The organism is Chryseobacterium camelliae (assembly GCF_002770595.1).
GTDB lineage: Bacteria > Bacteroidota > Bacteroidia > Flavobacteriales > Weeksellaceae > Chryseobacterium > Chryseobacterium camelliae.
Genome location: NZ_CP022986.1, coordinates 2479874 through 2537544 on the forward strand (window position 1 = coordinate 2479874; position 57671 = coordinate 2537544).

58 protein-coding genes (2 of these 58 running past the window's edge) are annotated in these 57671 nt (G+C 43.5%); 31 read left to right on the forward strand and 27 right to left on the reverse strand.

Translation table 11 applies throughout. The features are described from left to right. From darH to CGB83_RS11420, 15 genes are all read left to right on the forward strand, one after another. Positions 1-320 carry the 3' portion of a BtrH-related acyltransferase DarH gene (gene darH, locus CGB83_RS11350; RefSeq protein ID WP_100075875.1) on the forward strand. Its footprint begins 676 nt before the window's first position, so only the last 320 of its 996 coding nucleotides appear in the window; the start codon falls outside the window, past its left edge; its stop codon occupies positions 318-320. Position 321: 1 nt separating this feature from the next. Next, positions 322-1077 (forward strand): ABC transporter ATP-binding protein, encoded by a 756-nt coding sequence (locus CGB83_RS11355; RefSeq protein WP_100075876.1) that lies wholly within the window; start codon positions 322-324, stop codon positions 1075-1077. Then, a complete protein-coding gene (locus CGB83_RS11360; RefSeq protein WP_100075877.1) occupies positions 1067-2332 on the forward strand; it encodes an ABC transporter permease in 1266 nt (421 codons plus the stop codon). The genes CGB83_RS11355 and CGB83_RS11360 overlap by 11 nt, the downstream gene beginning before the upstream one ends. A gap of 23 nt (positions 2333-2355) precedes the next feature. Further along, entirely contained in the window at positions 2356-2787 is a 432-nt protein-coding gene (locus tag CGB83_RS11365; protein ID WP_100075878.1) for an acyl-CoA thioesterase, read from the forward strand. Next, on the forward strand, positions 2784-3932 hold the full coding sequence (locus tag CGB83_RS11370) for a beta-ketoacyl synthase N-terminal-like domain-containing protein (RefSeq protein ID WP_100075879.1): 1149 nt from the start codon (positions 2784-2786) through the stop codon (positions 3930-3932). Before CGB83_RS11365 ends, CGB83_RS11370 begins: the two co-directional genes overlap by 4 nt. Then, complete coding sequence (locus CGB83_RS11375) at positions 3929-4468, forward strand: 3-oxoacyl-ACP synthase (RefSeq protein WP_100077572.1); 540 nt, start codon at positions 3929-3931, stop codon at positions 4466-4468. Before CGB83_RS11370 ends, CGB83_RS11375 begins: the two co-directional genes overlap by 4 nt. A gap of 148 nt (positions 4469-4616) precedes the next feature. Further along, positions 4617-4874, forward strand: coding sequence for a phosphopantetheine-binding protein (locus CGB83_RS11380; RefSeq protein ID WP_100075880.1), 258 nt, complete (start codon positions 4617-4619; stop codon positions 4872-4874). 3 nt (positions 4875-4877) lie between these two features. After that, positions 4878-6077, forward strand: a complete 1200-nt coding sequence (locus CGB83_RS11385) for a beta-ketoacyl-[acyl-carrier-protein] synthase family protein (RefSeq protein WP_100075881.1) — start codon at positions 4878-4880, stop codon at positions 6075-6077. After that, positions 6074-7141: a beta-ketoacyl synthase N-terminal-like domain-containing protein gene (locus CGB83_RS11390; RefSeq protein ID WP_100075882.1), complete on the forward strand. Its 1068-nt coding sequence runs from the start codon at positions 6074-6076 to the stop codon at positions 7139-7141. The genes CGB83_RS11385 and CGB83_RS11390 overlap by 4 nt, the downstream gene beginning before the upstream one ends. A gap of 22 nt (positions 7142-7163) precedes the next feature. Beyond that, positions 7164-7919: a polysaccharide deacetylase family protein gene (locus CGB83_RS11395; protein ID WP_100077573.1), complete on the forward strand. Its 756-nt coding sequence runs from the start codon at positions 7164-7166 to the stop codon at positions 7917-7919. Beyond that, a complete protein-coding gene (gene lolA2 / locus CGB83_RS11400; protein WP_100075883.1) occupies positions 7912-8538 on the forward strand; it encodes a flexirubin biosynthesis/transport protein LolA2 in 627 nt (208 codons plus the stop codon). Before CGB83_RS11395 ends, lolA2 begins: the two co-directional genes overlap by 8 nt. Beyond that, on the forward strand, positions 8504-9139 hold the full coding sequence (gene lolB2, locus CGB83_RS11405; RefSeq protein WP_100075884.1) for a flexirubin biosynthesis protein LolB2: 636 nt from the start codon (positions 8504-8506) through the stop codon (positions 9137-9139). The genes lolA2 and lolB2 overlap by 35 nt, the downstream gene beginning before the upstream one ends. Before the next feature lie 95 nt (positions 9140-9234). Next, entirely contained in the window at positions 9235-9615 is a 381-nt protein-coding gene (locus tag CGB83_RS11410; RefSeq protein ID WP_100075885.1) for an ApeI family dehydratase, read from the forward strand. After that, the gene (locus CGB83_RS11415) at positions 9612-10097 is read left to right on the forward strand and encodes a hypothetical protein (RefSeq protein ID WP_100075886.1); all 486 of its coding nucleotides are present in this window, start codon (positions 9612-9614) and stop codon (positions 10095-10097) included. Before CGB83_RS11410 ends, CGB83_RS11415 begins: the two co-directional genes overlap by 4 nt. Positions 10098-10102: 5 nt before the next feature. Then, positions 10103-11305 carry a DUF2062 domain-containing protein gene (locus tag CGB83_RS11420; protein WP_100075887.1) on the forward strand — a complete coding sequence of 401 codons (1203 nt, stop codon included), beginning with the start codon at positions 10103-10105 and terminating at the stop codon, positions 11303-11305. A gap of 16 nt (positions 11306-11321) precedes the next feature. Here CGB83_RS11420 and CGB83_RS11425 read toward each other — a convergent pair whose 3' ends face one another. The 7 genes from CGB83_RS11425 to flxA all read right to left on the reverse strand — a co-directional run bounded on the left by CGB83_RS11425 (position 11322) and on the right by flxA (position 19605). Beyond that, on the reverse strand, positions 11322-12977 hold the full coding sequence (locus CGB83_RS11425; RefSeq protein ID WP_100075888.1) for a C45 family autoproteolytic acyltransferase/hydolase: 1656 nt from the start codon (positions 12975-12977) through the stop codon (positions 11322-11324). Between the two features lie 55 nt (positions 12978-13032). Beyond that, complete coding sequence (locus tag CGB83_RS11430) at positions 13033-14568, reverse strand: phytoene desaturase family protein (protein WP_100075889.1); 1536 nt, start codon at positions 14566-14568, stop codon at positions 13033-13035. A 146-nt stretch (positions 14569-14714) separates the two neighbouring features. Further along, positions 14715-15605 (reverse strand): LpxL/LpxP family acyltransferase, encoded by an 891-nt coding sequence (locus CGB83_RS11435; RefSeq protein ID WP_100075890.1) that lies wholly within the window; start codon positions 15603-15605, stop codon positions 14715-14717. Positions 15606-15708: 103 nt separating this feature from the next. After that, positions 15709-15963, reverse strand: coding sequence for an acyl carrier protein (locus CGB83_RS11440; RefSeq protein ID WP_100075891.1), 255 nt, complete (start codon positions 15961-15963; stop codon positions 15709-15711). A 3-nt stretch (positions 15964-15966) separates the two neighbouring features. After that, positions 15967-17187 (reverse strand): beta-ketoacyl-[acyl-carrier-protein] synthase family protein, encoded by a 1221-nt coding sequence (locus CGB83_RS11445; protein ID WP_100075892.1) that lies wholly within the window; start codon positions 17185-17187, stop codon positions 15967-15969. 93 nt (positions 17188-17280) lie between these two features. Continuing rightward, a complete protein-coding gene (gene flxB / locus CGB83_RS11450; protein ID WP_100077574.1) occupies positions 17281-18012 on the reverse strand; it encodes a flexirubin biosynthesis SDR family reductase FlxB in 732 nt (243 codons plus the stop codon). A 72-nt stretch (positions 18013-18084) separates the two neighbouring features. Next, complete coding sequence (gene flxA / locus CGB83_RS11455) at positions 18085-19605, reverse strand: flexirubin biosynthesis tyrosine ammonia-lyase FlxA (protein ID WP_100075893.1); 1521 nt, start codon at positions 19603-19605, stop codon at positions 18085-18087. A 98-nt stretch (positions 19606-19703) separates the two neighbouring features. Here flxA and CGB83_RS11460 point away from each other — a divergent pair, with 98 nt between their 5' ends. Continuing rightward, complete coding sequence (locus CGB83_RS11460; protein ID WP_100075894.1) at positions 19704-20948, forward strand: NAD(P)/FAD-dependent oxidoreductase; 1245 nt, start codon at positions 19704-19706, stop codon at positions 20946-20948. A 74-nt stretch (positions 20949-21022) separates the two neighbouring features. On the opposite strand, the gene flxY is transcribed toward CGB83_RS11460, so the two are convergent. Continuing rightward, positions 21023-22315, reverse strand: a complete 1293-nt coding sequence (gene flxY, locus CGB83_RS11465; RefSeq protein WP_100075895.1) for a flexirubin biosynthesis putative acyl-CoA ligase FlxY — start codon at positions 22313-22315, stop codon at positions 21023-21025. A 241-nt stretch (positions 22316-22556) separates the two neighbouring features. Here flxY and CGB83_RS11470 point away from each other — a divergent pair, with 241 nt between their 5' ends. The 9 genes from CGB83_RS11470 to trpS all read left to right on the forward strand — a co-directional run bounded on the left by CGB83_RS11470 (position 22557) and on the right by trpS (position 32533). Then, positions 22557-25175: a hypothetical protein gene (locus CGB83_RS11470; protein WP_100075896.1), complete on the forward strand. Its 2619-nt coding sequence runs from the start codon at positions 22557-22559 to the stop codon at positions 25173-25175. Positions 25176-25179: 4 nt separating this feature from the next. Next, a complete protein-coding gene (locus CGB83_RS11475; RefSeq protein ID WP_100075897.1) occupies positions 25180-25491 on the forward strand; it encodes a hypothetical protein in 312 nt (103 codons plus the stop codon). Positions 25492-25812: 321 nt separating this feature from the next. Then, on the forward strand, positions 25813-29208 hold the full coding sequence (gene ileS / locus CGB83_RS11480; RefSeq protein WP_100075898.1) for an isoleucine--tRNA ligase: 3396 nt from the start codon (positions 25813-25815) through the stop codon (positions 29206-29208). A gap of 60 nt (positions 29209-29268) precedes the next feature. Next, positions 29269-29649 (forward strand): TraR/DksA family transcriptional regulator, encoded by a 381-nt coding sequence (locus CGB83_RS11485; RefSeq protein ID WP_100075899.1) that lies wholly within the window; start codon positions 29269-29271, stop codon positions 29647-29649. Positions 29650-29729: 80 nt separating this feature from the next. Beyond that, positions 29730-29975 carry a DUF6576 domain-containing protein gene (locus CGB83_RS11490; protein ID WP_100075900.1) on the forward strand — a complete coding sequence of 82 codons (246 nt, stop codon included), beginning with the start codon at positions 29730-29732 and terminating at the stop codon, positions 29973-29975. Positions 29976-29988: 13 nt separating this feature from the next. Then, positions 29989-30180, forward strand: a complete 192-nt coding sequence (locus CGB83_RS11495; protein WP_100075901.1) for a DUF2683 family protein — start codon at positions 29989-29991, stop codon at positions 30178-30180. Then, entirely contained in the window at positions 30180-30818 is a 639-nt protein-coding gene (locus CGB83_RS11500) for a lipoprotein signal peptidase (protein WP_100075902.1), read from the forward strand. The genes CGB83_RS11495 and CGB83_RS11500 overlap by 1 nt, the downstream gene beginning before the upstream one ends. A 12-nt stretch (positions 30819-30830) precedes the next feature. Further along, positions 30831-31475: a SanA/YdcF family protein gene (locus CGB83_RS11505; RefSeq protein WP_100077575.1), complete on the forward strand. Its 645-nt coding sequence runs from the start codon at positions 30831-30833 to the stop codon at positions 31473-31475. Between the two features lie 89 nt (positions 31476-31564). Next, positions 31565-32533 carry a tryptophan--tRNA ligase gene (gene trpS, locus CGB83_RS11510; RefSeq protein WP_100075903.1) on the forward strand — a complete coding sequence of 323 codons (969 nt, stop codon included), beginning with the start codon at positions 31565-31567 and terminating at the stop codon, positions 32531-32533. A 36-nt stretch (positions 32534-32569) separates the two neighbouring features. Here the strand turns inward: trpS and CGB83_RS11515 are convergent, their stop codons facing one another. The 9 genes from CGB83_RS11515 to CGB83_RS11550 all read right to left on the reverse strand — a co-directional run bounded on the left by CGB83_RS11515 (position 32570) and on the right by CGB83_RS11550 (position 39887). After that, a complete protein-coding gene (locus CGB83_RS11515; protein ID WP_100075904.1) occupies positions 32570-33847 on the reverse strand; it encodes a sensor histidine kinase in 1278 nt (425 codons plus the stop codon). Next, a complete protein-coding gene (locus CGB83_RS11520; protein ID WP_100075905.1) occupies positions 33844-34518 on the reverse strand; it encodes a response regulator transcription factor in 675 nt (224 codons plus the stop codon). The genes CGB83_RS11515 and CGB83_RS11520 overlap by 4 nt, the downstream gene beginning before the upstream one ends. Positions 34519-34616: 98 nt before the next feature. After that, on the reverse strand, positions 34617-35066 hold the full coding sequence (locus CGB83_RS11525) for a PepSY-like domain-containing protein (RefSeq protein ID WP_100075906.1): 450 nt from the start codon (positions 35064-35066) through the stop codon (positions 34617-34619). A gap of 110 nt (positions 35067-35176) precedes the next feature. Beyond that, positions 35177-35872, reverse strand: coding sequence for a YjjG family noncanonical pyrimidine nucleotidase (locus tag CGB83_RS11530; RefSeq protein WP_100075907.1), 696 nt, complete (start codon positions 35870-35872; stop codon positions 35177-35179). 20 nt (positions 35873-35892) lie between these two features. Next, complete coding sequence (locus CGB83_RS20595) at positions 35893-36027, reverse strand: hypothetical protein (protein WP_257790656.1); 135 nt, start codon at positions 36025-36027, stop codon at positions 35893-35895. 42 nt (positions 36028-36069) lie between these two features. Beyond that, positions 36070-36660: an RNA polymerase sigma factor gene (locus tag CGB83_RS11535; RefSeq protein ID WP_100075908.1), complete on the reverse strand. Its 591-nt coding sequence runs from the start codon at positions 36658-36660 to the stop codon at positions 36070-36072. A gap of 195 nt (positions 36661-36855) precedes the next feature. Continuing rightward, complete coding sequence (locus tag CGB83_RS11540; RefSeq protein ID WP_100075909.1) at positions 36856-37347, reverse strand: hypothetical protein; 492 nt, start codon at positions 37345-37347, stop codon at positions 36856-36858. Between the two features lie 82 nt (positions 37348-37429). Further along, positions 37430-38710 (reverse strand): methionine adenosyltransferase, encoded by a 1281-nt coding sequence (gene metK / locus CGB83_RS11545; protein ID WP_100075910.1) that lies wholly within the window; start codon positions 38708-38710, stop codon positions 37430-37432. Between the two features lie 226 nt (positions 38711-38936). After that, positions 38937-39887, reverse strand: coding sequence for a LysR substrate-binding domain-containing protein (locus CGB83_RS11550; protein ID WP_100075911.1), 951 nt, complete (start codon positions 39885-39887; stop codon positions 38937-38939). Between the two features lie 133 nt (positions 39888-40020). Between CGB83_RS11550 and CGB83_RS11555 the strand changes: the two genes are divergently transcribed. The 5 genes from CGB83_RS11555 (at position 40021) to CGB83_RS11575 (ending at position 44276) form a co-directional block, all read left to right on the forward strand. Further along, positions 40021-41508, forward strand: coding sequence for a catalase (locus tag CGB83_RS11555; RefSeq protein WP_100077576.1), 1488 nt, complete (start codon positions 40021-40023; stop codon positions 41506-41508). Between the two features lie 98 nt (positions 41509-41606). Beyond that, positions 41607-42374 (forward strand): enoyl-CoA hydratase/isomerase family protein, encoded by a 768-nt coding sequence (locus CGB83_RS11560; protein ID WP_100075912.1) that lies wholly within the window; start codon positions 41607-41609, stop codon positions 42372-42374. A 46-nt stretch (positions 42375-42420) separates the two neighbouring features. Further along, the gene (locus CGB83_RS11565) at positions 42421-42843 is read left to right on the forward strand and encodes a deoxycytidylate deaminase (RefSeq protein ID WP_100075913.1); all 423 of its coding nucleotides are present in this window, start codon (positions 42421-42423) and stop codon (positions 42841-42843) included. A gap of 6 nt (positions 42844-42849) precedes the next feature. Then, positions 42850-43764, forward strand: coding sequence for a site-specific tyrosine recombinase XerD (gene xerD, locus CGB83_RS11570; RefSeq protein ID WP_100075914.1), 915 nt, complete (start codon positions 42850-42852; stop codon positions 43762-43764). Further along, positions 43761-44276, forward strand: a complete 516-nt coding sequence (locus CGB83_RS11575) for an NUDIX domain-containing protein (RefSeq protein WP_100075915.1) — start codon at positions 43761-43763, stop codon at positions 44274-44276. Before xerD ends, CGB83_RS11575 begins: the two co-directional genes overlap by 4 nt. Before the next feature lie 53 nt (positions 44277-44329). Here CGB83_RS11575 and CGB83_RS11580 read toward each other — a convergent pair whose 3' ends face one another. From CGB83_RS11580 to CGB83_RS11615, 8 genes are all read right to left on the reverse strand, one after another. Then, positions 44330-44788 (reverse strand): heme-binding domain-containing protein, encoded by a 459-nt coding sequence (locus CGB83_RS11580; RefSeq protein WP_100075916.1) that lies wholly within the window; start codon positions 44786-44788, stop codon positions 44330-44332. Further along, on the reverse strand, positions 44788-46563 hold the full coding sequence (locus CGB83_RS11585; protein WP_100075917.1) for an Ig-like domain-containing domain: 1776 nt from the start codon (positions 46561-46563) through the stop codon (positions 44788-44790). Before CGB83_RS11585 ends, CGB83_RS11580 begins: the two co-directional genes overlap by 1 nt. Before the next feature lie 25 nt (positions 46564-46588). Beyond that, on the reverse strand, positions 46589-47851 hold the full coding sequence (locus CGB83_RS11590) for a serine hydrolase domain-containing protein (protein ID WP_100075918.1): 1263 nt from the start codon (positions 47849-47851) through the stop codon (positions 46589-46591). Between the two features lie 168 nt (positions 47852-48019). Further along, positions 48020-48949 (reverse strand): 2-hydroxyacid dehydrogenase, encoded by a 930-nt coding sequence (locus tag CGB83_RS11595; protein WP_100075919.1) that lies wholly within the window; start codon positions 48947-48949, stop codon positions 48020-48022. 151 nt (positions 48950-49100) lie between these two features. Then, the gene (locus CGB83_RS11600) at positions 49101-49643 is read right to left on the reverse strand and encodes an acyl-CoA thioesterase (protein WP_100075920.1); all 543 of its coding nucleotides are present in this window, start codon (positions 49641-49643) and stop codon (positions 49101-49103) included. Continuing rightward, positions 49631-50386, reverse strand: a complete 756-nt coding sequence (locus CGB83_RS11605) for an HU domain-containing protein (RefSeq protein ID WP_100075921.1) — start codon at positions 50384-50386, stop codon at positions 49631-49633. The genes CGB83_RS11600 and CGB83_RS11605 overlap by 13 nt, the downstream gene beginning before the upstream one ends. Before the next feature lie 141 nt (positions 50387-50527). Then, complete coding sequence (locus tag CGB83_RS11610) at positions 50528-52645, reverse strand: TonB-dependent receptor (RefSeq protein WP_100075922.1); 2118 nt, start codon at positions 52643-52645, stop codon at positions 50528-50530. A 277-nt stretch (positions 52646-52922) separates the two neighbouring features. Next, entirely contained in the window at positions 52923-53687 is a 765-nt protein-coding gene (locus CGB83_RS11615; protein WP_228419911.1) for a WG repeat-containing protein, read from the reverse strand. A 153-nt stretch (positions 53688-53840) separates the two neighbouring features. On the opposite strand from CGB83_RS11615, the gene CGB83_RS11620 reads away from it, so the two are divergent. Next, complete coding sequence (locus CGB83_RS11620) at positions 53841-56114, forward strand: aconitate hydratase (protein ID WP_100075923.1); 2274 nt, start codon at positions 53841-53843, stop codon at positions 56112-56114. A gap of 51 nt (positions 56115-56165) precedes the next feature. On the opposite strand, the gene CGB83_RS11625 is transcribed toward CGB83_RS11620, so the two are convergent. Next, positions 56166-56852, reverse strand: coding sequence for a LytR/AlgR family response regulator transcription factor (locus CGB83_RS11625; RefSeq protein WP_100075924.1), 687 nt, complete (start codon positions 56850-56852; stop codon positions 56166-56168). After that, on the reverse strand, positions 56839-57671 hold the 3' portion of the coding sequence (locus tag CGB83_RS11630) for a sensor histidine kinase (protein WP_100075925.1). It continues 187 nt past the right edge of the window; the window shows 833 of its 1020 coding nt (coding positions 188-1020); its start codon lies beyond the right edge, outside the window — the gene reads right to left on this strand; it ends in the stop codon at positions 56839-56841. The genes CGB83_RS11625 and CGB83_RS11630 overlap by 14 nt, the downstream gene beginning before the upstream one ends.

Genomic DNA, 57671 nt, shown 5'->3' on the forward strand with positions numbered 1-57671 from the left:
GGACCAAGCAAACCAACCATTACCTGGGGCAGCTGATCCGGATGCAGGAGGAAATCGGGACCGGCGGCGGCGGATTCCGTTTTATTTACGGTGCCTTTCTGCAGGAAGCTGCCGATATTCTCAAAAATGAGCAGCTGCGGGAGCTTTCCAGAGAGATTACCATGATCGGTGATCTATGGAGGGACTTCGCCGTGGATATTGCCCGCGTATATAAAAACAGGAACTCCAAGAGCAATATTTATCAGGAGCTTTCCAAATCCATGCTTCATATTGCCGACCTGGAAGAAGCTTTTTACAAAAAACTGAGCAAAGCAGTCTGATATGGCAGAAAACAGTATTGAGATCAGGAACCTGTATAAAAAATACAAAAATGCTGATGAATTTTCCGTTAATGACATTTCATTAGACATCGGGAGCGATGAGATCTATGGGATCCTGGGCCCTAACGGCGCAGGGAAAACCACATTGATTTCCATGCTTTCCGGTTTAATACAGCCTACGTCAGGACATTTTACGATCAATGGATGGTCTCCTCAGAAAAATATTTCCACCATAAAACAGATCATCGGGATTGTCCCTCAGGAATACGCACTCTATCCTACCCTTACGGCAAAAGAAAATCTGATGTTTTTCGGGAGCCTGTACGGGTTGAAGCACACAACACTTGACAACAGCATCGATGCAGCACTGAAAAGAATGGGGCTTTCCAAATTTGCGCATAAGAAAATCGAACAGTTTTCCGGAGGTATGAAACGCCGCTGCAACCTGATTGCGGCGACCCTTCACCATCCCAAAGTCCTTTTTCTGGATGAACCTACGGTAGGTGTGGATGTACAGTCTAAAAAAGTCATCATCGACTACCTGCAGGAACTTAACCGGGAAGGCACCTGCATCATTTATACCTCCCATCACCTTTCCGAAGCAGAAGAATTCTGTACTAAAATCGCCATCATAGACGGAGGCAAGATCCATGCGGTAGGAACACCGGCAGACCTTATTAACCGTGTGCCCCATGCCGAAAACCTGGAAGACGTATTTATTTCATTAACCGGAAAAGAACTGAGAGATGTTGTATAAGCTTTGGAGAACCTTCCTGAAAGAAATTCTCTTGCTGAAAAGAGACATAGGCGGCATTGTGATTATTTTCGTCATGCCCCTGCTGCTGATTGTAACCATTACCCTGATCCAGGACTCTACCTTCAAAAATCTTGAAGGAACCCGGATTCCGATCATTTTTATTGATAATGACCGTTCCGAAGTTTCAAAAAGCATCCGCCAGGAACTGGAAAAGAACAAAAGTTTCGAACTGAAAACCGAATTTACGGAAGCTTCCGCAAGGAATGCCGTATTTTCAGGAGAATACCAGATGGCGATTGTCATCCCGGCGAAACTCACCCAGGACCTCAATACGACCATTGATGCCAAGGTGCAGAAAATCGTAAGCTCCTTCGGGCTTGAAACAGATGCAGCAGGTCAACAGGCACTTTCTGCAAAAGCCAAAGAAATCCATCTGTATTTTGATCCTGCGATTAACTCAGGATTCCGGAATTCCGTGATGAGTTCGGTTAATAAGATGATTTTTGAGATCGAGAACAAAAAAATTTACAAAGCATTCCAGGATCAGCTGGGCACCACTGAGAACCTGGAAGAGAATAAGAACCTGATTGCTTTTAAGGAAATTACACCTCCTAGAAATAAAAATGAAGCCATGCCGAATTCCGTGCAGCACAATGTACCTGCCTGGACGCTTTTTGCCATTTTCTTCATTGTAGTGCCTTTATCGATCAATCTGGTGAAAGAAAAAAGCCAGGGAACCAGCGTGAGGGTGCGCATAAGCCCTACCCCATACTTTATCCATATCCTGGGGAAAACATTCACCTACCTGATCATCTGTATGATTCAGTTCCTGCTGATGGTGGCCGTGGGAATGTATCTTTTCCCGTATATGGATCTGCCGGCATTCGATGTTTCAGGGAAAATGTTCCCGCTTATTATCGTGACCCTTGCAGCCGGGCTGGCCGCCATAGGATTCGGGGTTCTGCTGGGAACCATTGCAGACACGCAGGAACAATCTGCCCCTTTCGGAGCCACTTCTGTGGTTGTGCTTGCGGCTATAGGAGGCATCTGGGTCCCGGTTTTCCTCATGCCGGAATTCATGCAGCATATCGCACGGTTTTCGCCGATGAATTGGGGGCTGAATGCCTATTATGACATTATCCTCCGGAACAGCGGCATCAGCAGCATTGCCACAGAACTGATCTTATTAATCCTGTTTTATCTCGTGATGGTAGCCCTGGCCATTGTATATGAACGGAAACTCCACCGGGTCTGATAAAATGAATATAAAAAAAAGAAATGCAGCCTAAAGAAATGAATACCTTATCCTGTACAGAAGAAGTAAGAGTACGGTTCAATGAGACGGATCCTCTGGGAATCGTATGGCACGGGCATTATATTGTGTATTTTGAAGACGGCAGGGAAGCTTTCGGCCGTGAACACGGGCTTACCTACCTGGATATACAGAAAGCAGGGTATGTAACCCCGATCGTAAAAAGTACCTGCGAGCACTTTCTGCCCCTGAAATACGGGGAAACATTCAGGATTGTGACTACCTTCATCAACTCCGTTTCTGCCAAACTGATATACCGGTATGAAATTTTCAATACGGAAAACAAGCTGGTATGCAGCGGGGAGACCATTCAGGTTTTCTTGGATTCAGAAAGCAATCTTTGTTTATATAACCCTGAATTCTTTCAGGACTGGAAAGACCGCATGGGATTATCATGAAAAAGCCGACATTCATTACAGATTACAGCTGTGTGACGCCTCTGGGCTTCGACACTGCCTCCAACTGGGAAAACCTGATCGCCGGGAAGTCGGGGATAGCCCGGCATGCTGTCGTGGAAAATCAGGACCCGTTTTACACTTCCATGATTCCTGACGACCTGTTGAATGAAGAATTCAACAGGCATTTTGATGGCGCAGATTATACCCGGCTGGAAAAAATGCTTCTGTTATGCCTCAAACCACTGGTTGAAAAGCATGGAATTACAGAACATACGGGACTGATACTTTCTACCACAAAAGGGAATGTTACCCTGCTTAAAAATCAGCCGCACCTTCCGGAAGGGGCGTATCTTTCCGTGCTTGCCCAAAAGATGGCTGATCATTTCGGGTTTACCTCTAAACCTATTGTCATTTCCAATGCCTGCGTATCGGGGGTTTTGGCACTGGCAGTAGCCAAAAATATGATTGCGGCCGGTACGTATACCGATGCATTTGTCATAGCCGGGGATGAGGTTTCGGAATTTGTTCTTTCCGGGTTCAATTCCTTCCAGGCGATCGCGCCGGAACCCTGCAAACCATATGATGCGTCACGGAACGGCATTAACCTGGGGGAAGCAGCTGCGGCAGCGTATGTCACGTCATCACCGGCCGGTCATGCACCTATATGCTTTAAAATATCAGGAGATTCATCGGTTAACGATGCCAATCATATCTCGGGTCCTTCCAGAACAGGCGACGGATTATATATCAGTATCAGCCACGCGATGAAGGAAGCGGGAGTAACCTCTGAAACCATCGATTTCATTTCAGCACACGGAACCGCAACCCTCTACAATGATGAAATGGAATCCATTGCATTCGGCAGGGCGGGATTGCAGCATATACCCCTGCACAGCCTGAAGGGATTTTACGGGCACTGCCTCGGCGCCTCGGGGCTGCTGGAAAGCATCATAGCTATGGAAAGCGCTTTGCATGGGACGCTCATCCGATCTAAAAATTTTCAGGAAAACGGCGTATCGGGAACACTGGATATCATCACGGAAAACCGTCCTGCAGAAATTACCCATATCCTCAAAACAGCATCAGGATTCGGGGGCTGTAACGCTGCCCTGGTCCTGGAAAAATGTTCAACACCAGGCTTATGAAGAAAACCGATATCTGTACCATAGCCGGTTCATCCATCACGGTAAACGGCGACGTGATTTTCAAAAGTGAAGCACAGGATTTTTCAGACTTCGCCAAAGGAGCCTATAAAGCACTGGAAATCAATTACCCTAAGTTCCATAAAATGGATGCTTTGAGCAAGCTTGCTTTTCTGGGGGCCGAAATGCTGCTTAAAGATCAGGATAACGACAACACCGCACTGGTTTTTGCCAACAGGTCCTCCAGCCTGGATACCGATGTAAAATACCAGGAAAGCATCAATTCAAAGGAACATTATTTCCCGAGCCCTGCCGTTTTTGTGTATACCCTGCCCAATATCTGTACGGGTGAAATCTGCATCCGGCATACAATGCAGACGGAAAATGCCTTTTTTGTCCTGGATGAGTTTGATGAAGATTTTCTGCATGCTTATTCGGAGCAGCTGATGGAATCCGGAAAAGCGGAAAAAGTACTTTGCGGCTGGATAGAACTTTATAAGGAAAGTTATAATGCTTTCGTATATTTGCTGACATTATAAATTTGATAACTTGAAAATGGGCTGATTTGAAAATACAATATCATAATCAGATTACATTAACGAAATATTTTTAAATTAATTTTTAATATATCATAATTTAATTCATTTTCAAATTATCAAATTAACTTATTTTCAAATTAAAATCTTTATGGAAAATTTAAGAGAAGAATTAAAACACAAAATTATTGAAGTCCTTAATCTTGAAGATGTTGCCGGGGAAGAAATCCAGGATACGGATCCTCTGTTCGGAGGCGGAATGGGATTGGATTCTATTGATGCCCTTGAGCTGATTGTTCTTTTGGATAAAGACTACGGCATCAAACTTTCCGACCCTAAAAAAGGAAAAGAAATTTTCCAGTCTATCGATACGATGGCTAAATTTATTGAAGAAAACAGAACAAAATAAGTAATGGGCAGAAAAATTGCCATTACGGGAATGGGCATCATTTCCTCCATCGGTCATAACGTGGAGGAAAATTTTATTTCGTTACAGTCCGGAAAGCACGGCATTTCAGATATCGAGCTGTTTAAAACACGGCATGCGGGAACCATAAAGACCGGAGAGATCAAACTGTCTAATGAAGACCTGATCCGCCAGCTCGGCCTGCCTGAAGACAATAACCTGACCCGCACAGCCTTGTTAGGCATCTGGGCGGCAAGGGAAGCGGTTGAAAAAGCAGGGATTTCAGATATGAATGAATACAGGACCGGACTGATCTCCTCTACAAGCGTAGGCGGGATGGATATTACGGAAGACCTGTTTTATACTTATGAGAACTATCCTGAAAAAAGAAAATACATCGATGCCCACGATGCAGGCAATTCCTCGCTGGCCATTGCAGAAGATCTGGGACTGAAAGGGATGGTTTCCACCATCAGTACTGCCTGTTCATCTGCGGCCAACGCCATTATGATGGGTGCCAAACTCATCAGGAGCGGAGTGCTGGACCGGGTGATCGTAGGAGGCACAGATTCACTTTCCAAATTCACCCTGAATGGCTTTAATACGCTGATGATCCTTACCGATTCCTATAACACCCCTTTTGATCAAAACAGAAAGGGACTGAACCTGGGTGAAGCTGCGGCTTTTCTGGTCCTCGAATCTGATGAGGTGGTAAAGAAAGACCATAAAAAAGTCCTGGGATACCTTTCCGGATACGGAAATGCCAATGATGCCCATCACCAGACCGCCTCTTCTGAAAACGGACAGGGTGCTTACCTGGCCATGCAGAAAGCATTGGAGGTTTCGGGACTGGCTAAAGAAGATATTGATTACATCAATGTGCACGGAACGGCTACGCCTAACAACGATTTATCCGAAGGCATCGCCATGATCAGGATATTCGGTGAAGGCAGGGTCCCTGAATTCAGTTCTACCAAGGCATTCACAGGACATACCCTTGCTGCGGCTGCCGGGATTGAAGCAGTATTTTCCCTGCTGGCCATACAGCACAATACCATTTTTCCGAACCTGAACTTCAGGACCAGGATGGAAGAGTTTGACCTCACTCCCGTTACCGAGCGGAAGGATAAAAACATCCGCAACGTGCTGTCTAATTCTTTCGGGTTTGGCGGCAACTGTTCCACTTTAATTTTTTCAGCATCATGAGTTCCGTTTACATCAACAGTGCAGCCTGTATTTCGGCTCAGGAGACCTTACAGGATGATTTCATCAGCCTTCTTCAGGCACAGAATGCCGTTCAGGTCTTACAGGCTGTAGAACCTAATTATAAAGAGTTTATTGCACCTGCCATGATCCGGCGGATGTCTAAAACGGTAAAAATGAGTACCGTAGCGGCACATCATGCTCTGAAAGAAGCAGGAGTTAAGCAGCCGGATGCCATTATCGTGGGTACCGGGATGGGATGCTGCCAGGATTCTGAAAAGTTCCTGAAGAACGTCATCGACAATCATGAGGAATTCCTGACTCCAACCTATTTTATCCAGTCAACCCATAATACGGTAGCAGGACAGATTGCTCTGGGGCTTCAGTGCCACGCTTATAATTTCACCTATGTGAACACGTCTTCGGCCCTGGAATTTTCATTGCTGGACGCTAAGCTCCAGATCAATGACGGTGAAGCAGAGAATATCCTTACAGGTGCTACAGACGAGAAAACAGACCGGGTAATGGAACTTTTCCGGCTCAACGGGACCCTGAAAACAGAAGATAATCTACCGGCTGACCATCTTCATTCGGATACTGACGGCGTAACCTGGGGCGAAGGAGCCAGCTTTTTTGTCCTGGGAAAAGACAAATCTGAAAGTTCCTATGCAGAACTCAAGGATATCAAGATAACCAATACACTGAAGACTGAAGAAACATCAGCCTTCATAACCGAATTTTTAGCCCATAACCATACCGAGCCTCAGGAAATCGATGCGGTGATCCTCGGATTCAGCGGTGATGCTGCCTCTGACGTGTTTTATACGGAAGCAATGAAAGTTTTCCCGGATTCTGTATTGTTATATTATAAACACCTGAGCGGCGAATTCAATACATCCAGCGGGTTTTCCCTTTTTATGGCCTGTCATATCCTCAAAGACCAGCAGGTCCCGGAAATCATGATGGCGAATACGGTAAAAAAGAACGGCATTAAAAATGTTCTCTTATACAATTACCTGAGAGGCCACGACCACAGTCTGGTACTCTTGGGAAGAGCTGATTCTTAACTGATTTAATATGATTCAGATTATGAAACATTACCTGTTTATCCTTTTTTACCTTTTCTGCAACCTGTTTATTTATGGGTTTCAGGGAAGCCTCTGGGTATACCTGTTCTGCTTAATTTTATTTTCATTAATCGTCGTCTGGGCTTCTTTTGATATCCGACTGGGGTATTTTGTAGACAGCATCACCCATAAAAGAACAAAAACAAAGGAGATCGCACTGACATTTGATGACGGCCCCACCGAATTTACCCCTGCTGTCCTTGATTTGCTGAATGAGCATCAGGTCAGGGCTACCTTCTTCTGTATCGGCAAACAGGTTGAGAAACATCCGGAAATATTCCGGAGGATCATTACAGAAGGCCATACTGTAGGAAACCATACCTATTCGCATTCCAACCAAACCGGGTTCCTATCAGCTTCAGGAATGGCTGAAGAGATCGAAAAATGCGATGAGGTTATGCTGAAAACCGGAAATATTCAGACCATATTGTACCGTCCCCCGTTCGGGGTGACCAATCCGAATATTGCCAGAGCCATTAAAAGGACCGGCAAAAAAAGCATCGGCTGGAATGTGCGTTCCCTCGATACGGTCACCGGAAAAGCCCCGTCCATTTACAGGAGAATTATCAGAAAAATACGTCCGGGAAGTATTGTGCTGCTCCATGATACTTCACAAAAAACAACCCTTGTCCTGAAAGATTTATTATTATTTTTGAAAGATAAAAAGTACAGTACGTACACCATCGATTCAATCATCAAACCGGAACACCATGATTAAAAATATTGCTTTAGGAGTTTTATTACTGGTTTCAGGCTTTGCCATCGCTCAGAATACAGCGATGACAGGGACTGAAGCCAAAGCATTTGTCACAAAAGTATCGGCAGAAAGCCGGCAGATCAAAACCTTGCAGAGCGACTTTACCCAGACCAAGAAAATGGATTTCCTGGATAAAAGCATCATCACACAGGGAAGAATGTCCCTGAAAGCCCCGAATATGCTGAGCTGGAAATACACTAAGCCCTATCAGTATGCCATTGTTTTCAAAGACAATAAGATTTTCATCAATGACCAGGGAAAAAAATCTTCGGTAGATGCAAAAAGCAAAACCTTTGAAAAGATCAACAAGCTGATTGTGGGCAGCTCCAACGGGCAGATGTTCAATGACCCTGAATTTACCGTTGCCTATTTTAAAAATAACGGATTCAATATTGCAAAATTTACCCCCAAATCTTCCCAGCTCCTGAAATACATCAGACAGATAGAGCTGTATTTCCCTAAGAACCAGTCGACGGTTTCGCAGGTAAATATGCTGGAGGCTTCCGGGGATACCACCAATATCGTTTTCAAAAATACCAAGATCAATGCACCGGTTCCTGCGTCAGAGTTTTCTTTATAGCATCCTGATTTTGAGCCTGATCAGCTGTAAGACTTATCAGCTTACGGACGTAAAGCCGGCTCTGGATACGTTGAAAACTGCGGAAAACCTTTATTTTTCTTCCGGAGCAGATTACGTGTACAAATGCCAGATGGATATTTACGGCAACCCTGTCAGTGGAATCCTCATCATCAAAAAAACGGAAGGTGGTGCCCACCGTGTTGCCCTGGCTTCTGACTTCGGCAATAAGCTGATTGATTTCACCATTTCCGATACGGATTTTAAAGTCAATTACGTCGTTCCGGACCTGGACAGGAAGATAGTCATCAACTTCCTGAAAAATGATTTCCGCAGGCTACTGAAGAAAGAATATCCCGTCAATCAGGCTTTTGAAAACCCACAGTTCAGGATATACCTGTCACAATCCGGTCGGGAAAAATATTACCTGTTCTTTGACAAAGAATCGGAAATGCTTCGGCAGATCATATACACGGAAAAAGACCGTGAAAAAATAGATTTTAGTTTCGGGGCAAAAAAACATATCTTCGCAGACAGCATACAGCTACAGCACAGGGATTATAAGATCAGCATCCGGTTATTTCAGATCACAGAAACAGAATAGGCCTATGAAAAAAAGTAGTTTCATCTCTGATGCGTCGCGTAGGCATTAATTTCACTCCGCTTACCAAAGAATAATTTAATCTTAAAAACAACCGTATGCAAAGCATCCTTACAAACTTTTATACCGTACAGTCTATCGACAGAACAGAAAACGGCAATTTTACTGCCCGCATCGTACTGAATAAAGAACATGACATTTTCAAAGGGCATTTTCCGGGCAATCCGGTTACTCCCGGAGTATGCATGATGCAGATTGTGAAAGAACTTACCGAAGAATGTACGGGAACGCAACTTTTCCTTAAATCGGCCTCCAATGTAAAATTTATGGCCATCATCAATCCGTTTGAAACTCCGGAACTCACTTTACAGCTGGACGTTACCGAACATGAACAGGATATTAAGGTAAAAAATGTTACGGCCTTTGGCGAGACTATTGCATTGAAAATGTCAGTACACTACCAAAAATTAACGTCATGAATTTCATCTTCTCCTTTATAGCGTCATTTATATTTTTTTTCCAGGCTACCGACATTGAATCTCTGCGGTACAGTTACGCCAAAGCCAACCAGTCAACGGCCAATACCAAAGCCTTCATCAACCTGGCGGATAAGCAATCGGGATCAGACCCTGTTATCCTGGGGTATAAAGCTGCGGCGCAGATTATGGAAGCCAAGGTGACCACGGAAAAGGGAAAACGCAAAATGTTTGTAAAAGCCGGAGCTACCAGTCTGGAAAATGTGATTAAAAGCAATCCGAATAATGCTGAACTGAGGGTAATCCGCCTGAGTGTACAGGAAAATATCCCTAAGATTGTCGGATACCATAAGAATATGAATGAAGACAAAGCGTTCATCCTGAACAACTACAGCAAACAGAACAGCAGCCTTAAAAGCTATATCAAAAGGTTCGCCTCACAGTCTAAGACCATGACTGAGGCAGAACGTTCAGCCCTTAAGTAGCCCCCATGATCCTCTCTGAAGTCCGGCACGCCATTTCTGAACAGAAAATCTGTGTCCTTATTCCCACCTACAACAATGCAAAAACCCTGCGTAGGGTTATTGACGGTGTCCTGGTTTATACGGAAAGCATTATTATTGTCAATGACGGTTCTACTGATGCTACATCTGATATTTTAGCCGGGTATACTGGCGTTAAGACCATCCATCTTCCGGCCAACAAAGGAAAAGGTAACGCGCTGAAAACCGGTTTCAGGGCAGCTCAGGCTGCGGGATATGATTATGCCATCACAATTGATTCGGACGGCCAGCATTACCCGGATGACATTCCGGTATTTGTCGAGGCCCTGCTGGAGGAAGGTGGAGATGTACTGCTGATCGGGAACCGCAATATGGCCCAGGACGGAATTCCTAAAAAAAGCAGCTTTGGCAACCGGTTTTCCAATTTCTGGTTCTGGTTTGAGACCGGTATCAGGCTGGAAGATACGCAATCCGGCTACCGTCTTTACCCTTTGCACAAAATACCCAAAAAATATTTTACGCCGAAATTTGAGTTTGAGATCGAGATTATTGTTCGCTCCGCATGGAAGCATATCCCAGTGAAGAATGTTCCGGTAAAAGTTTTATATGATCCGGCAGAACGGGTATCGCATTTCAGGCCATTCAAAGACTTTACCCGCATCAGCATCCTGAATACTATCCTGGTTACGATTGCGCTGGTCTATATTATCCCGAGAAGGTTTATCCATAATTTCAGGAAGAAAAGCTTCAAGCGGTTCATTAAGGAAGATGTGCTGGAAAGTGACGGCAGCAACCGTATCAAGGCATTTTCCGTTGCGCTGGGAGTATTTGTAGGCTTATGTCCGCTCTGGGGGTTCCACACCCTGCTGGTGATTTCATTATCTGTCCTTTTCAAGCTGAATAAGGTACTGGCATTTATGGCTTCCAACGTGAGCCTTCCCCCGTTTATTCCGTTTATCATTGCGGCTTCATTATTCCTGGGCGCGCCATTTGTACAGGGTGACAGCAGCATCCTGAACCACGAACTGAATTTTGAGCTGGTTAAAAACCATCTGCTTCAGTACGTCATAGGCAGCTTTATCCTGGCTGCAATATTATCTGCCGTTTCAGGAGTCGTAACGTTTGTTCTGCTGAACAGGATAAGCCCGGATGCTGAGGAACCGTTCAATAATTCGCATCCTGTCGAGTAATCTATTTTCCAGGCTCTCATTTGAGCTTTCTGAGCGTCTTTTGCAGGTACTTTTCCGTATTTTTCCGGTCGGGAACCGTTGTAATTTCTTTGGTGAGAGCTTTTTCGAACGCTGCTTTTGCTTTTGCGTAATCCCTTCTTTCAAAATAGTACCTTCCGGCATAGTTATATACCAGCCAGAAATCAGGGTTTAAGGACTGATAATGTGCCATCCATTCTTCGGTGAGTTCTGTATCTCTATCATTGATTGCCTTTTCTATGACTGGAGTAAGCCTTTTGTATTCCTCATACTTCTTAAAATCCAGGCTGCGCACAAACGAATCTTCTGCAATCGTCATTCCCGGTTCCGAGAATCCATGCTCTCTATGCTTACCCGAAAAGATTTTATTAAGGTCATAACAGACAAATTCACCCAACTGATACGGATTGGAAGAAACCCAGGCCAGTCTTTTTTCAGGTGAAAATATAACAGCATGGTGCGCTATCAGCTGATTGATCGCCTTTTCATTGCCGTAACCCAATGCACGTTCTTTTAATCCGGAGCGGTCCCGTAATAAGGCGGCCATTTTCTCAGGATTCAGGGTCCTGTCTTTTTCCATAAGCTCCTGAAGCTTTTCATACCGGTATTCCGAATGGCTCTCCAGAATATGTTTCCGGTTTCTTTGGTCATGAGCATAAGCATCCGACTGGAAATGGTTCGTACAGAAGACCTGACCTGAATTTTCTGCCTGGTACACTCCGAAGTTATCCGGGGATACCTCAATGATTACAGCTTTTCGGTCATGCGCGCTTCCTACCAGTATGGATTCGGAAACGAATACTTTTCTCTTCCTGGCAATGGCTATCGCCTGATCGATGGTTTCAGCATATTGAAGGATCTCTCTGGTGACCAGTGAGATCGGCGTTTTTGCCGTTAAAGGAATCCTGGATTTCCCGGCATTGATGGTAACGGTAATCCCCAATTTATTCATCCCGGAAACCACGCCGATCATTCCCGGCCAGCTTACTGACATATAGGGAATTCCCCTATCCGGTTCCACGAATTCAACCACTTTATTCTGTGCGAAATCATCGCCTACATAAAAGTCGAAATTCCTTCCGATCAGCAGTTCGCCGTCATCTGTATACCGGTCCCAGACCGCAATAGAAGTACAGCCCACCATAGCCAGGTCCTGAAGGGCATGGCCGATATCATGCGCACCGTGCAGGTAAAGGTTCCTGAGGTATTTCGGGGCGATAAAATTGTAGCGGTCCGAAGAATATTGTGATAAGCCATAAAGTTCTGCCTGGTAATCCTCACGCACATTCAGGTACATTTTCCTGTTGTACCATTTCAAGAAACCGCGCAACAGCTTTTGCTTCAATGCGGAGGGTACGAATCCCTCTATCCTGGAAAAGAAAATTTCTTCCTGCTTCTGCATCAGCGGCTGGGTGAGTGCGCCATTGTTATATCCTAATTCCAAAGGGTTTCCTTTGATGTAGAGTTCCCACAGCTGCTGTTTGTTTTTGGTAAGGTAATTTTCTTTGAAACTGAAGGTGGAATCATTGATCCGCTTTACGTCCGGAACCCGGGCAGAATAAGCACTGACATCCGGGATATGATGCACTGATTTTGAAATTCCGCAGGAGTTCAGCAGCCATAACAAAGAAAAAACGGTTATATGATGTATCATATAATTCAACCGGCCGGAAAATCCGCCATATATCTTTCTACTGCAATGCCGATGTCTACTGTTGGTCATAGCTGCTCTTTAATGCATTTAACCGCTCACGCATCAGTTCTCTACCGAGAATTTCGGTACAGGTACCGAATGCCCCAATGGTTACCCCAAGGATACCGTGCATATTAACCGATTGCCCTGTAAGAAAAATGTTATCAATTTTCGTTCTCGGCGAAACCATGGTTTTCAGCGGATTTTCCGAATTTTTCAGGTATCCGTACATATTGCCTTCAAAGCTCCCGATATAATCCCGGTAAGATAAGGGCGAAGAGGTGTACACATGATCTATATAGTTCCTGAGATCAGGTATCTTTTTCTCCAGGGCATCCATCATCGCTTCTGCTTTTTCCTGCTTGAAGCGTTCGTAGGCTTCTCCCCGTAAATGTTCATGGACAACCGTATTCACAGTATCTTGCCATTGTTTTACCTCTTCAAAATCCATATAGGAAATGGCGGTAAGGCTTTCTGCAAAATCCGGGTGGGCCTTTGAAGGCGTACAGGAAAGCATATAGGTTTCCGGCCATTGTTCTTTACGGTACCGGAAGGCATTCCAAACGCTGTCTTCAGAAGCATAGTGATAGACATTGTAATTGAAATGGGAAACTGACTGAGGCTTCAGTACCATATATACGCTGAAGCATGAGGAAGTAGGTTCCCAGCTCATGATCCGGTTCAAAAATGATTTCTTAAGCCTGTTTTCGCCGATTAGCTTAACCGTAGCCCGGATATCGATGTTGGAAATAAACTGTTTGGCAGCGAATACTTTTCCGCAGGCGGTTTTTGCCGATCTCAGAATATTCTGTTCATCAAAAACCAGTTCTGAAACTTCCGTATGTTTGTATACTTCCGCTCCGTATTCCCTTAATTTCCTGATCAGCAGCCTGGATATCTGGCTTCCGCCTTTCACACATTTATAAGCACTTTGCATATAGGAGTTGACCGTAAGGGCATGGACATAAAAAGGAACATCCTCAGAATTTCCGGCATACAGGAAATTGGCGCCTAACAGTACAGACTGCAGCTTTTTATTCGATGTGATGGATTCTATGAATCTTCTGGTATTGAGGTGAAGCACCTCTTCATTGTACCGTTCTTCAGCGCTGAGGTTGTAGAGCGGAAACTGACTGCATACATACCGGATCTCTTCGCAGTAGTTTTCAATATTTTCTTTTTCTTCAGGAAAATAATGGGACAGGTGCGTTATAAAATTCTCATATCCCTGAGCATGCGGATAGGCCGTTGCATCTTCGCCAAAAGTAATATGGTCGTAACCGTTTTCATCCATTTTACGGATTTCAAGGTCATCCATGATTCCCAGATACGAAAAGTACTGATGGAGGTTCTGTCCCTCCGACAGCCCTCCAAGGTAATGGACCCCGGTATCGAAAATCTTTTTATTCCTTGAAAAAGTCTGAAGGTTCCCTCCATACTGGTTATTTTTTTCCAGAACGGCAACTTTCATCCCTTCTTTAGCAAGGATGAGTGCTGAAACAAGGCCTCCCAGGCCACTGCCGATCACCAGTATGTCGTATTCTTTTTTCAATACATCCGTTTTGTTGTGCTAAATTACAATTTTAAACCGTCGGATATCTGCAGCCCGACCTGAATGGAGCTCTTTTTTATTTTTGAGAATGGGCGGGGAGAATAAAAAAAGCAGGAATGGAGGACGGAAAAGCTGCCACCGTACTGTTAAGACTGGTTTATATCATCCCAGAAATCGAAATAATTAAACCATTGCAGGGGATATTTCCTGACCATGGCTTCGAGATTCCTTGTATAGGAATTTAAAAGGCCCTGTGCATCCCTTTTTTTCACGTTTTCTGCCACTCTCGCATACAGGTGGTAATGGAGCTTCTTTTCCTTCATTACATAGACATATACTACGGGAACGCCGAGACGGGAAGCAATAAGGAATGGTCCTGCCGGGAATCTGGCACTTTTTCCCAGCAGCTCGCCTTCCAGGTATTTGGATCCTTCAAAATAACGGTCACCGGTAAAGCAGATCAGTTCATTCCTGGAAAGGGCATCATTGATCTCGAAGATATGCGACATATCATCCTTCACATAGATGAATTTGGTTGTACTTTTCTTTACCGCCACGCTATCGAGGTATTCTTTAATGGCTGTAACTTCCTGATCGGTAGTTACTAAATTAATCTGGCAATCAAAATCGATGTCTGCAAAAAAGTGTTCCGCAATCTCAAAATTACCGATGTGGGCACTGATAAGGATGCCTCCTTTCTTGGCTGCCAGAAGATTACGAAGGTGGTCTATCCCGTCGAATTCATAGGTAAACTGGTCCCGAAGGCCAGCAGAAATAGCCGTCTTATCAATCAGGACCGTTCCGAATGTAAAGTAGCTTCTGAAAACAGACCATTTTGACTTAAGTGTACTGTATCCCAAACGTTTGTGAAAATAATGCCGTATGGAGCGGCTGCTTTTTTTAAGGAACAGAAAGTAATAGGCTGCCACAAAATACAGCACGACATATGAACTCCGGACCCCGATATTCCTAATGCACCAGACAAATATCTTATAGCCTGCAATACTGCCTTTGGATTTGCCTTTCCATTTGTTCATGGTTCTTATCTGATATGTATCGGTCTAACAATATGCAGTGGATTTTTCATACACTGCCGGATGGGTCTGTTATAGTCTTAAGAATGTAGATTTCGATCGATAGTTATGCGTTTTTTTCAGCGATCTTATGTTCTATCGTCGAATAGAAATCTTCAAAGGTCACGATATTTTTGAAATCGGCCTCGCCCAGCTTCACGCCGAAATTGGATTCGATAACGACTACCAGATCAATATAATCCAGGCTGTCCAGCCCCAATGTCTTTTTAAAATTGGCTTCGTTGCTTATCTCTTCGCTGTCTACTTCAAATTCGTTGACCAGGAAATCATTAACAGTGGTAATAATTTTCTCCCTTTCCATGTTTTATTTATATTTTTTTACTATCAATGCGGAATTGGTCCCCCCAAATCCGAAAGAATTCGACAAAAATACATCAATTTTTTGACTTTTGGTTTCAGCAATGATATTTATCCTTTGGGCTTCATCATCAGGATGTTCCAGATTGATATTGGGAGCCACGAAACCATGCTGCATCATCAGTATGGAATAGATGACCTCACTGGCTCCTGCCATCCAGCATTCGTGCCCGGTCATCGACTTTGTGGAACTCACCGGAACATCACTGCCGAAAATTTCATAAATGGCCCGGGCTTCATTCGCATCCCCGATCGGGGTGGAAGTTGCATGGGCGTTGATATAATCGATATCCTTTACCGTAAGTCCTGACTGCTGCAATGCGCGCTGCATAGCCAAAGCAGGGCCGTCTACATTCGGAGTGGAAATATGGCCGCCGTTAGATGAGAACCCGTATCCGGCAATTTCCGCAATAATATGGGCGCCTCTTTTCTGGGCAGATTCCAGGCTCTCCACAATCAGAGTGGCAGCACCCCCGCTCGGGATCAGGCCGTCCCTGGCCGAGTCAAATGGCCTTGAAGCTTTAGCAGGTTCGTCTTCCCGTACTGAGAATACACCCAGGCCGTCAAAACTGGCCATGGAATAATGGTTGGTTTCCTGTGCCCCTCCGCAGACAATCATATCCTGGAAACCATTTTTGATCATCATGTACGCCAGTCCCAGGGAATGCGAGCCGCTGGCGCAGGCTGCACTGATGGTCAGGTTAATACCCCGCAGCCGGAAAATGGTGGAAAGATTCATGGTTACCGTAGAATTCATGGATTTGAAAATCGCACCGGAACCCATAAGCGTGGTATCTTTCTTTTCCCGGGCAATATCAATGGATTCCACTACAGCCTGGGAAACACTGTCATTCCCGTACAGGATGCCAACTTCATGGGCATCCAGGAAATCCTGATCGATTCCCGCCTGCTGCAATGCATCGGTTGTGGCCAGGAAAGCATATTCACTTTCCTCACCCATGCTTACGCGCTGCCTTCTGCTCAGGAGGTTCTTCAGGTCAGGTTTGGGAACAACACCGCTGAGCCCGGACCTGAATCCGAACTCTTTTCTTTTATCCACCAGAACAATCCCGGACTTCCCCTGAAATAGGGATTCTTTTACCTCATCCAGAGAGGTTCCTATGCAGGAATAAATTCCCATCCCGGTAATGACTACCCTATTTTCCATCTCTCTAAATTTAACAATGTATCCATCTAACAAGGTAACAATTATAACTGTTATTTATTGGTATACCGGTACACTGGTATATTGTTATATTACTTAAGAATAGATTCCTCCGTTAATATTAATGACTTCACCCGTAATATAAGATGCTTTCTTGGAAGCCAGGAAGGCAACCAGGTCAGCCACTTCTTCAGCTTCCCCGAAACGGTTAACCGGGATCATGGCTTTCAGTTCGTCCTCATTGAATTCCTGCGTCATATCTGTTTTGATGAATCCCGGAGCAACAGCATTCACGGTAATATTTCTTTTGGCGACTTCCTGGGCAAGTGCTTTCGTAGCTCCTACCAAAGCACCTTTAGCCGCAGAATAATTGGTCTGGCCAGCTGTTCCTTTTACTCCGGAAACAGACACCATATTGATGATCCTGCCGTATTTATTGCGCAAAAGTTTCTGGATGAAGAAATTAGTCACATTAAAAAAGCCATTCAGGCTGGTGTTGATTACACTGTTCCAGTCTTCGCTCGGCATCCACATAAACAATCCGTCTCTGGTAATCCCGGCATTATTAATAATAACTTCAACCACGGAATCCGGATTATTTTCCTGCCATTCTCCCAATACCTGAAGGGTCTCTTTAGCATTGCTTACATCAAATTTCAGGATTTCACCTGTAGATCCCAACTCTTCCACTTTGGCAAGCGTTTCTTTTGCTGCCGCTTCATTGGAAGTATAATTGATCAGGATATGATATTTTTTTTCTTCTGCCAGTTTGATACAGATGGCCCTCCCGATTCCTCTGGAGCCTCCCGTAACGATCGCACATTTCATAGGTTCCTGTTTCATTGGTTTGTTTTAAATATATTCTTCATCTTGGTTAAGACAGTTCATGGCTGCAAAAAGTTACATGGACTTCAGGTATCTCCTGACCTCTTCCAGGTACGGATACATCACCATATCATCCGAAAATGCAGGAATGATATTCCGTATTTCATCATAAAGCACTTTGGTTGAAGATGAAACCTGATCCTGAAAACCAAGGTAATCAATAGCCTGAACGATGGTGATCGCTTCAATACTCAGGACTTCAAATGCATTTTCAATCACTTTTCTGCAGATGACCGCAGCATTGGTCCCCATACTGACAATATCCTGATTATCATTATTGTTCGGGATACTGTGGATATACATCGGGTTGGAAAGCATCTGGCTCTCTGCCGTAGTGGATGTTGCGGTGAACTGCACGCCCTGCATCCCGAAGTTAAGCCCTAACCTGCCCAGATTGACAAACGGAGGCAGGATCTCATTGATCTTCGCATTCAGGAGATAATTAAGCTGGCGTTCTGCCAGCATCGTAAGCTTGGTAACGGCAATTTTTAATTTATCCATTTCCAGCGCTACATAATCACCGTGGAAATTTCCTCCATGGTATACATGCTGGTCTTCAACATTGATAATCGGGTTGTCGTTGGCGGAATTGATCTCATTTTCCAGGACCTTTTCCGTATACTCCAGAGTATCCAGTACAGGACCTAAGATCTGAGGCACACACCGAAGGGAATAGTATTCCTGAACCTTATCTTTAAATATTTTTTCCTGTTCCTCAAAACGGGTATACAGGTGGGCTGCTCTTTTACGGATGAGCTTGCTGTCTGACAGGTGATCGCGCATCCTTTCCGCAATTTTCTGCTGCCCGTAATGCCTTTTGGTAGCATTCAGGGCTTCTGAAAGATGGTCATCATATGCTTGGACAATCTCATTGATAGCACAGGAAAGCTTCAGGGAAATTTCCGTCAGCTGACTGGCTTTATAAGCATTGACGGCTCCGATTCCGGACATTACGGAAGTTCCGTTCATCAGGGCCAGGCCTTCACGGATCTCTACCGCAATCGGCTGAAGTCCTTCAGCCTCAAAAACTTCTGAGGTTTGTCTTCTCTGTCCTTTATAAAAAACCTCTCCTTCCCCGATCAGCACCAAAGCCAAATGAGCCAGCTGTACCAGATCGCCGCTTGCCCCCACACCGCCGTGTTCAAATATCAGCGGGGTAACATCTCTGTTGATGAGCTCCTTAAGCAATTCCACCACAGAATGGTGTACACCGGATTTACCCAATGACAGGGTATTCATCCTGGCAAGCATACAGGCTTTGACTTCATCAGCCGGAAGCGGGTTTCCGATGCCGGATGAATGGCTCCGGATCAGGTTATACTGGAGCTGGTGTGTATCTGCATCCCCTATTTTGAATTGGGCCATCGGACCGAAACCGGTATTCACCCCATATATTACCTTATCTTTAGAAAATTCTTTTAAAAAACGAAAACTTTCCTCTACTCTTGTCAAAAGGGCGTCATCCAGCTCTATTTTTTCATTTTCAGTAACGATTTTCTGAAAGTCCTTCAGTTCTAAAAAGTTATTTATTTTCATCAATCAAAGTTAATGTAATATATATTTGTAAATTATTAATTAATTGTCATTAATTTTGCGGCAAAGATAAAAGTTATTATTAAAATAAAAAATCAAAGATGACTAAAGAATGGGTTGATGTGCTCGTTATCGGAGCCGGACCTTCCGGATGCGTATCTTCTTCTTACTTAAAGAACAACGGCATCAACGTAAAAGTGGTTGAGAAAACCAGGTTCCCGCGTCTGGTGGTAGGTGAAAGCCTGATTCCGCGCGTTATGGACCACTTTGATGAGGCAGGGCTGTTCCCGGCACTGGATGCTATGGGTTTTGAAAAAAAACTGGGTGCCCGCTTCCTGCGCGGGGACGAGGTCTGTATTTTTGATTTCAGCAATAAATTTGGCGAAGGTTGGGATTGGACATGGCAGGTTCCGAGAGCAGACTTCGATAATGCCTTAGCCCAGGAAGTCATTAAAAAAGGGATCGACCTGGAGTTTGAAACAGAGGTCACCGGCATTACCTTCAACGGAACGGACTCTGTAACGACGGTAAAGAACAAAGGTGGGGAAACCAAAGAGATCCATGCGAAGTTTGTGATTGATTCCAGCGGCTACGGCAGAGTCTTGCCTAGGCTTCTGGATCTTGAAAAACCTTCAAAGCTATCCCCTCACTCGGCTATTTTCTCCCATGTACAAGACATTAACCGGGAAGAAGGCACAGAAGGAACCCTGATTTCATTTGACATCATTGAAACTGAAGTCTGGCTTTGGGTAATCCCTTTCTCCAACGGGAATACCAGCGTTGGTATCGTGGGTCCCACGGAATATATTGACCGGCTATCACAAAACGGAGATCCTGCTGAAGCCTTAAGAAAAGCAATTTCTCTGTCAGATTATTATGTAAAGCGTTTCGGAGAGGTCGATTTCCTCTTTGAGCCAAGGCACCTGAAAGATTACTCCTGTTCGGTCAAAAGCCTGTTCGGGGATGGATTCGCGTTAACCGGCAATGCTTCGGAATTCCTTGATCCGGTATTCTCTTCCGGAATGGCCTTTGCCACGGAATCGGGAATGCTTGCCGCCAAACTGGCCTTACGGCAGCTGAACGGCGAAACCATCGACTGGCAGAAAGAATATTCGGATTATATCTTATATGGGGTGGATGTATTTACCACGTACGTAAAAGAATGGTATACCGGCAACCTTCAGGAACTGTTTTTCCATCAGCCGGAAAATCCGGATGTAAAAAAGAAAATCTGCGCAGTCTTAGCCGGCTATGTCTGGAACAAAAAAAATACATTTGTCAGGATACATGATACCGCTATTAAAAATCTTGCAGAATTCATTAAGGCAGAAAAAATGCAGTCATAAAAAATCCGCTTCCATCACTGGAGGCGGATTACTTTTTATATTCAACCTGAATTATTCAGGCGCAATCATGTCTGCTACCTCAAATCTACCAGTGTAATCGGCTTTCTGCTGGTCGGATGGAAGACCTCTTTCGATAAAACATCAAAATCAACGAGTTCAATTTTAGGGCTTACCCTAAGTTTGGCCCGGAAATGATCCTTCACTGCACCTACGAACTCTTCATCCGCCTGTTCCGAACTCAGTTTGATGATGATCTCATCCAGTCCGATATCGCTGGAATGAATCACGATCTGATAGCACTGGATACCGCTGAAATCATTCAGGATATCATGCATCGCAGGCGGGTACAAAGTAGTGCCTTTATATTTGATCATCTGCTGCTTCCTGCCAATGACCGGACCCAGCCTCATCGTATTCCTGCCACATTGGCAAGGCTCGTCATGTGCCTGCACAATATCCCCGGTTTTAAACCTCAGCAAGGGCATCGCCTCGACACCTAAAGTTGTAATCGTGAGTTCACCACTCTCTCCTTCTGCAACCGGATTTCCGGAGTCATCCAGGATTTCTGTGATGATCAGTTCCGGATGGTGATGCCCTCCTGCCTGAAACTCACATTCCGTGAAGGCTGTACTCATTTCCGTGGAAGCATAAGTGGAAAACAACTGGATGCCCCACTTTTCTTTGATCTTTTTTGAAAGGATATTATCTGTAAAGTCCTGATTTTTGATGCTCTCCCCGATGCATACCGCACCATAAACGCTGGAGTTTTTGTAATCAATACCGTTCTTTTCAGCATAGTCAATCATTTTCAGCAGGAAAGATGGAACCGTAATGAGGTATTTCGGTTTGTACCGGAATATGGAATCCCATTGCAGTTCGGGAATTCCCGGTCCCATCCTCACAACGCTTGCCCCCATTTTCCTCAGCCCTAAAAAATAAGCCAGACCGGCCATAAAACGTTTGTCTATGGTCGTAATCATCTGCACCACATCACCTTTTTTAATCCCGGCACAGGCAAAGGAAATCGCTTCATTATAAGACAGCCTTTCAAGGTCATTATCTGATAATCCGAACGTTACAGGATCACCCAGCGTACCGGATGTCGTGCTGTAATCCACAATTTTATCAGGCGTAATGCAGAAAAAATCATGGTTATACTGCTGCAGGTCATCCTTAGTGGTGACAGGAATTCTCTGCAAATCTTCCAAGGTTCTGATATCATGAATTTTGATGCTGTTGTTTTTAAACAGCCGCTGGTAAAACGGCGACCAGTCCTGAAGATAGATCAACAGTTCGCGGAGTTTCTCCTCCTGAAACTTTTTGATTTCATGAATATCTGCTTTTTCAATGGATGGATAGAGTTCCAATGGGTTGTATTTTAATGGACAAATGTATTTAAAATTAAAAGATTATTGAGCAATCAACACGAAAATAAAGTCTGTTTATGCACTTAAGAGTCTATGCTGAAACATCACACTTTATTTTTTTTACGTCAAGTTCTGTCGTTACCGGCGTTGATATTTGCACTGGAGCTATTGAGACCGTGACTTAATACTATCTCAATGATCTGAATACGATATGAAATATTAATAATGAAAAAACTTAAAGATGAATTTTAAAAACTCTTTAAAAGGGATGGACGATTTTGACAGGATCAGCCGGGACATATGGGCCGATATGAGAGGAGAAAAAATCGCCACCAATTCCATAGAACCTTTTTTTACCAATCTGTGGGTAGATGAAAGAAAGCTTTTCACATTACTTGCTTCTTCAACAGATTTTAACACGTATCTGTTTGATGCCAAGAAAAACTTTATCAATTATGCTCAGGAAGTAGAACAAGTAAACCTGAAAGAAATACCTCCGGCAAAGATTGATAATGTACGAGTAAAGGCCAAGATGATTGAGAAATTAGTCATTCAGGAGCCTAAACTGGATGAGAAACAATTTCAAAACTCTTTTCTGGAACGCCTTGATCAAAAGGTTTGGGTCAACGTAAGCCCAGGTTATATTGACCCACGAAAATACACCCACCACACGGAGATCGGAATCAGGGAGAGAAAAATAGAATGCACGATCAATATCCCTTATCGTAATTACCACCGGGAAGCCACAAAAACAGTAATAAACGAGACGGAAGCCACTGTACATTATTCTTCAGCATCTCCTGATGCCATACAAATCAGGCTGAGCGATGCAGAAGACTATATGGCTGCTGTCACCTACCTTTTTCCGTACCATCGACAGGAGGCACAGGTTGCGCTTATATCTCATTTTGAAGAGGCCGGAAACGGGCTTACCTCTATTGATGACCTGATGTTCTTCTACAACCAGCTTCCTAATTTTGCCCTGACCGGTGTGGATTACAAAGGAAAAGCAAAGAAGCTTTCAGATGGGATGTTATGGGATCATTTTTTACAGTTCTTAAATTTTGATTCCCAATTAATCCGTGATGTAGATTCCATAGGCAAAGCCGCTGCCTTGGCAGTAGAGCCTTTCCGCGATAAGAGCCGGTATGCGATCCGTATCCTAACAGCCATTTCCGGGGAATTTGTTTATAAAAAAATAAAAAATGATCCCAAGCTTATTCTTCATATTTATCATTCTTTAGACGGAGAGAGTGTTTATATGGGAAAAGGCATCATTGCAGATACCACACAGGCTGCTTATGGACAAATGTATGAAAACAAGGAGCTTTTCGTCATTTATGTAACGGCGTTCATGCAGGCACAGCATGCTACGGATGATGCTCATCAGCCTCTGGACAGAGGTTCTCTTTTCGCATTAGGTGTGAGCAGGGATTCTGATACGATAGAAAGGCATTGTGAGCTGACAGGATATTTTATGGAAGGAGATCCTAACAATATCGTAACCTTGATTAATACTGTCAAAGTATTCAATCTGAAAACAAAGGAAATTGAAGCTGAAAATGAAATTGAAAACGGAGAATTCAGACCACTGGATATGCTGCACCTGAAGGTGTATGAAAAAATGAAGCTTCGGACGGGTACCGTTCAAACCCTTGAAACCGATACTGAAGTTCCTGCATTATTCTTGTATCACATCGCGCAAAAGAAAGCCGCAGAGGATGCACTAAGATGTCTGCGCGTTGTTGCCGACCTCATAGTCATATCGGCCAGTCTCGCTACTATTGAATCGGGAGTATCGGGATTGCCTTTGTATGCGGCATATGCAGATATTGGAGTTGCCCTTTCAGATTTTTATATAGAGACCCGCCTCAGAGATGAGCTTAAAATGACCACCAGAGGAAAAAAGCTTTTAGAATTATGGGATGATATTTACATGCTCCAGGGCGCAACAGGTGCAATGGCGAGCATGCTTCCTAAGGCAGAAAAAGCACTGGATGTCACCGTAGAAGTATTGTATACTTCCCGGTATCCGCGTCAACAGGAAAGCCTGCAAAAATTAATTAAAAATGCATTATATTCGTTTCCGTTAAGGAATTATTCTAAAAACGGATTAAGGGTTCTTTCAAAGAATAGCATCAGAAGTATCACCAATCATGCTGCTGATTTTGAAAAGCTGAAAGTGCTTTTTGTGGAGAATGCAGCGAAAGAGATAGGTGTACTTCATAAGGGAAAATTATTTTTCAAAGGAAAGTCATCTGTAAGAACCAATATTTTTTTAGATTATGTCTATAGAAAGGCAGGAGGAAATATTGGTAAACTTGAGGAAGAATTTAGCCGGCTTGCCGGAATGGCGGAGAATGTCACACCACGCATTAGCCTTACTGTTGATGAATTTAAAGCAGGATTAAAAGTCCTTAAAGAAACTATGATCAACGCTGAAAATGCATTGGATTATATTTATGAAGTACTTCCATATTTTAACCATCATGTGGTAAATGGAGAAGTTGTAATGGTTTCTAATTCCAATTGTGTTAATGTGGTGAAAAAAGTTGTAGAATACTTAAAAACGGGAAAGATATCAACTGCTTTACACTCTGCAGGACAAGAAGTAGAGTTGTTAGAAGAAATTTATGGTAATAAATTTACTAAAATAGTTGAAATAGGAGACTTAAAAGGAGTAAATGGAATGCAGGAGGGAGAGATAGGGGTTATTTATGCTTATGTGAATGAAATGAGACCTGGTCATGTTTTTAATATTGTCAAGAAAAATGGAAGATTAATATTGCCTGACGGACAGTTTGGTGTTTTAGCAAAAATAGGAGAATATAAATATTTTGAATACTTAAAAATAAATTGAGATTATGCTATCAGAAAATGAAATGCTTTTAATAGCTAAAAAATATGTAAAAAAAATAGAACAAGAAATTAATGTAGAGCTGATGGTTAACAATGACTTTACAATAAAAAAATCTTATGGCAATATTTATTATTACCATGCTAAAGATTACAAGAAACATCGACTGGCAGGTAATGGCCCATTTCTAGTAAAAAATGACACCGGTATTGTAATTCCGTTTGGTACCGCTATGGATGTTGATTACTATATTAAGGGATATGAGGATGGTACCTGGAAACCTGCGTCATATGGTGTTTGGGATCCTAACCATAATTAGTATAACATACGAAGCTATACCAGATAAAAATTGACTCAGCGATTTTCAATAATATACAGCCACTTTCGGGTGGCTGTATCCATTCAGGCAGTAAGCAACGATAACAGCAGTATAATCTATTCAAAACTTACTAATTATACGGTTGAAAAGCACATGCAATTCACTTATTCACGACTCATCATTCACTTTTCCCCTCATTTCCCGTTTATATTTCTGAAACAGAACTTTTTAATCGGCAGATCCGCAGAAAACATGTCTTATAAACCGGCAAAATTTAGTAAATTTGCCAACTTAATTAATCATCGATATTGAGATCATACAATGAGCCAGTTTAAAGAATACAAAAACCTCAACCTTATTGATATAGCCGACAATGTAGCGGAGTTCTGGAAACAGAATAAAACCTTCAGTAAGAGTGTTGAGATCCGTGAAGGACAGCCTGAGTTTGTTTTTTATGAAGGTCCGCCTTCAGCAAACGGGATGCCCGGAATTCACCACGTAATGGCCAGGGCTTTAAAGGATATTTTCTGTCGTTACCAGACCCAGAACGGAAAGCAGGTGTTCCGTAAAGCGGGTTGGGATACGCACGGACTGCCGGTAGAGCTGGGTGTGGAAAAAGAATTAGGAATCACTAAAGAAGATATTGGCAAAAAGATTTCAATTGAAGATTATAACAAAGCCTGCCGTGAAGCGGTGATGCGCTATACGGACGTTTGGAATAACCTGACCGAGAAAATCGGGTATTGGGTAGACCTGGATGATCCGTACATCACCTACAAATCCAAATACATGGAAACGGTGTGGTGGCTGTTGAAGCAGCTGTATGATAAAGAATTGCTGTATAAGGGATATACCATCCAGCCGTATTCGCCGAAAGCAGGAACAGGGCTTTCTTCCCATGAGCTGAACCAGCCGGGAACCTACCGGGATGTTTCGGATACAACGGTAGTAGCACAGTTCAAGGTGAAAAAGGAATCCTCAGAACTTTTCCGTGATGTGGAAGGTGAGGTAAGCATCCTGGCCTGGACCACTACCCCATGGACGCTACCGTCCAACACAGCCCTTACCGTAGGAAGAGATATTGAATATGTACTGGTACAAACCTTTAACCAGTATACATTCGAACCGGTAACCGTGGTTTTGGCCAGCGTTCTTCTGCCTAAAGTTTTCGGTAAGAAATATGCAGAAGGGACTGACGAAGATTTTGCCAATTATACCGCAGAAAGCAAAACCATCCCTTTTAAAATCCTGAAAGAATTTACCGGAGAAAAACTGGTAAACACAAGATATGAACAATTAGTGCCTTGGTTTACCCCGAATGACCATCCTGAAAATGCCTTCAGAGTAATCATAGGCGATTTCGTAACCACAGAAGACGGTACCGGGATCGTACATACTGCTCCGACCTTCGGTGCCGATGATGCGCGTGTGGCTAAAATGGCCCAGCCCGAAATCCCGCCGATGCTGGTGAAGGACGAAAATGACAACCTGGTACCGTTGGTAGATTTACAGGGGAAATTCATCAAAGGGGAACATGTACCTGAACTGTTTGCAGGGAAATACATTAAAAACGAATATTACGACGAAGGTACAGCTCCGGAGAAATCCTGGGATGTTGAGCTGGCGATCTTGTTAAAGACCGAAAACAAAGCCTTCAAAGTAGAAAAATATGTCCACAGCTACCCGCACTGCTGGAGAACCGATAAGCCGGTATTGTATTACCCGCTGGATTCATGGTTCGTAAAAATGACCGCGGTGAAAGAAAGGCTGGTCAACCTGAACAAGGAAATCAACTGGAAGCCGAAAGCGACCGGTGAAGGCCGTTTTGCCAACTGGCTTGAAAATGTAAACGACTGGAATTTATCCCGTTCAAGATACTGGGGAATTCCGTTGCCGATCTGGAGGACCGATGACCTGAAAGAAGAAAAGATCATAGGCTCCGTAGAAGAACTGTACAACGAAATTGAAAAATCCGTAGCGGCAGGACTGATGGCAGAGAACCCTTTCCAGGGCTTTGTGATCGGGAATATGTCTGAGCAGAACTATGCTCTGGTAGACCTGCATAAAAATGTTGTGGATAAAGTGGTGCTTGTTTCGGATTCCGGAAAAGCGATGAAGCGTGAAAGCGACCTGATCGACGTATGGTTTGATTCCGGGTCCATGCCGTATGCACAGCTGCACTACCCTTTTGAGAATAAAGAATTAATCGACACCCATAAAGCATTCCCGGCAGATTTCATCGCTGAGGGAGTAGACCAGACCCGTGGATGGTTCTATACACTGCATGCCATCGGAACAGCCGTATTTGATTCCGTTGCCTATAAAAATGTGATGAGCAACGGGCTTGTCCTGGACAAAAACGGACAGAAAATGTCCAAACGTCTTGGAAATGCCGTGGATCCGTTTGAAACGCTTGCCGTATACGGACCTGATGCCACGCGCTGGTACATGATCTCCAATGCAAATCCTTGGGAGAACCTGAAATTTGACATCGAAGGGATAGACGAAGTGAGGAGGAAGTTCTTCGGGACATTATACAACACCTACTCTTTCCTGGCTCTGTATGCCAATGTTGACGGATTTACCTATGCTGAAAAAGACGTGGAAAACCGCCCGGAAATCGACCGCTGGATCCTTTCTGAACTGAATCTTTTAATTAAAGAGGTTAAGGCATTCTACGAAGATTATGAACCGACACGGGTTGCCAGAGCGATCAGCACTTTTGTAAATGACAACCTGAGCAACTGGTACGTACGTTTATGCAGAAGGCGTTTCTGGAAAGGGGAATATTCAGAAGATAAAATCTCCGCTTACCAGACCTTATATACCTGTCTTGAGGTGATCGCCAAATTATCGGCGCCTATTGCCCCGTTCTTTATGGACCAGCTGTACCAGGACCTCAATGCCGTTACCGGAAAAGAGCAATGCGAATCGGTACACCTTACCGATTTCCCTGTGGCAGATGAAAGCCTGATCGATAACGACCTGGTTGAGAAAACCCACCTGGCGCAGAATATTACCAGCATGGTATTCTCTTTAAGAAAAAAAGAGAATGTAAAAGTACGTCAGCCATTGCAGAAAGTGCTGATCCCTGTACTCGATGCCAGAGCAGAAGCGCAAATCCTGGCAGTTGCCGACCTGATCAAGCAGGAGGTAAACGTAAAGGAACTTCAGCTGATCAATGCGGAAGAAGCCTCTCACCTGATTATCAAGCAGATCAAGCCGAACTTCAAAGCCCTGGGCCCTAAACTGGGCAAGGATATGAAGACCGTAGGCGGAGCCATTGCCGGATTTACGGCAGAGCAGATTGCACAGCTGGAAAAACAGGGGTCAATTGACGTTCAGGGATATGAAATCATACTGGATGATGTGGAAATTTCCACCAAAGATATCCCGGGATGGACCGTTACTTCTGACGGCAAAACAACTGTGGCATTAGATTTGAAGTTGACTGACGAGTTAAAATCTGAAGGGATTGCGAGAGAGTTCATCAACAGGATTCAAAACCTGAGGAAGGACAAAGATTTCGAACTGACAGACCGGATCATCATTTCAGTGGAAGAGGATACGCCTTTCCTGAATGACATCATGAAGAACAAAGAATATATTTCTTCCGAAGTTCTGTCCGACGAAATAAAAACGGTACCTTCCATGCAAAATTTTAATGAAATTGAAATTGATGAGGTGAGTTTTAAGATAAATATTCAGAAAAATTAACATTTAGTTATTGTATTTCAAATTCCATTTCATAAATTTATTAAAAAAGAGAAGAACAACATGACAGACGAGAGAATCAGATACAGCGATTCCGATTTACAGGAATTCAAAGCCATTATCCGTGAAAAAATAGAAAAAGCTGAAAGAGATTTGCAACTGATCCGTGAAAGCTTTATCAATGACCAGAATAATGGTACCGACGATACTTCCCCAACCTTCAAAGCATTTGAAGAAGGTGCTGAAACACTGAGCAAAGAGCAGAATTCAATCCTTGCAGGGAGACAGGAAAAATTTGTGCGTGACCTTAAAAATGCACTCATCCGTATTGAGAACAAAACATACGGCGTATGCAGGGTTACCGGCAAACTGATCCCGAAAGAAAGGCTTCTTGCCGTGCCTCATGCGACCCTGAGCATCGAAGCTAAAAACATGCAGAAGTAACGATTCACTGATCATCATACATTTAGGTTTATATCGTATTGCAACAAAATACGATGTAAACCTAATTTTTAATTTCCACCATGACGGAATTGTTAATTTTAATTCTTATTATTGCTGCCGTGTTGGCGTTCTTTAACCGCACCTGGATAAAGGACAGATTTTTCCCGGACCGCCGGAAAAACTATACGATTGACGATCAGTTCAATTCGGAAAAGCGGGAGCGGGAAAAAGAAATAGACCGGCTGTTAAGTAAAATGGGCAGGAACGGCATCAACGACCTGTCTGCCAAAGACAGGAAACGCCTTGATGAACTGTCTAAAAAGTAAAACTCATAGTATAATGGAATCCATAATTGTCCACACCAAAAATGCCATGGAACTGAATGCGCTGAAAAGCGTGTTGAAAGACATGAATATCAAATTCGAGAAATTCCACACCAAGAATACACACCACAACCAGAAAACGATTAAAAAAATCGTTGACCAGAAAAATGAGAAAATAGGAAAACCATCAAAACCTAAAGGACTGTAATGAAAAAGATTGTATGGGTCACTTTCCTTATCCTACTGATTGATCAGGCTTCAAAAATTTACGTAAAAACGCATTTTAACCTGGATGACAGCATTCCGGTTTTCCCCGGGTTTAAGCTGACCTTTGTAGAAAATCCAGGCATGGCTTACGGGCTTCATTTCGGCGGGGTTATCGGCAAGTATTTCCTGGTGATGGTACGCATCTTCCTGATCGGGGGAATGATTTACCTGTTTAAAAAATGGATCCAGAAAGGGGAATCCAATTACCTGCTGATTCCTATGGCCATGATTTTTGCCGGAGCCATCGGAAACCTTATTGACGGGATGTTTTATGGTCTTATCTTTGACAGCGGAACGGTTTACGATGCCAGCATTGACCGATGGATCGGATATGGCGGAATTTCCAAACTTGTCCCTGTAGGCCACGGATACTCCACATTTATGAGGGGCTGCGTGGTAGATATGCTGCACTTCCCTCTGGTAGACTGGAACGTTCCGGAAAGCTGGCCTCTGATCGGCGGAAAGCATATTGAGTTCTTCAAATACATTTTTAATGTTGCCGATTCGGCCATTACGGTAGGCGCCGTCCTGCTGCTGGCCTTCAGGAAAAAAGCATTCCCGAACGGACTTGAATTTTAAAATGAAAGAATGATGAAAAAATTCATTAAAAATATTCTTATCCTTTTCCTGCTGCTCTTTGTTGCAGGAATTGTTTTTATCGGCTGGGCAAACTACAGTATTAAGGAAAACAGCGATCCATATATTTCGTATACCATCTCCGATCTTCCCGAAATCAAGACAGCCCTGCTGCTGGGGACCAGCAAAAACCTGGATAATGGGCTCCCGAATGCTTATTTTTATAACCGGATCCAGGCGGCCATTGACTTATACAAAAGCGGCAAAATCAAATACATCATCGTCAGCGGCGATAACAGCAGGAAAGACTATAACGAGCCTGAAGACATGCAGCTCACCCTGATGAAATACGGCATTCCCGAAGACCGTATTTATGCGGATTTTGCAGGATTTAGGACCCTGGATTCCGTTGTACGGGCCAGGGATATTTTCGGGCAGAAAAAAATCATCATCATTTCGCAGAAGTTCCATAATGAGCGGGCAGTTTTTATCGGGAGGAAAAACGGTATTGAAGCTTTTGGATATAATGCCAATGACGTGAGCAAAAGCGCAGGCTTTAAAACGCATATGAGGGAATACCTGGCCAAAGCCAAAGTATACTGGGACCTGCTTTTTGGGGTGGAACCGAAGTTCGGGGGCGAAAAAATCATCATTCCCTGAGTGCAGTGCCGCCAAATAATCCTGTGCATCTTTGAAATGCGCGGGAGAAATAATTACATTTGCAGTTCATTAATTTTAATCATAAAACAATGTCAAGAATTCTTACCGGCATTCAAGCCACCGGAACCCCGCACCTTGGGAATCTTTTAGGTGCGATTATTCCTGCCATAGAGCTATCCAAGCAGGAAGGAAACGAATCATTTTTATTCATCGCAAATCTTCATTCTCTTACACAGATCAAGGATGCGAAAGAACTGAAACAGAATACCTACGAGATTGCAGCGGCTTGGCTTGCTTGTGGGCTGGATACGGAAAAAACATTTTTCTACAGGCAGAGTGATATCCCTGAAACCTGTGAACTTTCTTGGCAGTTATCGTGTTTTTTTCCCTATCAGAGATTGACTTTAGCCCATTCATTCAAAGATAAGGCAGACCGTTTACAGGATGTCAATGCAGGGTTGTTTACCTACCCGCTCCTGATGGCCGCGGACATTTTACTGTATGACGCGGAAATTGTTCCTGTAGGAAAAGACCAGCTCCAGCACCTTGAGTATGCAAGAGACGTAGCGTCCAGGTTCAATAACCAGATGGGTGAGACATTTATCCTTCCACAGTCTGAACTTCAGGAAGACACCAAATACGTTCCTGGGACTGATGGCAATAAAATGTCGAAATCCAGAGGGAATATCATCAATATTTTCCTTCCGGAAAAGGAACTGAAAAAACAGGTGATGAGCATTGAAACCGATTCCAAGGCTCTGGAAGAGCCTAAAGATCCTGAAACCGATAAAATCTTTGCGATCTACCAGCTGATTGCCACTCCGGAACAGACGGAAGAACTCAGGGCAAAATACCTTGCCGGAAACTTCGGGTATGGCCATGCTAAAAAGGAACTTCTTGACCTGATCCTGACCCGGTTTGAAAAAGAAAGGGAACTTTTCTCTTATTATATGAACAACCTGGACCAGCTTGAAAGCAAGCTTCAGGAAGGAGCCTCAAAAACAAGGGTCATTGCTGTAGAAACGATGAAGCGCGTGAGGGCAAGCTTAGGCGTTTAAACGTACAATATTGATAAGCCTTTCTTTCCGAAAGGCTTATTTTTTTGAAATAATCAGCTGGTGCATTTCATTCTCAAAGCAGTACGCAATGCTGAGCCCGGGATACTGCCTGATGATGGAATGGACGATCGATAATCCCAGTCCTGTTGAAGTATGGTCTGAGCCCTGCTTATAGAACCTGCTGAAAATCTGATCCTCGTCCAGAGGATATTTTTGCCCGGTATTCATGATCATGATCCTTTCATTTTCAATAATCACTTTAATGATCCCATCGGGAATATTATATTTAATGGCATTCTTAAGCAGATTGGAAATCAGGATGTGGGCAAGATCGGAATTGAATGATGCACTGAAATTCCCGCATTCAACTGTTTCAATACCGATTCGCTTATGATCGGTAAAATCCCGGTAATCTGTGATCATCTCTTTAATGAGGCCGTTAAAGTCTACTTTCTCTGTCGTACTGAACTGGTTGTTATCAATCTTGGACAGCATCAGCAGTGATTTATTGAGGCCTGCCATCCTCGTAAGGTTTGCTTTGATGTCCATCAGGAGATGCATATGATGTTCATCAATCTTCCCGTCCTGTACCGAAAGATCGATTTTATTGATCATGATGGCCAATGGTGTCTGCAACTCATGGGAAGCGTTTTCTATAAATTTCTTCTGCTGGTCAAATACCTGCTCGTTCCTGCAGATCATCTCATCGATTTCCTCATCGAGCTGCTCAAATTCCCTGATGGAATATGCCTGCTTCCGGTCATCTGTTTTTTCTCCGAACTGATAGTTCCTCAATTTTTCCAGAATGGCGTAGAATGGTTTCCAGGCTTTGTTCAGGAGAAAACCGTTCACAAAAAGGATGCTCAGCACCAGGAAAAAATAGAGCACCACAAGAGCTACACTCAAATCATAAATCAGATCATCCTCCTCTACCGTTGAAGTCCTGATCACCAGCTTCCGGTGTCCACCGAACTGATCGGTAAAGCAGGTTTCCAACACGCGGTAGGGTTCATCATCATCGTCATACTCCATATAATATGTCCTGTTGTAGAACTTATTCCTGTTGTTGCATTCCTCCTCTGAAACAGGAACGATTTTAAATTCGTTAAATTCAAAATCCATATTATTGAGCAGCTCTTTATCTTTATAGACCGCTTTAATCAGCTGGATTTTCCTGTTCTTCAGGCCATCGTCCACATTATCGTATACCTCATCCAGGATAAAGGCATAAAACAGCGCGGCCCAGACCGCAATAATCAGCAGCAGGGCGACCACGATGTACTTCAGGGTATAGTATTTTAAAGACAGCTTCATGACATTAATTTATAACCGATACCGTATACGGCCTGAAAATCTGCCCTGGCTCCGTTGTCCTTCAGCTTTTTGCGGAGGTTCTTTATCTGGGAGTAAATAAAATCAAAGCTTTCTGCCTGGTCAATATAATCTCCCCAGATGGCCTCTGCCAGCATGGTCTTCTGCAGAATTTTTTCAGGATTGCTCATAAAATAATACAGCACATCATATTCTTTCCTGTTCAGGGCAAGTTCCTTATCGCCTATCATGACTTTCCTGCTGTCGGGATATATAGAGATATTACTGTATTGAAGCCTGCTCTCACCATCCTGGTTCTTCCTTCTGATGACCGATTTTATTCTGGCCAGAAGTTCTGCCAGATGGAACGGCTTGGCAAGGTAATCGTCTGCTCCTATTTCAAGACCGTTCACTTTATCATCAACCGAATCCTTAGCTGATAATATAATTACGGGATCTTTCTTCTCCAGCTTTTTAAGCTCCTTCAGCAGGTCCATTCCGCTTCCGTCCGGCAGCATGATGTCCAGCAGAATGCAGTCATACTCATAGGAAATGATTTTATCCATCCCCGACCGGTAGTCTTCTGCATATTCTACCAGGAATAATTCGCGTTCAAGGAAATGCTGTATGACAGCCCTTAATTCAGGTTCGTCTTCAATAATCAATATTTTCATTCTGTGTCCGGTGTGGTATTTATTCTCAAATATATAAATAACCTTCGTTTCTGAAGGTTATTTATATACGATACTATGGGTAATGATGTAAAACCTTATCAGTCATCAATTTTACTGAAATTCCCATTGCGGTCAAACTCTACATCCAGGCCGTTGGATAAATCGGTCTTATATTTCCAGCGTTCCTTCTTGATCTTTGTTATATAAGTATTGGGGAAGTTTTTGGCCACATAGTTCCTGATGGAAGCAGGAACGAAACCATTGGGAACGTTCTGGTGTTCACCGTCCACTTCCTTCCAGTTTCCTTTGCTGTCGAATTCAATCTTCATCCCGTTTCCTAACCTTACCTTATATTCGTCAACGCCGTAGATTTCCCGGTCTTCAATAGCTGAAGCGATGGGAACGCCCCTAAAGTTGGCAAACAGGAAATTCTTGGCTGTCTTAGGCAGCTGGTTCTGGTTAATCACTCTGTCTTGTCCGTACACGCAGCCGGTCATTAAAGTCAGGATCAGTCCTAACATTACGGTAATACTTTGCTTCTTTTCCATAATTTTATATTTTTTAAATTATTATTATGAAGCAAATTTCAGGATCAATTTGGGAAAGATTTAGGAATAGGAAAAATTGATAAAAAATAATGCTTTGCCAATGAACCGCATTATAAAAATTCCCTGATCTGCAAAAGATGTCCGATTACCTTCAGTCCTTCCTCCTGCGGGTTTTCATTGAAAACATCAAAGAAAATCGCATCCATACCGTAGTTCCTGGCACCTACAATGTCTGCAATCCAGTCATCCCCGATCAGGATGCTCTCCTCAGGTGCTGCCTGGGCAAGATTCAGTGAATACTCAAAAATTTCAGGTCTTGGCTTTCTCACGCCAACGGTATCGGCGCTTGTGATGGTCTGGAAATAAGGTGCAATTCCTGAGAGCAAGCATTTCCGTTCGGTAACTTCTTTAAATCCGTTGGATATGATGTGTAAGGTATAGCCTTTGCCTTTCAGGTATTCTAAAATAGGGGCAGCGCCTTCCACCAGTTCATTGTAATTCAGTATCCTGTCCAGAAAATGCTCCTCAAAATACATAGAAAGCTGTTCGTCCTGTATATTGAAATGGCTAAAAGTATCGTAGAAGCGGTGTTTCCTCAGATATTCCTTATCAATGATCCCGTCCCGGATATCTTCCCAGAGTTTTTCATTGACGCGGTGGTATACGGCATGGAATTCTTCGAAGTCAATCTGGTAGTTCAGGCCGATCTCTTCTTTTTCAAAAAGGTCTTTGATGGTGAGGTAAGCGTTTTTGCGGTGATCCCAGAGTGTATTGTCGAGATCAAAAAAAATGTGCTGAATATTCATACAGCACAAAATTAGTCAATTTAATTTTTGGAAATCGGATAATTCTTTTCCCTGACTTTTACTACTTCCAGGCTTTTGGAGTAGCTGAGCAGAAATTCAATAGTTTGTTTCTTTGGTTTCAAAGTTTTCACTTTTAAGGAGTCATCTTTTCTCATAAGCGAGAGGTTTTCCTTAAAAACGTCGAAGTCGGGGATTTATTATCTGGTTAATACAATATTCTTCTCATCCATGATTTTTCTCAGGTTGATCAGCGCATAACGCACTCTTCCGAGGGTCGTATTGATGCTCATATCCGTATGTTCGGCGATTTCCTTAAAGCTCAGCCCGTCAAAAAACCTCAGCTTGATCACTTCCTGCTGGTTCTGCGGAAGAAACTGAAGCATTTTCAGGAGGTCCTCCTGTATTTGGTTGGTAACCAGCTGGTCTTCAATATTTTCAGAAGGCTCCCTGATCATGTCAAAAATGGAGTATTCATCCGTTTCAAACGTTGTTTCGGATACTTTTACATTTTTGGCTTTGGATCTGAAATGGTCTATGATAAGGTTGTAGGCGATTCTTTTGGCCCAGAGGATAAATTTACCTTCTTCGTTATACCGGCCTTCTTTAAGCATAAGGATAATTTTCATGAACGTATCCTGAAAGATATCATTTGCCAGGTCTTCATCATTAATTTTGTAAAAAATGAATGTAAACAGTTCTTTCTGATGGCGATGGATCAGCGTAGATAATGCTTCTTCATCACCGTTCTGGTAAAGGGATATTAATAGGCTATCCGATTTTGATTTCATAACTCTTCTCAATAAATATATTTGCAGACAAGCTTTATTCCAGATATATCATCCGGCATCAGCTGTAATTACAAAACAGTTTTTCAGAGTAAAGTAGAATCAATAGGCAGTATCATTTTTATTGTTGTAAATATAATAAAAATTTAATAACTGTTAACCTTTTCTAAAATATTTGCGAGAAAAATTTAAAAAATCCTATTTAAACATATCATGAATAAATGTGGTAGGGATATTTAGTGTGAAATTAATATTCAGTCCTTTCATCTGTTTTCCGTTCAGAAGGGCATCTCCGATGGGAAAAGCATAGCCCCCGGTAAAATCCAGGATCCCGAAAAGGCTCACCCCGATCTTAGGGGCGATGTATTTATTGGTCCCTTCGGCACCGGCCAGGAAATAGTAGGAGTGGTAGAAATCCACATTCCTTTCGAAATTCAGGAGCACATCCGCCTGAAGCTTAGGCATGATGGCAAATTCACCACGGGTGGATCCCATCAGGGCAGAACCTCCCAACCTGTAAATCACATCATCATTTTTCAGGAAAAGCAGCCTTCCGCCTACTTCCCCGAAACTCTGGTTCTGGTAAGCATAACCCACCTGGATCATCTTATGCACCGTATACTGCGCTTGGGCAGCAATGCTGAAAAAAAATATCGAGAGTACGGCCAGCGCCGTCCTGAAATTCATCATCTTACTATTATTTAATGTAAAAATAAAAAAAACTGCCTTATCTATGACAGATAAAGCAGCCTAATTTATGTGTAAAGGAGGATTAAATGCCGAAAGCAGCTTTAATTTCCTCTACTTTGTCCAGTTTTTCCCACGTAAAGAACTCCAGGTCTTTCAGGGTAATCTCATTTTTATGGCCTTTATTGAAGGTCTTGTCACCTTTGTAATATTCCTTACCCATATGGCCGTAAGAAGCTGTTTCCTGATAAATAGGATTTCTCAGTTTCAGGTTCTGCTCAATCGCATACGGACGAAGATCAAAAATCTCTGACACCTTTCCGGCAATTTCACCGTCATGAAGGTCTACCTTTGAAGTTCCATACGTATTGATATACAGTCCGCAAGGCTCAGCAACACCAATGGCATAAGAAACCTGCACCAGGACTTCATCAGCTACCCCGGCAGCTACCAGGTTCTTGGCAATATGCCTTGTAGCGTAAGCAGCACTACGGTCTACTTTTGAAGGGTCTTTTCCTGAAAATGCTCCACCTCCGTGGGCGCCTTTTCCTCCGTAAGTATCCACGATGATTTTCCTTCCGGTAAGGCCGGTATCCCCGTGAGGACCTCCGATAACAAATTTACCGGTAGGATTGATATGGTATTTGATCTGATCGTTGAACAGGGCTTTGATCTCTTCAGACTGTTGTGCCACCACTCTCGGGATCAGGATATTTTTGATGTCTTCACGGATTGTATTCAGCATCTCCTCTTCAGCTCCGAAATCATCATGCTGTGTGGATACCACAATAGAATCGATCCTGATGGGCCTGTGATCATCAGAGTATTCTATGGTCACCTGGCTTTTGGCATCCGGGCGTAAATAAGCGATTTCCTTTCCTTCTCTTCTGATGGCAGAAAGCTCTTTCAGGATCGTATGGGCAAGGTCAAGCGCAAGAGGCATATAGTTGGACGTCTCGTTGGTGGCATATCCGAACATCATTCCCTGGTCACCGGCACCCTGAGCGTTGGCTTTGGCTTCAAAAGACTCATCATTTACCGCTCTGTCAACTCCCTGGTTGATATCCGGCGACTGCTCATGGATCGCTGAGATCACCCCGCAGGAATCCCCGTTGAACATGTATTCGCCTTTAGTATATCCGATACCGTTGATCACCTCTCTCGCAATACTCTGAACATCAAGATACGCCTCAGACTTCACCTCTCCTGCCAATACGACCTGTCCGGTAGTTACCAGTGTTTCACAGGCTACTTTTGAGTTTTTATCGTAAGCTAAAAAATGGTCGATTAATGCATCGGAGATCTGATCGGCAATTTTATCCGGATGTCCTTCTGAAACGGATTCAGATGTAAATAAATAAGACATATTATTCTATGTTTTTAAGATTAAGTAGGGAGGAAAAAACTGAATACATGGCCCGGAAAGCTGAAAAGAGAATACTGTTTTAGCTTTTTTTTATAGAGGTTGCAATCAGGTCAAATTTCCTCGTAAACGTGCGCAAATTTAAGTACTATTTTTTTAATACTCAAATTTTTGCGCGTTTATTATATTTTTGTCAGTGTTGATCAGTGATCGTTCTGGTCTGAAAAGCCTACTGCGGCTTGATGCTTACGTAATCTTTCGGATTTGCAGTATAGTTCAGTTTTTTCTCCAGCGAAGTCCTGATGGAATGGGACAGCTCATCGATAATCTTCTGCTTGAATGTAGGCTTATAATAGATGATGCTGATTTCTCTGTATGGAAAAGGCTTCTTGAAACGGAACACATTTTTTCCCTGCTCTTCCGAAAGCTGGCTCAGGGCAAGCTCCGGCAGGATACTGATTCCTCCTACCTTATCCACCATATGTACCAGGGTCTGGATATTGGAAGCCAGGAAATCCAGGTTTTTAGGCTTCAGCGTATTTTCCTTAAGATGGCAGATATTTTCAAACTGGTTTCTCAGACAGTTCCCTTCTTCCAGCAGCCACACTTTTTCCACATTCAGTTCCTCCGGAATAATGTAGGCATTTTTCTTATTGGCTTCGGTATCCGAACTGTAGATCATCAGTTCCTCATTGAACAGGAAATCCTGATAGAATTCATCAGCCGTATCATATGGCGTGGAAATAATACCGGCGTCCAGCTCTCCTGATTTCAGGGCCCGGATAATATTATCGGTAGTCATCTCCTTAACGTTCATCTGGATCTTCGGGTTATCCTTGAGGAATTTGAAAATTTCCGTTGGCAGGATAAAAGAAGAAACGGTGGGAATGATCCCGATATTGATGGTTCCTCCCAGAATATTGTTCAGCAGGTTGGCTTTATTTTTCAGTTCATTGACAGCCTCTATAATTACCTTGGCCTGATCGATGATCTGAACACCTACATCCGTTGTACGGATGGGATGCGTAGTCCTGTCGAAAACCTTCACATCCAGTTCATCCTCAAACTTCTGTATCATGGCACTCAATGTAGGCTGGGTAATAAAACAGGCCTGAGCAGCTTTACCAAAATGTTTATACTTATCTACTGCGATAAGATATTCCAATTGCTGAATGTTCATCTGATTAATATTATCTATGACAAAGATATGATGTTTTTGTCATAAGAAATTAAAAATTCAGCTAAATTTGATAAATTGTATGCTGTGCATTTTGCAGTGTACGGGGGATAACAATCATACAAATCATAAGTATATGGATTCTAAAAAGTTAACATTAAGCAATGGGGCTCCTTATTTCGAGCACCAGGACTCTCAGACCGCCGGTCCCAGAGGTCCGGTATTGCTTCAGGATTTCATTCTTCAGGAAAACCTTGCGCATTTCGTAAGAGAGAGAATTCCTGAGAGAATCGTCCATGCCAAAGGAAGCGGCGCTTACGGTACCTTTACTGTAACCCACGATATTTCAAAATATACGAAAGCGAAATTATTTTCCCAGGTAGGTAATTCATGCAGGATGTTTGCCCGTTTTTCTACCGTAGGAGGTGAAAAAGGAAGCGCGGATACGGCAAGGGATCCGAGAGGTTTTGCGCTTAAATTTTATACGGAAGACGGAAACTGGGACCTGGTAGGAAATAATACCCCTGTATTTTTCATCAAAGATGCCAAGAAGTTCCCGGATTTTATCCACACCCAGAAAAGGGTTCCTAAAACCAACCTGAAAAGTGCGACCATGATGTGGGATTTCTGGAGCCTGAGCCCGGAGTCGCTGCACCAGGTATTGATCCTGATGTCCGACCGCGGTACGCCGTACGGATTCCGGCATATGCACGGTTTCGGATCCCATACGTTCTCTATGATCAATGCTGCCAATGAGCGGACATGGGTAAAATTCCATTTCAAAACCAAACAGGGCATTAAAAACTTCACCAACGAAGAAGCGATAAAAATGGCCGGTGAAAATCCGGATTTCGCTCAGGAAGACCTGTGCAATGCGATTGAAAACGGTGAGTTCCCGAAGTGGACCATGTACATTCAGGTAATGACCGAAGAACAGGCCAGGGAATTCAGATGGAATCCTTTTGATATCACCAAAGTTTGGTTCCAGGACGACTTCCCGTTAATTGAAGTCGGTGAAATGGAGCTGAATGAAATACCGGCCAATTATTTTGCTCACGTTGAGCAGTCTATATTCTCCCCAAGCAATCTGATCAACGGCATCAGCTTTTCACCGGATAAGATGCTCCAGGGAAGGCTGTTCTCCTATCCGGATGCGCACCGTTACCGCGTAGGCGTCAATGCCCACCAGCTGGAAGTGAACCGATGCCCTTTTGCAGTACATAATTACCAGCGTGACGGCTTCATGGCAGATTCTTCAGAATATGGTGACAAGCCGAACTATCATCCGAACAGCTTTGATGATATCCAGCCGGATCCTGCTTACAAAAGCTTTGAGTATGAGCTGGACAGTACGTACGTTGCTTCCTATAACAGGAATGAAAATGATGACGACCACTACACCCAGCCCGGGCTATTGTATACCAAAGCGATGAATTCGGAAGACCGTGAACATCTTGTACATAATATTGTAGAGAGCATGAAAGGCATATCCGGACCTAAACGTAATGACATTATCAGCCGTCAGTTATGCCACTTTTTCAGGGCTAATATTGAACTCGGCATGAAAGTGGCATCAAAGCTCAATGTTAATATTGATGCCAATATGATGAATCATATGAAATAAGTATGCATCAAATAATTCAATCAAAAAGGAAAAAAGCCTATATTTTTTCCTTTTTTTATGTAAAAAATCTCTAATTTGCAACCGTAATTATAACCAAGATGAACTACGAGAATATTCTACTTGAGAATGAAGGACCGGTATCGGTAATTACCATCAACAGGCCTGAAAGCCTTAATGCACTGAATGCCAAAACCATTCAGGAGCTAAGTTCTGCACTGAAAGACCTCGACCAAAATGCAGCCTGCAGAGCCGTAATCATTACCGGGAGCGGGGAAAAGTCCTTTGTTGCCGGTGCTGATATTAAAGAGTTCAGTGATTTCGGACAGGAAAAAGCGGAAGAGCTGGCAAGAAACGGACAGCATATCCTTTTCAATACCATTGAGAACATGAAACGCCCTGTAATAGCTGCTGTTAATGGCTTTGCCCTGGGTGGCGGCCTTGAGCTGGCTATGGCCTGCCATATCCGTTATGCCTCAGAAAACGCCAGGCTGGGCCTTCCGGAAGTTACCCTGGGACTGATCCCGGGATACGGCGGTACGCAGAGGCTCCCTAAACTGGTAGGGAAAGGCATGGCTAATGAAATGATCTTTTCTGCAAAAATGATCCCTGCCCAGAAAGCCAAAGAAATAGGGCTGGTCAATGAAGTATTCCCTATCGAAGAATTACTCGCTAAAACCAAAGAGCTGGCCCAGACTATTGCACGCAATTCCCCTATGGCGATTGCCAGAGCAATACATGCCGTCAATCTCTCAGATACAGCCCAGGGGTTTGAAACCGAAATCAAATATTTCGGGGAACTTTTTGAACTTGACGATAAGAAAGAAGGGGTTTCCGCTTTCATGGAAAAGAGAAAGCCCAATTTCTAAACGACGACCATAAGATTAATGTATTTCGGAAAAATGATGCCGCTGTATGAATAAGTTTGATAAAGCTTATCTGAAAATGGCCCAGGAATGGGCAAAACTGTCCTACTGTAAAAGAAAACAGGTAGGTGCACTGATTGTAAAAGACCGTATGATTATTTCAGACGGGTATAACGGAACCCCTTCGGGATTTGAAAACTGCTGTGAAGATGCAGAGGGAAAAACACAATGGTATGTCCTGCATGCAGAAGCCAATGCCATACTGAAACTGGCTGCCTCAACCCAGTCTGCCAAAGGCGCCACTTTATACCTTACCCTCTCGCCGTGCAAAGAATGCAGTAAGCTGATCCTGCAGGCTGGTATTACCAGATTGGTTTATATCAATGAATATTCCGATGATGACGGAATATCATTTTTAAAAAGCCATGGAATTGAAATAGAACAAATATCGGATTTTGAACTAAAAAAATAACACACAATGACTTGGGATGAAAAAATTAAGGATTTTGAAATTTTTCTTCGTTTTGAGAGGAATTTCTCAGAAAACACTCTCGACGCTTACATACGCGACATCAGAAAACTAAAAGAGTACGCAGAGGAAGACCTGGAGAATATACCTCCGGCCACCATTACCTATGAACACCTTCAGGAATATATATTCAAGCTTTCCAAACAGAAATTCAGCGAAAGGTCGCAGGCCAGATGGATTTCTTCCATCAAAGCTTTCTTCAAATTCCTGCATGAGGACGAATTCCGCGAAGATAATCCGGCCGCCCTTCTGGAAGGCCCTAAGCTGGGCTTATACCTCCCGGACACGCTGACGCTTCCGGATATCAATAAAATCATCAGCGCCATTGAGATGAATACGGATCTGGGCAGGAGAAACCATTGCATCGTTGAGGTGCTGTACGGGTGCGGACTGCGCGTTTCAGAACTTATCGACCTTAAGATATCCAATATCAATTTCAAGGAAAATTACATCAAAATCAACGGAAAGGGGAACAAAACCCGTTTTGTGCCTTTAGCGGATTACACAGGAGAACTCCTGAAAACGTACATCCTTGAAGTCCGCGGCAAGAATAAGGTGAATAAAAAACACGAGGACACGCTGTTTCTGAACAGCAGGGGCACCTCCATGTCCAGGGTCATCGTTTTTCTCATCATTAAGGAACTGACGGATAAAGCGGGTGTGAGCAAGAAAATTTCACCGCATACGTTCCGGCATTCTTTTGCTACCCACCTGTTGCAGAACGGCGCAGACCTACGGTATATACAGGAAATGCTGGGGCATTCCAGCATTACGACGACAGAAATTTATACACGCCTTAAAACAGAAGAATTACGGGATGTTATCCTTACTTATCATCCCAGAAACACCAATGTGCTGGAATGAAGGAACTATTCTACTGTCCCGAATGCGGACATGCAACCCTGAAATGGGAAGGTGAAAAAAAGTGGAGCTGCACAGAGTGCAGCTTTACGCTTTATCATAATGTCGCAGGAGCTGTGGCGGTAGTCATCCGGTACGGAGATGAGGCTTATCTTACCAGAAGGAACCGGGAGCCTGCAAAAGGCTTGCTGGATCTTGCCGGAGGATTTGTAGACCCCAATGAAAGTGCCGAGGAAACCTGTAAAAGGGAACTTTCTGAAGAACTGAATATTGACATTGATCCCTCCAGGCTAAGGTATGTCACCAGCCTGCCCAATATATACCATTATAAAGGCATTGATTACAATACCATCGATCTTTTTTATGAATATGAGATCCAGGAAAAGTTTGAGGAAAATATTGAACTGTCGGAAATTTCAGAAGGCATATGGATTCCGGTGCATCAGCTCAGGCCGGAAGATCTCGCTTTTGATTCCCAGAAGAAATTCTTTAGCAGGTATCTGCAAAATAACTAATTTACTGTGCGCAGATTTTAATCTTGTAAAACCTGCATCTATACGTCAGTTGCCTAATACGATTCTGTTGCAAGCATATTTTCAAAATACTGCTCCAGCAATGTCCTTTCCGCCTCTGAAAGATTGGCTTCCGGATGGTACACTATGTAGCCGGGCATCGGCATCGTCCTGTTTTGCAGGGTCTGTATGGAATGGCTGAGCATGTTTTTTTTCAGGTCCTTATTATACGTTTCCCATACTGAAAAGTTCAGGTGTTCCCTTCCTTCATCAATATGGCTTTTTACAGACCATGAGACGGGTGCTATAAAGGCATACTTAGGATATACGGTTTCATTAGAATGGCAGTCGTAACAGGCATTTTTGAGCAGGACTCTGATCTTGTCCGGTGTCTTTTTTACCTCAACAAAATTCTCAGCCTTTTTCACCGGCGGATTGATCCGGTTAACCGGTATGAACTGGATGACCACGAATACGATGAGGGACCAGAACAGTACTTTTTTTGCCGTTTTCATTATCGTACGGGTTTCAGAAGTTCCGTTGTTGTTTTCATTTCCTTATTGCTTTGTACCGGTATTGGAGGGGTTGTGGCAGGATTTGGGCTTCCCGGTGCGGCAGTCTCTGACCCGGTAGCAGAAGTTCCTTTCGGGTTTTCCAGGCTTCTGGTATCATTCAGATCCCAGGTTTCATTACTATCCCAAAGCGGCCTGATCACCACGGTTTTATAATAGGTATAAGCATCCTCTGCAAAGACCTGGTTCTGGAAATCGGCTTCATCCCAGTATCCGTTTCCGTTGTTATCGGCAAGGATCCGGACAATATATTCTGACGGCTTGAGAATATCAAACCGGACCTGGTCTCCTTTGGTGTACTTCTGGTAAACCACCTTATCTGAAGCGTCTAGCAGCTGGATCCAGTAGCTGGAAGCCGGGGCATTCTGCAATGTGAGCGTCAGGCTTCCGTAATTATCCGCTTTATCGATTTCAAAATCGAAACGTTTAGACTGAGGATTCCTGGCATAAAATGAAGAAACCGTTTCTTTAGGTACGGTAAGCTGGTATTTTTTACCGATCACAAAATCCGACTTTACCATGATCTGATATGGATTGGTCTGCGAAATAACCGCAGTGAACTGCTGCTGGCTAAGACTGTCACCGGCTACCCTCAGCGTCCATTTTTCAGGTTCAATCTTATCTATAATGTAATTAGATGCCATTTTAAAATCAGCCTTCGGAGGGATCAGGGCGCCACCGTTATCACTGTCCAGCGTCATGGCACTCTTGGCATTATACCGATAAAATACGGAAACAGTGTCCTGCTTTTTATCCGCATCGTAACTGAATTTCAGGTTTTCATTAGTCGTCTGCCCGACATTGTTTTTTACAGCATCAAACCAGATCCTGACCGAATCGGATTTTGGACGGTGCGTCACTTTGATGTCCTGCAGCTTGTCGTTGAGGGAAAGTACTTTCACATTTTCCGGGGCTCCTTCAAAGGTCATCAGGATTCCTCCCGGCACTTCCTTCATTTCACCGTATTTCAAAGGCTTTTTGGATGGGTATACTTTCAGGTTAAGTCCGGAAATGGATTTTTCAACCGTAACAGGTTCTTTCACGAAACCTACCTTTTCTTTTCCGGGATCATAGACTGAATTCCCGTTTTCGTCATCGAATGCAATCACCCTGTATTTCCCCGGTGACAGGTAATTCAGTTCGTAATATCCGTCGTTATCTACTTTGGTAATGTAATAAGGCTTCTGTTTATAATTCATGGTGTCCTGAACTTTGTACAGGCCTACAACCAGTTTATTCTCAGTGGCATTGGCCTGCTTTTTCGCAGCCAGTGCATCTTTAACTTCCCCGCTAATGTACAGGTCATCCAGCTTATCGCCGGTGGAGAATGCAAAATTAAAATAAGGAAGTACATTGGATTCATTATTGTCTACAATGGAATTCCCGAAATTAAAATTGTAGGTGGTATTCGCCTGTAAAGTATCGGTCCACTGGATCAGGACAAATTTATTAGCAATATTGGAAGGCAGGATGCGCTTGATATTTTTGATCGGAGGAGAGATGATCAGGTTTTTACTGACATCTTTCAGGGTTACATACTCATCGAAATCCAGGCGTAGTTCTTTGATATCGCGTGATACATTAATCCTGGTCGTATCAATATTCGATCCCAGGAACTTAGGCGCGAGCGTATCTTTTTTTCCTCCCACGGGAGATCCCACCCTTGCGCAGGAATGTACGAGTACCGTGATGAGGAATAATAAAAAAAATCTTTTCATGAATAGGTTTGGGCAAAAATAAACATTATTCTCCAGAAAACTCCCGTTGCCCGTTTAAAGTATCCCTGTTGTCATCCATCACACTGTGAAGCTTCTCCTGCTGCGGTGGGAAGTTCTCAAACAGCCCGGATAACGCCAGCGCCGAATAGACTTTGTTGGAATAACAGTTGCCGATAGCCACAATGGTCACCTTGGATTTCAGCAGGTGGGCAAACACGGAATTGGTCCCGTGCCACCATCCGTTATGGTAGGTAAGCTTTTCACCATTATCATAGATTTTCATCCTGAAACCCAGGCCGTAATTATTCATACCCGCTTTTTCATTGCTGTACGGTGTGAAAACCATTTCCATCAGTTCAGGCTTCAGGAAATTCTTGGAGAACATTGCTTTTGAAAAATTCAGCAGGTCCCTTGGTGTGGTATACGCATTTTTGTCGCCGTAGATCAGGTCCAGCCGGTCCAGCGGATACAACCTGTTCCCACCGTAATAAAAAGACTGTGCTGCTACCGGAATGTCTTTTTCCTGAAAAATATAGGTATGGTTCATTTTCAGCGGCGTGAAAACCATTTCTTTCATCGCCTGCGGAAAAGGTGTTTTGGTAATCTTTTCAATCAATAGGGCCAGTAAGGCAAAGTTGGTGTTGCAGTACATAAAACCGGTTTCAGTTTCGCGTGCCAGTTCAGGCTTGTACTTAATGATCATATTCAGGATGTCCTGGTTGGTAATGAAGGTTTTTGAAAGCTCCTGCGGGGCGGGCTGAATCTTCGTGATGAAATATTCGTATTTCGGCAGTCCGCTTCGCTGGCTCAGCAGGCTTTTTACCGTAACATCAGGATAGGGAAAACCAGGGAAAAACCGGGTAAGGTGATCAGAAAGGCTGATCTTACCTGCTTCTATCAGTTTCATCATGGCCATAGCCGTCATGGTTTTGGAGACGGATGCCACATGCATCGGGGTATCTCTCCCGATCGGCATCTGTTGCCCTTCCCTTCCGAATCCCCGGTAATTTTCGTACAGGATATCATCGCCTTTTGCCACCAGAAGGCCTCCGCTCAGGTTTCCGCGTTCCCAGACTTTTTTATAGTACTGGTCAACATACCGGACAATGGCAGGTTTATTGGGCAACCGGTCATCGGCAGGGGTAAATATCTTCTGTAAATCTACGGTACCGTAATTCGGGAGATTGGTTGTGCTCTGGGTGACGGTTTCTTTAGATTCTGCATTCTTTTTACAGGAGGAAAGAAACAAAGAAACAGCGAGAACAAACACAAAATTAAAACTCTTCATACGGCTAAAAAATGAGCGGCAATTTAATGAAAACTCAAAATAAATTTAAATCTGAGCAGGATATTATGAATTATTTAACATAAGTCTGTTGATAAAAACAGGCGTATGAAATCAGCACAGGCCTGCAACAGCCGTTCTTCAAAGAATTCCGTAAAGCTGTACCTCTATTTAGCTGAACGAAGACAATATTTTATCAACAATTACCTGTGCCAGTTTTTCCTTGCTCTGATGAGTCCAGCCTGCGATATGAGGGGTAACAATCACCTTATCGGATCCCAGCAGATACGTAAGGTCCTGATTATTTTCCTCCAGGTTCTCAAAAGATGACTTTTCATATTCCAGCACATCGAGGCAGGCTCCTTTCACTTTTCCTGACTGTAATGCCCTGACAAGGCTTTGAGTATCTACATTTTTCCCTCGTGCGGTATTGACGAAATAAAAGTCTTTATGCATCCCTGCAATAAACGCTTCATTTACCAGGTACCGGGTCTGGTCCGTCAGAGGAATGTGCAGACTGAGGATATCCGCAGACGCCTGAAGTTCTTCCATGCTGACTTGTGTGGCAAACTCATCGGAAAGCCCGGGAAGGATGTCATGGAAAATCACGCTGCATCCGAATCCGGAAAGCCTTTTCGCGGTAGCTTTTCCCATATGGCCATAGCCGATGAGCCCCACCGTTTTACCCAGGAGCTCGTCACCCCTATTTTCCTCACGGAGCCAGATGCCCCTTTTCACTTCCTGGGAGGCAATGAACAGGCGGTTCATGAGGATCAGCAGCATTCCTACAACGTGTTCCGCCACAGAATCCCGGTTGCCTTCAGGGGAATTAATTAACTGAATCCCAAGTTCCGCTGCTGCTTCAACATCGATATTTTCCATCCCGGCTCCTACCCTGGCAATGAATTTAAGGTTGTGTGCTTTTTCCAATAAGCTTTTGTCAAGAGGAATCCTGCTCCGGATGATGATCCCGTCATACTGATCTATTTTCCGGCCAACTTCTTCGTAAGAAGACGTGAAATCCTCTTCCAGTAAAAAGTTTTTTTCTGAAAGCTGAACAGTAATCAGCGGATGGTTTTTATCTAACAAAAGAATTTTCATGCATGGAATTTTGGGTGATAAGGAGAAAGGAATTCTTATCAGGATGAAAGAATTTATTGTGTCTTTCACCATGAAGAAACAACGGCATCTGTAGTTAAATCCCACTTACATACCTTTATCTCTTCATGATGAGAGCATGTTATGCCTGAATTTATTTTTTATCTCCGGCAGATTCCTGAGACTCCTGAAACAGCTTCTTCAGCTCTACTGATTCCAGCGGCTTCATTCTTCCGGAAAGGATGAGGGAAAGTTCTTTCCTGCGGAAAGCAGCGGCATACCTCAGCTTTTCTTCTTCGGTTTCCGGGATCATTTCCGGGATCGGGATCGGACGGTTGAATTCGTCTACGGCCACAAAAGTATAAATTCCTTCATTTGTGTGCACTTTTTTCTGGTTGATCGGGTCATCCAGCCATACATCCACATATACTTCCATGGAAGTGGAAAATGCCCGGGATACTTTGGATTCCAGCACGACAACCCCGCCTTCAGGAATCGGGTGGTTAAAGGAAACGTGGTTTACGGAAGCCGTTACTACCCTTCTTTCACAGTGCCTGGCTGCAGAAATAGATGCGCAACGGTCCATTTTAGCCAGGAGCTCGCCGCCGAACAGGTTTCTTAAAGAGTTGGTTTCGTTCGGAAGAACGATATTGGTCATAATCGTCAGGGAATCTGACGCTTTTTTTATTTTTGCCATGTAGCCTTAGTGGTTTTTGTCTTGGTATTAAGATTTTTTGCAGCAGGCAGTATTGCTGAATCCTTTTTCAGCGAATCTTTTTTCAGCGAATCTGCGACCTGCGGTGCATGCACCTGTATTTTTATGGTATCTTCCACAATCCTGTGGGTTTTGGTCTGTACAGAAACCTCATTGAATGATTTCTTGCCGAACAGAAGATCGCTCTGGGCATAGGCCAGATAGATAAGCCCCAGAACAGGAATAATCAGCAAAAAGATCCAAAGGATGGATTTCTTAAGCCTGTAATCTTTTTCAGGGTTTGCCGGCAGTGCTTTTTTCTCTGGCGCAGTGTGGATGTCCGAGAGGATAATTTCTTCCAGTCCGTAAAAATCCGGATGGTCTGCCGCCAGTCGGTTTCCTTTGAAGCTTACCGTCCCATTGTCCAGGAAAGCCGTTCCAAGGTGCTGGATTTCCAATTGATGTTCCGCCTGAAGCTTTTTTTTCCAGAAATCCGTCTGTATTTTCAGATCGGTAGCCGCAGCCTGGGGAGACCGCTGTTCCTGAGCGCTTATAAAAGCTGAAAGGTCATCAGACTTCACCTCATCATTAAAGACGAATGCAATCTGGCTTGCCGGCGGAAGGATGCTCCCGTTTTCCGAGTTGATGATGGCTTTTGATTTTCCGAGTGAAAAAACGCCAAAACCCGGAACTGTAACAGAACCAAATTGTTTCAGATATTCTAAAATGTAAGCAGATATATTCATTTGGCAGCAAATTTATAACTTTTTCATGACTTTTCGGATGATTTATTGCCATGAAAAAAGACTGCAATAGCAGCCTTTATGGTGTACCTAAGGTACTATTTGAAACAGATTTGGTTTTAAAAAATTTTCCTTGAACAGCTTTTACTGAATTTTCCAGCTGATCCCGAACATAAAATTGGTCCCTGCCTGTGAAAAATAATACGGCTGTCCGTCCCATACGGCACCGTTATTCACATATTTACGGTTAAAGATATTGTTGACCAGCAGTTTCAGGGCTACATCGTTATTTTTGATTTTAAACTGGTACTGCGCATTGAAATCCATGAGGAAATAATCATTCAGGCGGAGATCTTCATTTCCAGTATTATCCAGGTACTGCCTTCCGACATACTGGTTGATCAGGGCCAGGCGGAAGTGTTCATTCGGGTCGAATTTCACATTAAGATTGGCAATAAGATCCGGAGAAAATGAAATCCGGGTATTTCCGAGGTCCTTTACTGCGGCTCCCTCTTCCATCTTAAAATCCAGGTTCCTGTTCTGGCTGGCACTGATATTCCCTGAAACCTCCCATTGTTTCGAGAGCCTGGCCAGTGTCCCCACCTCTATTCCCCTCCTGTAGCTTTTACCGGAATTGGTCCTGATGAATGCCCCGACATTATTCAGTTCGCCATTGAGCACCAGCTGATTGACATAATACATATAGTAAAGATTGGCCGTAAGAGAAAATATCCCGATCTGCTTTTCAAAACCGGCTTCATAATCATGGAGCTTTTCTGCCAGGACATTATTGTTGGCCATCAGGTCATCCCTGTTCGGCTCGCGGTGGGCATGGGCATAGGAAATAAAGACTTTTCCATTGCCGATGCGGTAATTGATCCCCATTTTCGGGTTAAAGAACAGCCAGCTTTTATTCAGGTCTGCTCCTTCACCGTCTCCTGCCTGCAGGATCCGGGTATTGTAATCGACATTCCTCAGCTGCACGTCTCCGAAGAATTCAAAATCGTCTACACGGTACAGCGCTTTGGCAAATCCGGCTACCTCATTTTTAACCGAACGGTTCCTGTAGTATTCATGCTCACTGATCTGAGGATAAAATACTCCGGTCACATTTCCGAAATGCCTCCCATAATATTGGTTTCCCACGACTCCGAAGTTCAGGTCCAGGTTATCAAACTTCCCGTACAAGGTAGAAACGATTCCGTAGAAATCATTGTTCAGCCATTTCTTACGGATAAAATCGGAGTACTGCTCTACCTGGCCGTTATTCATGAAATCCGGCAAGTTGTACCGTACAAAAGGATCTCCCTGTTTGTAATTCTCATAATAGCCCTTGCCTTTGGTATAATGCAGGGTTGTTTCCAGGTTCCACCGGTCATTGAACTTCTGCTGCCAGAGCAACTGGTAATGGCTCTGCCTGTAATTATCCGTTTCATTATCGTAAAACCCGGTAATATTTTTCCAGTCGGCATCGTAGATCGCACCTGAATAGTTGAATCTTGGATTGGTTTCCCATGTTTTCCTGTCGATCCCGTTCCACGCCTGATAGGTTTTCTCCTTTCCTCCGAAAGCCATCAGCCTTATCCTGGTTTTGCCCTCCTCAAAGAGCGCCGTGAAATTATAGGAATGCAGGTCCGAAGAAGCCCTGTCTATATACCCATCCGAATGGATATTGGTATACCGCCCCATAACGGAAAGCCTGTTTTTCCAGAATTTTCCGGAACCGGCTTCCGCAGAATATTTATAGGTATTGAATGAACCGTAGCTGTCATCCGTTTTTACGTAAAATTTTTCTTCCGGATCCTTGGAAATCACATTGATGCTTGCACCGAATGCTGCGGCCCCGTTATTGGAAGTTCCTACTCCCCGCTGGATCACAATCTGGGACGCAGAGCTGGTCAGGTCCGGCACATTAACGAAGAAAGTACCCTGGCTTTCGGAATCATTGTATGGTACGCCGTTCATCATCACGTTGATTCCCGTCCCGGAAACACCCCGGATCCTGAATCCTGTGTAACCCACTCCGTTTCCGGCATCGGACGTTGAAATCACCGAAGTCTGATTTTTTAAAAGAAACGGCAGGTCCTGTCCCAGGTTCCGGCTGTCCAGGTCTCTCTGGACATTGATAATTTCTTTGGCTACAGGAAGTCTCTTGGTAAAATTAACGGCTTCTATTTCCCCGGTTTTCAGGGTGTCCCTGTTCTGGACCTGTGCAAAGCCCATGGCACTTGCGGTAAGCCCTAAAAAAATAAATCCTTTCATTCTATAAATTTTAACATTTAATGAATAAAAGGGGTAAATTATGATGAGTAATGAGTAACGGTAATCAGAAATATTTTACGATTCATTCCTTATTACCTATTGCTTATTTAATTTCCCTAAACAGCATTATCCGTTCCAGGTTCATTGGGTATCATCTCAGCCTTTTACAGCACCCCTTTATTTCAGACTGCGAAAGTACAAAAAATTTGTGAAAAGGGCTGCTGAATCTGTTACGGGTTTGCTATCTCTGATGAGAACGTACCGTAAAATAGGCTTATCAGTACGTTTTATTGTTGGAATCTACATAATAATAATTTTTGCTGTCTTTGGACACTTCAAACATATGCCCGAGTTTCCAGCTGAAATTGCGTTTGATATCGTCATATTCAAATGGGATGATTACCTTATTATGGACATCGATCACCCCGAATTTATCATTGTAGGAGGCTATAATCATTGGGTTTGCAACATCATCACCTTCCAGGATAAACAGGTACTGGTACTGGGGATAGATCTGGTAATCCCGGTAATCTGCCGCGTTGGCAAACTTTTGCTTATCAATGATCCCGTAAAACCCGTTCAGCACATAGGCCTGGTACAGCTGCTGATTGTATTCCACAGGCTTGCACTTGGCAATATCCGAATCTTTGAACTGGTATACCCTTTTTCCGGACTGGTTGATTCTGTAGGAAATCATATCTTTTTCTACGGTAGCGTATTCATTCGTGCCGAACTTCCTTACCTTCTCATTGGGAGAATTCAGCAGGTTACAGTCTTCATAGAAGAACACGGCAATATGATATTCCGGGGCAATGATGAATTTCCCGTTCTGATTCACATACCCGAATTTCCCGTCTTTTTTCTTCGGGATCAGTACCGGAAGATCGCTGTTGACTACCGGAAGATCCAAAGCAGGCGCAGCCGGCGCTTTTTTAACGGATGCTTTTAAAGTTTTGCTAACCGGATTTTTTTTAATCTGTTTGCCCTGGGAGAAAACAAAACAGGAGATCATAAGACAAAAGATATTAACTGCATTTTTCATATTCAGCATTTTCATGCAAAAGTACAACCAAAAATAGAATCTATAAAATTCCTATTTATAAAGAATCTAAATAATTTCGTTCTTATAAAATAGTAAAATTTCGTAATTTTGAAGACAATTTTAATTGTTTGATAATTTTAAAACGTTTGAGATATGACATTTGATATTGATATGATCAAGAAAGTGTACGAGCGTTACCCTGAAAGGATTGCTGCGGCAAGACAGGCAGTGGGAAAACCTCTTACACTATCAGAAAAAATATTATATGCTCACCTTTGGGAGGGTAATGCTACACAGGCTTATGAAAGAGGGAACTCGTATGTGGATTTTGCGCCGGACAGGGTAGCGATGCAGGATGCAACTGCACAAATGGCTCTTCTCCAGTTTATGCAGGCCGGGAAAACCAAAGTGGCTGTGCCGTCAACGGCTCACGCAGACCACCTTATCCAGGCTAAAGTAGGTGCTGATAAAGATTTACAGGAAGGGATCAATAAGAATTCCGAAGTGTTCAACTTCCTAAGTTCTGTTTGTGATAAATACGGAATCGGCTTTTGGAAGCCGGGTGCAGGAATCATTCACCAGGTGGTGCTTGAGAACTATGCTTTCCCTGGAGGAATGATGATCGGTACTGACTCCCATACGGTAAATGCAGGCGGTCTGGGAATGGTTGCCATTGGTGTAGGAGGTGCAGATGCTGTAGATGTAATGGCAGGAATGGCATGGGAACTTAAAATGCCTAAACTGATCGGGGTAAAATTAACCGGTAAAATGAACGGATGGACTTCTGCAAAAGACGTTATCCTTAAAGTAGCCGGAATCCTTACCGTAAAAGGAGGAACCGGATGCATCGTGGAATATTTCGGTGAAGGGGCGGAATCCCTTTCTGCAACCGGAAAAGGAACGATCTGTAATATGGGTGCTGAAGTAGGGGCTACTACGTCCACTTTCGGGTATGATGATTCCATGAGAAGATATCTTGCAGCCACAGGAAGACAGGATGTGGTAGATGCTGCAGACCAGATTGCCGAGCACTTAACCGGTGATGCTGAAGTATATGCTAACCCTGAGCAGTATTTTGATCAGTTAATCGAAATCAACCTTTCTGAACTGACTCCTCACCTGAACGGACCTTTTACTCCGGATCTGGCAACCCCTGTTTCTGAATTCAGAGCAAAAGCGGAGGCTAACGGATGGCCTATTGAAGTAGAATGGGCACTGATCGGGTCTTGTACCAACTCATCTTACGAAGACTTGTCCAGAGCAGCTTCCATCGTTGAAGATGCAGTAGCGAAAGGCGTAAAACCTAAAGCGATCCTGGGAATCAACCCTGGTTCTGAACAGGTAAAATATACCGCTGAAAGAGACGGATTCCTTGACTCTTTCAGAAAATTTGAAAATGCACGGATCTTTACCAATGCTTGCGGACCTTGTATCGGTCAGTGGGACAGGGAAGGTGCTGAAAAAGGAGAGAAAAACTCCATCATCCACTCTTTCAACAGAAACTTTGCGAAAAGAGCAGATGGTAACCCAAATACCCACGCTTTTGTAGCTTCACCGGAAATGGTAGCTGCAGTAGCGATTTCAGGAAGACTGGATTTCAACCCGATTACTGATACGTTAACAACGGAATCCGGAGAACAGGTAAGACTGAATGAGCCTAACGGTTCTGAGCTACCTTCAAGAGGATTTGCTGTAGAGGACAACGGATACCAGGCTCCTTCTGAAGACGGATCTCAGGTAGTGGTTAATGTAAGCCCTACTTCAGACAGGCTTCAGCTGCTGGAAGAATTCCCGGCTTGGGACGGTAAAAATATCGAAGGTGCCAAAGTACTGATCAAGGCTTTCGGAAAATGTACTACAGACCACATTTCCATGGCAGGTCCATGGCTGAAATACAGAGGTCACCTGGATAACATTTCCAACAACATGCTGATTGGTGCCGTTAACGCTTACAATATGGAAACCAACCATGTTAAAAACCAGTTAACCGGTGAATATGGTGAAGTGCCTGCCGTACAGAGAGCTTATAAAGCAGCACACATCCCGTCTATTGTTGTGGGAGACCAGAACTACGGGGAAGGTTCTTCAAGGGAGCACGCTGCCATGGAGCCAAGACATTTAGGGGTGAAGGCGGTATTGGTGAAATCATTTGCCAGAATCCACGAAACCAACCTTAAAAAGCAGGGAATGTTAGGCCTTACTTTTGCCAACGAAGCAGATTATGATAAAATCCTGGAAGACGATACCGTAAACTTCCTTGATCTTGATCAGTTTGCTCCGGGTAAACAACTGACATTAGAATTCGTTCATGCGGACGGAACTAAAGATACTGTAATTGCCAATCATACTTATAATGATCAGCAGATCGAATGGTTCAAAGCAGGTTCTGCCCTGAACCTGATCAAAAGACAGGAAAAACAGAATTAATTGTTAGATCGGTTAATCATAGAAAAGCAACTTCAATCTGAGGTTGCTTTTTTATTTCAGCCTCTGCAGAAAGCCGGCCCGGTAGCTTTCACCCACCGGGATCTCCTGATCTGATAAAAGGGTAACATTTCTGGACCCGATGCTTTTAATGCGTTCCAGATTAACGATAAACGATTTATGGATGCGGGTGAAAGAAGATTCCGGCAGCTGCATTTCCATGGATTTCAGGGTGTCCAGCACAATGTATTCCTGTGTTTCGGTACGGATATTCACATAATCTTTGATGCTTTCCACATACAGGATGTCTTCAAAATTAATTCTATGCTGCTGACCGGAACATTTAACAAAAAAGTGGGCTCCTGTTTTACTCTCTACGGTCATCAGCCTTTGCTGGGCCTTCACGGCACTTTTATAAAACCGTTCGAAAGAGACAGGTTTCAGCAGATAATCGATGATGTTGTGCTCATAGCCTTCCAATGCATATTCGGAATAAGCTGTTGTTAAAATATATTTCTTTCTGTCCCCAAGGATTTTCATAAAATTGATTCCGGTGAGCTCAGGCATCTGGATGTCCAGAAAAATAAGATCTGACGGATGGTTCTGAATGTATTCCAAGGCTGTTATTGGATTTTCTGCAGAAAAAACAAGCTCAAGAAAAGGAACGTTCCGCACATAGCTCTCCAGCAGCGAGATGGCCAGAGGCTCATCATCTACAATAATGCATTTAATTTTTTCCATCCCTTAAATCAATGGTTAAATCTACAATAAATTCCGTTTCGGATTCATCAATGGCCAGCGTATACTTGTTAGGATACAGGATTTCAAGCCTCTTCTTTACATTATCGATCCCGATACCTGAAACCACATCTTTCTTCCGGTCGTTTTTGAAATTCAAAAGGTAAAAGTGCAGCATCTGGTCTTTATCTGATATTCTCATCTCTAATCCCTTATTCCGGAAATCCCCATGTTTGAAAGCATTTTCTACAAACGGTACCAGAAGCATCGGGGAAATATTGAGGTGCGGGTAACGGATATCTTTTTCAATCACCATCAACTCCGGGTTTTTGAGCCTGAGTTTCTCCAGTGCGGTAAGGCTGTCTATATATCCGATCTCTTTATCCAGGGGAATACAGTCTTTTTCCAGGTCCTTGGTACTGTATCTCAGTAAGGTACTGAGCTCTTCAATGGCCGGCAAGGCTTTATCGGATTGCTGATAGACCAGGGAATAGATGTTATTCAGCGAATTAAAGATAAAATGCGGATTGATCTGGGTTTTCAGGGCCTGTAGCTCTGCTATCCTCCTGGCCTCAACAAGTTGGGTCTTTTCTGCTTCAGCATTAATGTAATACTTAAAAAACCAGAAGGTTGTGCTGATAAAAATGGCAAGGCTGCTGTAAAAAATATTGTCGTAAAAATAAAACCAAAAGTCCGTTCCTTCCATATAATTCCTGAATCCCAAAGTAGCCGGCAATAGAATCTCTTCTGCTGAGTACCGGACCATTACAAAACAGGTGACATTTAAAAAGAATGCGATTACCAATTTATACAGCTTCCGGG

Excerpts from the sequence above, each read along its gene's own strand:
- ileS (WP_100075898.1), top strand. The coding sequence starts at position 25,813 with ATGAGCCAGTTTAAAGAATACAAAAACCTCAACCTTATTGATATAGCC.
- CGB83_RS11445 (WP_100075892.1), bottom strand. The coding sequence starts at position 17,187 with ATGGAAAATAGGGTAGTCATTACCGGGATGGGAATTTATTCCTGCATA.
- CGB83_RS11575 (WP_100075915.1), top strand. The coding sequence starts at position 43,761 with ATGAAGGAACTATTCTACTGTCCCGAATGCGGACATGCAACCCTGAAA.
- CGB83_RS11600 (WP_100075920.1), bottom strand. The coding sequence starts at position 49,643 with ATGGCAAAAATAAAAAAAGCGTCAGATTCCCTGACGATTATGACCAAT.
- lolA2 (WP_100075883.1), top strand. The coding sequence starts at position 7,912 with ATGATTAAAAATATTGCTTTAGGAGTTTTATTACTGGTTTCAGGCTTT.
- CGB83_RS11625 (WP_100075924.1), bottom strand. The coding sequence starts at position 56,852 with ATGGAAAAAATTAAATGCATTATTGTAGATGATGAGCCTCTGGCCATC.
- CGB83_RS11530 (WP_100075907.1), bottom strand. The coding sequence starts at position 35,872 with ATGAATATTCAGCACATTTTTTTTGATCTCGACAATACACTCTGGGAT.
- CGB83_RS11505 (WP_100077575.1), top strand. The coding sequence starts at position 30,831 with ATGAAAAAATTCATTAAAAATATTCTTATCCTTTTCCTGCTGCTCTTT.
- CGB83_RS11565 (WP_100075913.1), top strand. The coding sequence starts at position 42,421 with ATGAATAAGTTTGATAAAGCTTATCTGAAAATGGCCCAGGAATGGGCA.
- CGB83_RS11435 (WP_100075890.1), bottom strand. The coding sequence starts at position 15,605 with ATGAACAAATGGAAAGGCAAATCCAAAGGCAGTATTGCAGGCTATAAG.
- CGB83_RS11495 (WP_100075901.1), top strand. The coding sequence starts at position 29,989 with ATGGAATCCATAATTGTCCACACCAAAAATGCCATGGAACTGAATGCG.
- CGB83_RS11410 (WP_100075885.1), top strand. The coding sequence starts at position 9,235 with ATGCAAAGCATCCTTACAAACTTTTATACCGTACAGTCTATCGACAGA.
- flxB (WP_100077574.1), bottom strand. The coding sequence starts at position 18,012 with ATGAAATGTGCGATCGTTACGGGAGGCTCCAGAGGAATCGGGAGGGCC.
- trpS (WP_100075903.1), top strand. The coding sequence starts at position 31,565 with ATGTCAAGAATTCTTACCGGCATTCAAGCCACCGGAACCCCGCACCTT.
- CGB83_RS11360 (WP_100075877.1), top strand. The coding sequence starts at position 1,067 with ATGTTGTATAAGCTTTGGAGAACCTTCCTGAAAGAAATTCTCTTGCTG.
- CGB83_RS11395 (WP_100077573.1), top strand. The coding sequence starts at position 7,164 with ATGAAACATTACCTGTTTATCCTTTTTTACCTTTTCTGCAACCTGTTT.
- CGB83_RS11560 (WP_100075912.1), top strand. The coding sequence starts at position 41,607 with ATGAACTACGAGAATATTCTACTTGAGAATGAAGGACCGGTATCGGTA.
- CGB83_RS11365 (WP_100075878.1), top strand. The coding sequence starts at position 2,356 with ATGCAGCCTAAAGAAATGAATACCTTATCCTGTACAGAAGAAGTAAGA.
- CGB83_RS11620 (WP_100075923.1), top strand. The coding sequence starts at position 53,841 with ATGACATTTGATATTGATATGATCAAGAAAGTGTACGAGCGTTACCCT.
- CGB83_RS11555 (WP_100077576.1), top strand. The coding sequence starts at position 40,021 with ATGGATTCTAAAAAGTTAACATTAAGCAATGGGGCTCCTTATTTCGAG.
- CGB83_RS20595 (WP_257790656.1), bottom strand. The coding sequence starts at position 36,027 with ATGAGAAAAGATGACTCCTTAAAAGTGAAAACTTTGAAACCAAAGAAA.
- CGB83_RS11385 (WP_100075881.1), top strand. The coding sequence starts at position 4,878 with ATGGGCAGAAAAATTGCCATTACGGGAATGGGCATCATTTCCTCCATC.
- lolB2 (WP_100075884.1), top strand. The coding sequence starts at position 8,504 with ATGCACCGGTTCCTGCGTCAGAGTTTTCTTTATAGCATCCTGATTTTG.
- flxA (WP_100075893.1), bottom strand. The coding sequence starts at position 19,605 with ATGAAAATAAATAACTTTTTAGAACTGAAGGACTTTCAGAAAATCGTT.
- CGB83_RS11515 (WP_100075904.1), bottom strand. The coding sequence starts at position 33,847 with ATGAAGCTGTCTTTAAAATACTATACCCTGAAGTACATCGTGGTCGCC.
- CGB83_RS11355 (WP_100075876.1), top strand. The coding sequence starts at position 322 with ATGGCAGAAAACAGTATTGAGATCAGGAACCTGTATAAAAAATACAAA.
- CGB83_RS11440 (WP_100075891.1), bottom strand. The coding sequence starts at position 15,963 with ATGGAAAGGGAGAAAATTATTACCACTGTTAATGATTTCCTGGTCAAC.
- CGB83_RS11595 (WP_100075919.1), bottom strand. The coding sequence starts at position 48,949 with ATGAAAATTCTTTTGTTAGATAAAAACCATCCGCTGATTACTGTTCAG.
- CGB83_RS11390 (WP_100075882.1), top strand. The coding sequence starts at position 6,074 with ATGAGTTCCGTTTACATCAACAGTGCAGCCTGTATTTCGGCTCAGGAG.
- CGB83_RS11550 (WP_100075911.1), bottom strand. The coding sequence starts at position 39,887 with ATGAACATTCAGCAATTGGAATATCTTATCGCAGTAGATAAGTATAAA.
- CGB83_RS11460 (WP_100075894.1), top strand. The coding sequence starts at position 19,704 with ATGACTAAAGAATGGGTTGATGTGCTCGTTATCGGAGCCGGACCTTCC.
- CGB83_RS11605 (WP_100075921.1), bottom strand. The coding sequence starts at position 50,386 with ATGAATATATCTGCTTACATTTTAGAATATCTGAAACAATTTGGTTCT.
- CGB83_RS11615 (WP_228419911.1), bottom strand. The coding sequence starts at position 53,687 with ATGAAAAATGCAGTTAATATCTTTTGTCTTATGATCTCCTGTTTTGTT.
- CGB83_RS11375 (WP_100077572.1), top strand. The coding sequence starts at position 3,929 with ATGAAGAAAACCGATATCTGTACCATAGCCGGTTCATCCATCACGGTA.
- xerD (WP_100075914.1), top strand. The coding sequence starts at position 42,850 with ATGACTTGGGATGAAAAAATTAAGGATTTTGAAATTTTTCTTCGTTTT.
- CGB83_RS11370 (WP_100075879.1), top strand. The coding sequence starts at position 2,784 with ATGAAAAAGCCGACATTCATTACAGATTACAGCTGTGTGACGCCTCTG.
- CGB83_RS11420 (WP_100075887.1), top strand. The coding sequence starts at position 10,103 with ATGATCCTCTCTGAAGTCCGGCACGCCATTTCTGAACAGAAAATCTGT.
- CGB83_RS11500 (WP_100075902.1), top strand. The coding sequence starts at position 30,180 with ATGAAAAAGATTGTATGGGTCACTTTCCTTATCCTACTGATTGATCAG.
- CGB83_RS11535 (WP_100075908.1), bottom strand. The coding sequence starts at position 36,660 with ATGAAATCAAAATCGGATAGCCTATTAATATCCCTTTACCAGAACGGT.
- CGB83_RS11520 (WP_100075905.1), bottom strand. The coding sequence starts at position 34,518 with ATGAAAATATTGATTATTGAAGACGAACCTGAATTAAGGGCTGTCATA.
- CGB83_RS11590 (WP_100075918.1), bottom strand. The coding sequence starts at position 47,851 with ATGAAGAGTTTTAATTTTGTGTTTGTTCTCGCTGTTTCTTTGTTTCTT.
- CGB83_RS11585 (WP_100075917.1), bottom strand. The coding sequence starts at position 46,563 with ATGAAAAGATTTTTTTTATTATTCCTCATCACGGTACTCGTACATTCC.
- CGB83_RS11485 (WP_100075899.1), top strand. The coding sequence starts at position 29,269 with ATGACAGACGAGAGAATCAGATACAGCGATTCCGATTTACAGGAATTC.
- CGB83_RS11475 (WP_100075897.1), top strand. The coding sequence starts at position 25,180 with ATGCTATCAGAAAATGAAATGCTTTTAATAGCTAAAAAATATGTAAAA.
- CGB83_RS11610 (WP_100075922.1), bottom strand. The coding sequence starts at position 52,645 with ATGAAAGGATTTATTTTTTTAGGGCTTACCGCAAGTGCCATGGGCTTT.
- CGB83_RS11580 (WP_100075916.1), bottom strand. The coding sequence starts at position 44,788 with ATGAAAACGGCAAAAAAAGTACTGTTCTGGTCCCTCATCGTATTCGTG.
- CGB83_RS11540 (WP_100075909.1), bottom strand. The coding sequence starts at position 37,347 with ATGATGAATTTCAGGACGGCGCTGGCCGTACTCTCGATATTTTTTTTC.
- metK (WP_100075910.1), bottom strand. The coding sequence starts at position 38,710 with ATGTCTTATTTATTTACATCTGAATCCGTTTCAGAAGGACATCCGGAT.
- CGB83_RS11380 (WP_100075880.1), top strand. The coding sequence starts at position 4,617 with ATGGAAAATTTAAGAGAAGAATTAAAACACAAAATTATTGAAGTCCTT.
- CGB83_RS11525 (WP_100075906.1), bottom strand. The coding sequence starts at position 35,066 with ATGGAAAAGAAGCAAAGTATTACCGTAATGTTAGGACTGATCCTGACT.
- CGB83_RS11490 (WP_100075900.1), top strand. The coding sequence starts at position 29,730 with ATGACGGAATTGTTAATTTTAATTCTTATTATTGCTGCCGTGTTGGCG.
- CGB83_RS11415 (WP_100075886.1), top strand. The coding sequence starts at position 9,612 with ATGAATTTCATCTTCTCCTTTATAGCGTCATTTATATTTTTTTTCCAG.
- CGB83_RS11425 (WP_100075888.1), bottom strand. The coding sequence starts at position 12,977 with ATGATACATCATATAACCGTTTTTTCTTTGTTATGGCTGCTGAACTCC.
- CGB83_RS11470 (WP_100075896.1), top strand. The coding sequence starts at position 22,557 with ATGAATTTTAAAAACTCTTTAAAAGGGATGGACGATTTTGACAGGATC.